General features: G+C 70.4%; 55 protein-coding genes and 3 tRNA genes (2 of these 58 running past the window's edge). 24 read left to right on the top strand and 34 right to left on the bottom strand.

Annotated elements, in window-relative coordinates:
• The 4 genes in view from ACYVIH_RS21915 to ACYVIH_RS21900 are tightly spaced (at most 1 nt apart) and all read right to left on the bottom strand, a layout consistent with a single transcriptional unit that may run on beyond the window.
• Positions 1–1,298 carry the start of an FAD-binding and (Fe-S)-binding domain-containing protein gene (locus tag ACYVIH_RS21915; RefSeq protein WP_460871674.1) on the bottom strand. The gene continues 1,537 nt to the left of window position 1, outside the view, so only the first 1,298 of its 2,835 coding nucleotides appear in the window; its start codon is at positions 1,296–1,298; its stop codon lies off the left edge, out of view.
• A 1-nt stretch (position 1,299) separates the two neighbouring features.
• Complete coding sequence (locus tag ACYVIH_RS21910; protein WP_460871673.1) at positions 1,300–1,803, bottom strand: DUF1648 domain-containing protein; 504 nt, start codon at positions 1,801–1,803, stop codon at positions 1,300–1,302.
• Positions 1,800–3,071 carry a hydroxyacid-oxoacid transhydrogenase gene (locus ACYVIH_RS21905; protein ID WP_460871672.1) on the bottom strand — a complete coding sequence of 424 codons (1,272 nt, stop codon included), beginning with the start codon at positions 3,069–3,071 and terminating at the stop codon, positions 1,800–1,802. Before ACYVIH_RS21905 ends, ACYVIH_RS21910 begins: the two co-directional genes overlap by 4 nt.
• Entirely contained in the window at positions 3,068–3,538 is a 471-nt protein-coding gene (locus ACYVIH_RS21900) for an NUDIX hydrolase (RefSeq protein WP_460871671.1), read from the bottom strand. The genes ACYVIH_RS21905 and ACYVIH_RS21900 overlap by 4 nt, the downstream gene beginning before the upstream one ends.
• 68 nt (positions 3,539–3,606) lie before the next feature.
• Here ACYVIH_RS21900 and ACYVIH_RS21895 point away from each other — a divergent pair, with 68 nt between their 5' ends.
• The 5 genes from ACYVIH_RS21895 to ACYVIH_RS21875 all read left to right on the top strand — a co-directional run bounded on the left by ACYVIH_RS21895 (position 3,607) and on the right by ACYVIH_RS21875 (position 7,690).
• Positions 3,607–3,897: a hypothetical protein gene (locus tag ACYVIH_RS21895; RefSeq protein WP_460871670.1), complete on the top strand. Its 291-nt coding sequence runs from the start codon at positions 3,607–3,609 to the stop codon at positions 3,895–3,897.
• 2 nt (positions 3,898–3,899) lie between these two features.
• A complete protein-coding gene (locus tag ACYVIH_RS21890; protein ID WP_460871669.1) occupies positions 3,900–5,024 on the top strand; it encodes a putative T7SS-secreted protein in 1,125 nt (374 codons plus the stop codon).
• Positions 5,021–5,776, top strand: coding sequence for a hypothetical protein (locus tag ACYVIH_RS21885; RefSeq protein ID WP_460871668.1), 756 nt, complete (start codon positions 5,021–5,023; stop codon positions 5,774–5,776). The genes ACYVIH_RS21890 and ACYVIH_RS21885 overlap by 4 nt, the downstream gene beginning before the upstream one ends.
• A 25-nt stretch (positions 5,777–5,801) precedes the next feature.
• The gene (locus tag ACYVIH_RS21880) at positions 5,802–6,425 is read left to right on the top strand and encodes a hypothetical protein (RefSeq protein WP_460871667.1); all 624 of its coding nucleotides are present in this window, start codon (positions 5,802–5,804) and stop codon (positions 6,423–6,425) included.
• Positions 6,426–6,508: 83 nt separating this feature from the next.
• Positions 6,509–7,690: an acyltransferase family protein gene (locus tag ACYVIH_RS21875; RefSeq protein ID WP_460871756.1), complete on the top strand. Its 1,182-nt coding sequence runs from the start codon at positions 6,509–6,511 to the stop codon at positions 7,688–7,690.
• A gap of 189 nt (positions 7,691–7,879) precedes the next feature.
• Here ACYVIH_RS21875 and ACYVIH_RS21870 read toward each other — a convergent pair whose 3' ends face one another.
• From ACYVIH_RS21870 to ACYVIH_RS21770, 21 genes are all read right to left on the bottom strand, one after another.
• Positions 7,880–11,767, bottom strand: a complete 3,888-nt coding sequence (locus tag ACYVIH_RS21870; protein WP_460871666.1) for a DNA-directed RNA polymerase subunit beta' — start codon at positions 11,765–11,767, stop codon at positions 7,880–7,882.
• Positions 11,768–11,871: 104 nt separating this feature from the next.
• Positions 11,872–15,363 (bottom strand): DNA-directed RNA polymerase subunit beta, encoded by a 3,492-nt coding sequence (gene rpoB, locus ACYVIH_RS21865; RefSeq protein WP_460871665.1) that lies wholly within the window; start codon positions 15,361–15,363, stop codon positions 11,872–11,874.
• 231 nt (positions 15,364–15,594) lie between these two features.
• Positions 15,595–16,560, bottom strand: a complete 966-nt coding sequence (locus ACYVIH_RS21860; RefSeq protein WP_460871664.1) for a J domain-containing protein — start codon at positions 16,558–16,560, stop codon at positions 15,595–15,597.
• A 16-nt stretch (positions 16,561–16,576) separates the two neighbouring features.
• On the bottom strand, positions 16,577–17,047 hold the full coding sequence (locus ACYVIH_RS21855; protein WP_460871663.1) for a hypothetical protein: 471 nt from the start codon (positions 17,045–17,047) through the stop codon (positions 16,577–16,579).
• A gap of 56 nt (positions 17,048–17,103) precedes the next feature.
• On the bottom strand, positions 17,104–18,393 hold the full coding sequence (locus ACYVIH_RS21850; protein ID WP_460871662.1) for an MCE family protein: 1,290 nt from the start codon (positions 18,391–18,393) through the stop codon (positions 17,104–17,106).
• Positions 18,390–19,805 (bottom strand): MCE family protein, encoded by a 1,416-nt coding sequence (locus ACYVIH_RS21845; protein ID WP_460871661.1) that lies wholly within the window; start codon positions 19,803–19,805, stop codon positions 18,390–18,392. The genes ACYVIH_RS21850 and ACYVIH_RS21845 overlap by 4 nt, the downstream gene beginning before the upstream one ends.
• Before the next feature lie 2 nt (positions 19,806–19,807).
• Complete coding sequence (locus ACYVIH_RS21840; protein ID WP_460871660.1) at positions 19,808–20,995, bottom strand: MCE family protein; 1,188 nt, start codon at positions 20,993–20,995, stop codon at positions 19,808–19,810.
• Positions 20,995–21,963, bottom strand: a complete 969-nt coding sequence (locus ACYVIH_RS21835; protein ID WP_460871659.1) for an MCE family protein — start codon at positions 21,961–21,963, stop codon at positions 20,995–20,997. The genes ACYVIH_RS21840 and ACYVIH_RS21835 overlap by 1 nt, the downstream gene beginning before the upstream one ends.
• Positions 21,960–22,997 carry an MCE family protein gene (locus ACYVIH_RS21830; RefSeq protein ID WP_460871658.1) on the bottom strand — a complete coding sequence of 346 codons (1,038 nt, stop codon included), beginning with the start codon at positions 22,995–22,997 and terminating at the stop codon, positions 21,960–21,962. Before ACYVIH_RS21830 ends, ACYVIH_RS21835 begins: the two co-directional genes overlap by 4 nt.
• Positions 22,994–24,295: an MCE family protein gene (locus ACYVIH_RS21825; RefSeq protein ID WP_460871657.1), complete on the bottom strand. Its 1,302-nt coding sequence runs from the start codon at positions 24,293–24,295 to the stop codon at positions 22,994–22,996. Before ACYVIH_RS21825 ends, ACYVIH_RS21830 begins: the two co-directional genes overlap by 4 nt.
• Complete coding sequence (locus ACYVIH_RS21820; protein WP_460871655.1) at positions 24,292–25,620, bottom strand: MCE family protein; 1,329 nt, start codon at positions 25,618–25,620, stop codon at positions 24,292–24,294. Before ACYVIH_RS21820 ends, ACYVIH_RS21825 begins: the two co-directional genes overlap by 4 nt.
• A 3-nt stretch (positions 25,621–25,623) precedes the next feature.
• Positions 25,624–26,463 carry an MlaE family ABC transporter permease gene (locus ACYVIH_RS21815; RefSeq protein WP_460871654.1) on the bottom strand — a complete coding sequence of 280 codons (840 nt, stop codon included), beginning with the start codon at positions 26,461–26,463 and terminating at the stop codon, positions 25,624–25,626.
• Between the two features lie 4 nt (positions 26,464–26,467).
• Entirely contained in the window at positions 26,468–27,253 is a 786-nt protein-coding gene (locus tag ACYVIH_RS21810; protein WP_460871653.1) for an MlaE family ABC transporter permease, read from the bottom strand.
• A gap of 6 nt (positions 27,254–27,259) precedes the next feature.
• On the bottom strand, positions 27,260–28,213 hold the full coding sequence (locus ACYVIH_RS21805) for an ABC transporter ATP-binding protein (protein ID WP_460871652.1): 954 nt from the start codon (positions 28,211–28,213) through the stop codon (positions 27,260–27,262).
• A 326-nt stretch (positions 28,214–28,539) separates the two neighbouring features.
• The gene (rplL, locus tag ACYVIH_RS21800) at positions 28,540–28,932 is read right to left on the bottom strand and encodes a 50S ribosomal protein L7/L12 (RefSeq protein ID WP_460871651.1); all 393 of its coding nucleotides are present in this window, start codon (positions 28,930–28,932) and stop codon (positions 28,540–28,542) included.
• A 117-nt stretch (positions 28,933–29,049) separates the two neighbouring features.
• Positions 29,050–29,718: a 50S ribosomal protein L10 gene (rplJ, locus tag ACYVIH_RS21795; RefSeq protein ID WP_460871650.1), complete on the bottom strand. Its 669-nt coding sequence runs from the start codon at positions 29,716–29,718 to the stop codon at positions 29,050–29,052.
• Between the two features lie 454 nt (positions 29,719–30,172).
• On the bottom strand, positions 30,173–30,886 hold the full coding sequence (gene rplA, locus ACYVIH_RS21790; protein WP_460871649.1) for a 50S ribosomal protein L1: 714 nt from the start codon (positions 30,884–30,886) through the stop codon (positions 30,173–30,175).
• Positions 30,887–31,020: 134 nt separating this feature from the next.
• Complete coding sequence (gene rplK, locus ACYVIH_RS21785; RefSeq protein WP_460871648.1) at positions 31,021–31,449, bottom strand: 50S ribosomal protein L11; 429 nt, start codon at positions 31,447–31,449, stop codon at positions 31,021–31,023.
• 74 nt (positions 31,450–31,523) lie between these two features.
• Positions 31,524–32,435 (bottom strand): transcription termination/antitermination protein NusG, encoded by a 912-nt coding sequence (nusG, locus tag ACYVIH_RS21780; RefSeq protein ID WP_460871647.1) that lies wholly within the window; start codon positions 32,433–32,435, stop codon positions 31,524–31,526.
• A 57-nt stretch (positions 32,436–32,492) separates the two neighbouring features.
• The gene (gene secE, locus ACYVIH_RS21775) at positions 32,493–32,714 is read right to left on the bottom strand and encodes a preprotein translocase subunit SecE (protein WP_460871646.1); all 222 of its coding nucleotides are present in this window, start codon (positions 32,712–32,714) and stop codon (positions 32,493–32,495) included.
• Positions 32,715–32,773: 59 nt separating this feature from the next.
• A tRNA-Trp gene (locus ACYVIH_RS21770) sits at positions 32,774–32,846 on the bottom strand.
• Between the two features lie 222 nt (positions 32,847–33,068).
• On the opposite strand from ACYVIH_RS21770, the gene ACYVIH_RS21765 reads away from it, so the two are divergent.
• The 3 genes from ACYVIH_RS21765 to ACYVIH_RS21755 are packed head-to-tail and all read left to right on the top strand — an operon-like array spanning position 33,069 to position 35,800.
• Positions 33,069–34,319: a pyridoxal phosphate-dependent aminotransferase gene (locus ACYVIH_RS21765; protein WP_460871645.1), complete on the top strand. Its 1,251-nt coding sequence runs from the start codon at positions 33,069–33,071 to the stop codon at positions 34,317–34,319.
• A 4-nt stretch (positions 34,320–34,323) separates the two neighbouring features.
• On the top strand, positions 34,324–35,376 hold the full coding sequence (locus ACYVIH_RS21760) for an adenosine deaminase (protein ID WP_460871644.1): 1,053 nt from the start codon (positions 34,324–34,326) through the stop codon (positions 35,374–35,376).
• 4 nt (positions 35,377–35,380) lie between these two features.
• On the top strand, positions 35,381–35,800 hold the full coding sequence (locus ACYVIH_RS21755) for a DUF4190 domain-containing protein (protein ID WP_460871643.1): 420 nt from the start codon (positions 35,381–35,383) through the stop codon (positions 35,798–35,800).
• A 27-nt stretch (positions 35,801–35,827) separates the two neighbouring features.
• Here ACYVIH_RS21755 and ACYVIH_RS21750 read toward each other — a convergent pair whose 3' ends face one another.
• From ACYVIH_RS21750 to ACYVIH_RS21740, 3 genes are read right to left on the bottom strand one after another with little or no spacing between them, the layout of a single operon-like run.
• The gene (locus ACYVIH_RS21750; protein WP_460871642.1) at positions 35,828–36,877 is read right to left on the bottom strand and encodes a UDP-N-acetylmuramate dehydrogenase; all 1,050 of its coding nucleotides are present in this window, start codon (positions 36,875–36,877) and stop codon (positions 35,828–35,830) included.
• Entirely contained in the window at positions 36,870–37,289 is a 420-nt protein-coding gene (locus ACYVIH_RS21745; protein ID WP_460871641.1) for a MaoC/PaaZ C-terminal domain-containing protein, read from the bottom strand. Before ACYVIH_RS21745 ends, ACYVIH_RS21750 begins: the two co-directional genes overlap by 8 nt.
• Entirely contained in the window at positions 37,286–37,696 is a 411-nt protein-coding gene (locus ACYVIH_RS21740) for an FAS1-like dehydratase domain-containing protein (protein ID WP_460871640.1), read from the bottom strand. The genes ACYVIH_RS21745 and ACYVIH_RS21740 overlap by 4 nt, the downstream gene beginning before the upstream one ends.
• A 148-nt stretch (positions 37,697–37,844) precedes the next feature.
• On the opposite strand from ACYVIH_RS21740, the gene ACYVIH_RS21735 reads away from it, so the two are divergent.
• Positions 37,845–38,195 carry a hypothetical protein gene (locus ACYVIH_RS21735; RefSeq protein ID WP_460871639.1) on the top strand — a complete coding sequence of 117 codons (351 nt, stop codon included), beginning with the start codon at positions 37,845–37,847 and terminating at the stop codon, positions 38,193–38,195.
• Between the two features lie 93 nt (positions 38,196–38,288).
• On the opposite strand, the gene rpmG is transcribed toward ACYVIH_RS21735, so the two are convergent.
• From rpmG to ACYVIH_RS21720, 3 genes are all read right to left on the bottom strand, one after another.
• The gene (gene rpmG / locus ACYVIH_RS21730; RefSeq protein WP_221024354.1) at positions 38,289–38,459 is read right to left on the bottom strand and encodes a 50S ribosomal protein L33; all 171 of its coding nucleotides are present in this window, start codon (positions 38,457–38,459) and stop codon (positions 38,289–38,291) included.
• An 84-nt stretch (positions 38,460–38,543) separates the two neighbouring features.
• Positions 38,544–38,617 (bottom strand) — tRNA-Met (locus ACYVIH_RS21725).
• A gap of 50 nt (positions 38,618–38,667) precedes the next feature.
• A tRNA-Thr gene (locus ACYVIH_RS21720) sits at positions 38,668–38,740 on the bottom strand.
• A 113-nt stretch (positions 38,741–38,853) separates the two neighbouring features.
• Here ACYVIH_RS21720 and ACYVIH_RS21715 point away from each other — a divergent pair.
• Positions 38,854–39,642, top strand: coding sequence for a thioesterase family protein (locus ACYVIH_RS21715; RefSeq protein ID WP_460871638.1), 789 nt, complete (start codon positions 38,854–38,856; stop codon positions 39,640–39,642).
• A 30-nt stretch (positions 39,643–39,672) separates the two neighbouring features.
• On the opposite strand, the gene ACYVIH_RS21710 is transcribed toward ACYVIH_RS21715, so the two are convergent.
• Positions 39,673–40,365: a class III extradiol ring-cleavage dioxygenase family protein gene (locus ACYVIH_RS21710; RefSeq protein ID WP_460871637.1), complete on the bottom strand. Its 693-nt coding sequence runs from the start codon at positions 40,363–40,365 to the stop codon at positions 39,673–39,675.
• A gap of 34 nt (positions 40,366–40,399) precedes the next feature.
• Complete coding sequence (locus ACYVIH_RS21705) at positions 40,400–41,773, bottom strand: MFS transporter (RefSeq protein ID WP_460871636.1); 1,374 nt, start codon at positions 41,771–41,773, stop codon at positions 40,400–40,402.
• Between the two features lie 210 nt (positions 41,774–41,983).
• Here ACYVIH_RS21705 and ACYVIH_RS21700 point away from each other — a divergent pair, with 210 nt between their 5' ends.
• The 6 genes from ACYVIH_RS21700 to ACYVIH_RS21675 all read left to right on the top strand — a co-directional run bounded on the left by ACYVIH_RS21700 (position 41,984) and on the right by ACYVIH_RS21675 (position 48,960).
• Entirely contained in the window at positions 41,984–43,480 is a 1,497-nt protein-coding gene (locus tag ACYVIH_RS21700) for a metallophosphoesterase family protein (protein WP_460871635.1), read from the top strand.
• A gap of 354 nt (positions 43,481–43,834) precedes the next feature.
• Positions 43,835–44,764: an ABC transporter ATP-binding protein gene (locus ACYVIH_RS21695; protein ID WP_460871634.1), complete on the top strand. Its 930-nt coding sequence runs from the start codon at positions 43,835–43,837 to the stop codon at positions 44,762–44,764.
• 1 nt (position 44,765) lies between these two features.
• On the top strand, positions 44,766–45,941 hold the full coding sequence (locus ACYVIH_RS21690; RefSeq protein WP_460871633.1) for an ABC transporter permease: 1,176 nt from the start codon (positions 44,766–44,768) through the stop codon (positions 45,939–45,941).
• Complete coding sequence (locus tag ACYVIH_RS21685) at positions 45,938–47,104, top strand: ABC transporter permease (RefSeq protein ID WP_460871632.1); 1,167 nt, start codon at positions 45,938–45,940, stop codon at positions 47,102–47,104. The genes ACYVIH_RS21690 and ACYVIH_RS21685 overlap by 4 nt, the downstream gene beginning before the upstream one ends.
• Before the next feature lie 108 nt (positions 47,105–47,212).
• Positions 47,213–48,355 (top strand): LLM class flavin-dependent oxidoreductase, encoded by a 1,143-nt coding sequence (locus tag ACYVIH_RS21680; RefSeq protein ID WP_460871631.1) that lies wholly within the window; start codon positions 47,213–47,215, stop codon positions 48,353–48,355.
• Complete coding sequence (locus ACYVIH_RS21675) at positions 48,352–48,960, top strand: FMN reductase (protein ID WP_460871630.1); 609 nt, start codon at positions 48,352–48,354, stop codon at positions 48,958–48,960. The genes ACYVIH_RS21680 and ACYVIH_RS21675 overlap by 4 nt, the downstream gene beginning before the upstream one ends.
• A 10-nt stretch (positions 48,961–48,970) precedes the next feature.
• Here the strand turns inward: ACYVIH_RS21675 and ACYVIH_RS21670 are convergent, their stop codons facing one another.
• Positions 48,971–49,189, bottom strand: a complete 219-nt coding sequence (locus ACYVIH_RS21670) for a DUF7218 family protein (RefSeq protein WP_460871629.1) — start codon at positions 49,187–49,189, stop codon at positions 48,971–48,973.
• A gap of 187 nt (positions 49,190–49,376) precedes the next feature.
• Here ACYVIH_RS21670 and ACYVIH_RS21665 point away from each other — a divergent pair, with 187 nt between their 5' ends.
• From ACYVIH_RS21665 to ACYVIH_RS21630, 8 genes are all read left to right on the top strand, one after another.
• Positions 49,377–50,198, top strand: a complete 822-nt coding sequence (locus ACYVIH_RS21665; RefSeq protein ID WP_460871628.1) for a CoA transferase subunit A — start codon at positions 49,377–49,379, stop codon at positions 50,196–50,198.
• Complete coding sequence (locus tag ACYVIH_RS21660; RefSeq protein ID WP_460871627.1) at positions 50,195–50,995, top strand: CoA-transferase subunit beta; 801 nt, start codon at positions 50,195–50,197, stop codon at positions 50,993–50,995. Before ACYVIH_RS21665 ends, ACYVIH_RS21660 begins: the two co-directional genes overlap by 4 nt.
• A complete protein-coding gene (locus tag ACYVIH_RS21655; protein ID WP_460871626.1) occupies positions 50,982–52,166 on the top strand; it encodes a thiolase family protein in 1,185 nt (394 codons plus the stop codon). Before ACYVIH_RS21660 ends, ACYVIH_RS21655 begins: the two co-directional genes overlap by 14 nt.
• A 91-nt stretch (positions 52,167–52,257) precedes the next feature.
• Positions 52,258–53,466 carry a lyase family protein gene (locus tag ACYVIH_RS21650; protein ID WP_460871625.1) on the top strand — a complete coding sequence of 403 codons (1,209 nt, stop codon included), beginning with the start codon at positions 52,258–52,260 and terminating at the stop codon, positions 53,464–53,466.
• Positions 53,463–54,242 (top strand): 3-oxoadipate enol-lactonase, encoded by a 780-nt coding sequence (gene pcaD, locus ACYVIH_RS21645; RefSeq protein WP_460871624.1) that lies wholly within the window; start codon positions 53,463–53,465, stop codon positions 54,240–54,242. Before ACYVIH_RS21650 ends, pcaD begins: the two co-directional genes overlap by 4 nt.
• Entirely contained in the window at positions 54,239–54,643 is a 405-nt protein-coding gene (gene pcaC, locus ACYVIH_RS21640) for a 4-carboxymuconolactone decarboxylase (RefSeq protein ID WP_460871623.1), read from the top strand. The genes pcaD and pcaC overlap by 4 nt, the downstream gene beginning before the upstream one ends.
• A gap of 83 nt (positions 54,644–54,726) precedes the next feature.
• Positions 54,727–55,176 carry a type II 3-dehydroquinate dehydratase gene (gene aroQ / locus ACYVIH_RS21635; protein WP_460871622.1) on the top strand — a complete coding sequence of 150 codons (450 nt, stop codon included), beginning with the start codon at positions 54,727–54,729 and terminating at the stop codon, positions 55,174–55,176.
• A 114-nt stretch (positions 55,177–55,290) separates the two neighbouring features.
• Positions 55,291–56,049, top strand: partial view of an NAD-dependent succinate-semialdehyde dehydrogenase gene (locus tag ACYVIH_RS21630; RefSeq protein ID WP_460871621.1) — the 5' portion only. It continues 729 nt past the right edge of the window; 759 of the gene's 1,488 nt are visible here — the first part of the coding sequence; the start codon lies at positions 55,291–55,293; its stop codon lies off the right edge, out of view.

Raw genomic sequence — 56,049 nt, 5'->3', positions numbered from 1 at the left:
TCGGTGCCGTCGAGCTCGAAGTCGATCCGGACGTGCACACAGCCGTCGCCGAAGTGGCCGTAGGGGACGCCGTCGTAGCCGTACTCGCGCAGCAGCTCGTCGAAGCCACGGAGGTAGCCGCCGAGCCGGTCCGGCGGGACCGCGGCGTCCTCCCACCCGGCGTGCGCCGGGCGCTCCAGGCTGCGTGCGGCCAGTCCGGCGCCGTCCTCGCGGATCCGCCACAGGGCGAGCTGCTCGACGACGTCCGAGACGATCCGGTGGCCGACGGCACCGGCGTCGGCCGCCACCGCGGTGGCCAGCGCCCGAGCCTCCTCCTCGGTGGCGGCGGTCACCTCCGCGAACAGCCAGCCGGCGCCCCGCGGGAGCGAGGGTACGGCGGCCGCGCCCCTGCGCTCGCGGACCACCTCGACGATCCGCTCGTCGAGCCCCTCGCAGGCGACCAGCGGGTGGTGCAGCAGGGAGGGCACCGCGTCGGCGGCCTCCACCATGGACGGGTAGCCGAGCACCGCGAGGGCCCGGAACGGCGCGTCCTCGACCAGGTTCACGCGCGCGCCGAGCACCAGGCCGAGGGTGCCCTCGCTGCCGACCAGGAGCCGGTCGAGCCGGCGGCCGTTCTCCGGCAGCAGGTGCTCGAGGGAGTAGCCGGAGACCTGTCGGCCGAACCGGCCGAACTCGGTGCGCACCGTGGCGAGGTCGCGGTCGACCACCGCAGCGACGCGCCGCACCAGCTCGCCCGGCTCGATCCCCTCCCCCACGGTCACCCGCTCGCCGGTCCCGGTCAGCACGTCGAGCGACACCACGTTGTCGACTGTGCGGCCGTAGCCCAGAGCCCGAGAGCCGCATGCGTTGTTGCCGATCATACCGCCGATCGTGCAGCGGGTGTGCGTCGACGGGTCCGGCCCGAACCGGAGGCCGTGGGGCAGCGCCTGCTGCTGCAGCGCCGCGTGCACGGTGCCCGGCTCCACCAGCGCGGTGCGCGTGTCGGGGTCGATCTCGAGGACCCGGCCCAGGTGGCGCCGGGTGTCGACCACGATGCCGGTGCCCACGGCGTTGCCGGCGATCGACGTACCGGCGCCTCGCATGGTGAGCGGGACCTGGAGCTCGCGCGCGACCGCGTGCGCGCCGACGATCTCGTCCACGTGCCTGGGGCGCACGACGACCTGCGGGACCACCCGGTACAGCGAGGCGTCGGTGGAGTACATGGCGCGGGTCAGCGAGGAGTCGTCGACCTCGGCGAGCCCCTGGGCACGCAGCGCCTCGGCGACGTCGCGTCCTGCCGTCACGGCCTCCTGGTCCACGTCATGCCTCCTCGGGCGGGCGGTAGCGGCTGCGGTACATCCGGACGACCCAGAGCGTGACTCCGACCAGGTAGGCCGCCATCACGATCCAGAACCACTCGAGCGGCCAGCGACCGCCCGTCGCGGAGCCGACCACCAGGACGGCGACCGCGGCGAGCAGCCCCATGGTCATCGCGGCGATCAGGTCCATGTCCTCGGCCATCATCCTCCGGGCGCGCGGCAGGTTCTCCGGTCGGGACCAGTAGGGCTTGTACGGCAGGTTCAGGAGCTCCACCGGCATCCGCCCGCTGCGGAGCAGGTGGGTGAGGCCCTCCATCAACCCCCCGGTGACCAGACCGAGCAGAGTGAGTGTCACCAGCGCCTCGGTGCGGGAGCCGAACCGGTCGGGTGTCCCGTCCAGTCTGAAGTGCAGGGGAACCTCGCCGTGGGGAAGCACCAGCGCGGCCCAGAGCAGAACCACGAGGTAGAACAGCACGGAGATGCTGAACCAGGCCCGAGCGCTCACCAGAGCTCCAGCGACGCACGGAGGACTCCCGCCGCGTCTTCCTCGGTCACCTCGCGGGGTGCCGTCGCGAGCAGCCGCTGCTGCTTCATCGTGCCCTCCACCAGGTCCTCGACGTCGGCGTCGGTGTAGCCGACGGCGCCGATCCCGTTGGGCATCCCGATGTCACGCATCAGCTCGGCGAGCACCTGCGGGAGGTGGTCACGCGCGTCGCCCGGGCGGTCCGCACCCGGAGCGAGCAGCTCCGCGGCACGCAGGTGTCGCTCGGGCGAGGCCTCGAAGGTGAACCGGAACGCCTCCGGCGCGGTCAGCGCGACCGCCATCCCGTGCGGCACCATCGCGTGGTCCTGCGGGTAGTCGGCGGGACGGAAGTCGCGGACCCGCCCGGCGATCGGGTAGGCGTTCGCGTGCGGGATGTGCACGCCGGCGTTGCCGAAGCCCAGCCCGGCGAAGGTCGCGGCGAGCGCCATCTCCCCGCGTGCCTCCTCGTCGTCGCCGTGCAGCACCGCGCGCCGGAAGGAGCCGGCGAGCAGCGAGAGCGCCTTCTCCGACCACATGTCCGAGATCGGGTTCGCGCCGCAGTAGGGCACCCGCTGCTCGGGACGCTTGGCGTCGTAGGAGTCGAACGGCCGTGCGGTGTAGCTCTCCAGCGCGTGGCACAGGATGTCCATGCCGGCGGCCGCGGTGACCCCGGCCGGCTGGCTGAGCGTGAGCCGCGGATCGACGACCGCGAGCGTCGGACGCAGCCGGGCGTGGCTGATGCCGGTCTTCACCTTCTGCGACAGCACGTCGAGCACGCAGATCGTGGTGCTCTCGCTGCCGGTCCCGGTGGTGGTGGGCACCGCGACCAGCGGCTTGAGCGGCTTCGACGGTGCAGCCCCCTGGCCCACCGGGACGTTGACGTAGTCCATCAGCTCGCCGGGGTTGGTGGTGAGCAGGTTCACCGCCTTCGCGGTGTCGATCGCCGATCCGCCGCCGACCGCGACGAAGGCGTCCCACGGACCGTTCTCGCGGGCGAAGTCGATCGCCGCCTGCAGGCTCTCGTCGGTGGGCTCCACGTGGGCGAGGTCGGAGACGACGGCCTCCATCCCGAAGCCGCGGATCTGCTCGGCGACCCGCTCGGGGTGGCCGGTCGCCGCGACGCCGGGATCGGTGACCACCAGGACCCGGTGCGCGTCGTACTGCTGGAGGTCGAAGCCGATCTCGTCGGAGGCTCCGGCGCCGAACTTCAGCGCGGGTGCGCCGTAGGTGAAGACTGTCTCCTGCGTCACGGTGTCTCTCCTCGGATCAGGCTCAGTGCGTGCCTCGCCGCCGAGAGCAGGTCGAGCTCGAGCGCCTCGTCGACGGGCATCCAGACCGCGCGGGCGGTGGAGCCGTCCTCCTCGACCACGTGCGGCTCGACGCCTCGGGACGCCTCGTCGATCTCGGCGTCGAAGATCAGGTGGATCCCGTGGTAGTCCTCGACCACGCCGTCGGCGCGGGCCCCGACGAAGTGCGTGTGGTGTACGTCGATCACCCGGCCCGGCTCGACCCGGAGGCCGGTCTCCTCGTAGACCTCGCGGCGCAGCGCGTCGCGCGGGTCCTCGCCGTGGTCGATGCCGCCACCGGGCAGCGTCCAACGCCCCTCGATCCGGGTCCGGGCCGACATCTGGGTGAGCAGCACCTCGTGGGCCCCGCGGGTCAGCAGGGCGTAGGCAGCGATCCGCTGGCGCTCGGGGGGTGCGGCGTCGACGGTCATGCCCGGAGTCTAGGGGGCGGCGTTCTTTGCTAGCGTCGGCGCACACCATCACGACAACGGGGGTAGCCGTGGCTGATCTCTACATCGACCTGGACGGTCTGGCGAGGACCCGGGACAGCATCGACCGGGTCGAACGGCTTCTGCGCGAGCCGCTGGACACGATGGCCTCCCGCGCCTCGGCGGCCACCGAGATCGACGTACTGCGGTCTCGACTGGCCGAGTTCGGCGAGGAGTGGGACTACGGCATCGGCCGGCTCGCGAAGTACTCCGAGGGTGTCGCCGAGGCGCTCGAGCAGATCCGGCGCACCTTCACCGAGCTCGACGAGAAGCTCGCCGCCACGTTCGAGACGGAGGCCTGAACGTGCGCGACTACCCCACGCTCGGGTTCGACCCGGTCGCCAGCGACGAGGCGGTCGGCGCCGAGATCGCGACCGAGCTGCGCGGCACCGCGCGCCGGCTCGGGGAGGTCGACGACGTGCTCAACGGCAGCGGCGACCAGCGCTGGGAGGGCCGCACGGCCGAGGCGTTCCGGTCATCGGTCGACGAGGAGCTGCGTCCCCGGATCCGTGAGGCCTACCAGAGCTTCACCACGGCGTCCCGGGCCTTCGACCGCTGGGTGAACGACCTGCCGTCGTACCGGCGTCGCGCCGACAGCCTCGAGGCGGAGGCGACCCAGGCCGCCCAGCGGGTGAGCCAGGCCGGCCAGCGGCTCTCCACGCTCCAGGAGCCGGCTCCGGACGCCGACCGGGCCACCCGGGAGCGCCACGACGCCGACCTGGCAGCCGGGCGGGCCTCGCTCAGCGCGGCCCAGGACGAGCTGCAGGAGATCATCGCTCGCGCGCGGAGCCTTCGGGAGGAGGTCCTCGGCCTCGCGGCGGAGGTCGCCCACGCGTTCGACACCGCGGTGCGCGCCGCTCCGGACAAGCCCGGGATCCTCGGCCAGATCGGCGAGGTGGCCTCCACCATCGGGGACTGGGTGGCGCAGGGCTTCGACTGGGTGATGGACAACCTCGCCCCGATCCTGCAGAAGCTCGCGCGGATCGTCGGCGCCGTCGCGACGATCCTGGCGATCGTCGCCTTCGTCGTCGGTTTCGTGTTCCCGCCGGCGTTCGCGCTCGCCGGGACGCTCGGCACCATCGCCAAGGTCGCCAGCTTCGTCGACCTCGGCATCCAAGGACTCCGGGTGCTGCACGGCGAGGAGGGCGCGCTGCAGGGGTTCGCCCTCCAGGGCGCCGGCATGCTGCTGGGGATGGGCGCGGCCCGTGCCATCGGCCCGATCGCCATGAACGCGACCACCAACATCCGCCAGGGTCTGTTCATCCCGCAGCTGGCGATGGTGAACGTCGGCTCCCACGGGGGTGCGGCGGTGGCGGCGAAGGCGATCGCGATCAACCCCGACTTCTTCCACTCACTGCTGTACTGGGGGGTCACGTCCTACCGCGACCTGCGCGACTCCGGTCAGACGATCTACGAGGAGACCCGGTGACCGCCGACCTGCCGAGGACGCTGCTCGCCACCGGGCTCCCGCCGGGGTGGATCGAGCTGACCGCCTTCCGCGACGAGCCGACCCTGCGGGAGTTCCTCGACAGCCAGCTCGACGTGGACGCGCAGCTCTACACCGACGAGCACCGGTCGATGGTCCATCAGGCCTGCGCGATGGTCTTCGACCTGGTCCGCGCGCAGCAGTGGTTGCACCTCGGCGCGGTCGTGACGTCGGTGCCCGACTCGGACGAGCCTGCCGAGCCGCGCTGGCGCACGACCACGTGGGCCGTCGGCGTCGGAGTTCTGCCCACCCCCGACCTGGGCGACATCGACCCCCTCGCGGTGGCCGAGCGGGTGCTCGGCCGCGTGCAGGGCGTGGAGCAGTGCGAGCCCTTCACCCTCGACGACGGCCGGCACGGCGTTGTCCTGGCGACGACCACCTCGGTGGACCTGACCGTCCTGGACTTCGACCCGCGGGCGTACCTGCCCCAGCTGGACCCGGACCACCTCGGTGTGTACCTGTGCCTGCTGCCGGTGCCGGGGCTCGAGGACCACCTCGGGGTCACGGTCGGGGTGGCCCCCAACCGGGACGAGAGGTCGCCGCTGTCGTTCCTGGCCGGCCAGATGGCGACCAGCCTGCACACCGTGGCCGAGGTCGGGGACCTGCCCACGGGCAACGTGCTCGTCGACGCGACCCGTACGCTGCACCCTTCCGGCTTCCTGCGGCCGGTCGCGACCGGCGCGACGGTCGGCTGACCCCCATCCGAGAGACGGCGATCCCATGTCCTTGCTGATCGGCGACGAGGCGCGGCGCCTCGTCGAGTCGTTCGAGGCCGACCACGGTGTGGCCTCCGGGCGGCGTGACGAGGTCGACCTGCTCGATCGGGAGTTCCTCATCGGTCGGCGACTCCTGCCCGGCACGGCGGCGCTCGTCGTCGTGCTGCTGGGCGGCTTCTTCCTCACCGTGGTCGCGACGCCCGGCGCGGGCTCGGCTCTGAGGTGGACCGCCGCGGTGGTGGGCATCGTGCTCGTCGCCGGCGGCGGCTGGCTCGGCCTCCGCGTCATCCGCACGGGTCGTCGGCTGCTTGGCGCCTATCTGGCGTGGGCGGCCGCCGGCCCGGGAGCCTCCCCGTTCACGATCCCCGCCCGGCTGTTCTCGGGCCCCGGCATCCTCCGGTCCGCACTGGCCGCCGTGGCACTCCTGGGGGCGGTCTTCGGCTGGTCGTTCCTCTTCCTCGGACTCGCGGCCGGCGACCCGGGCGGGCTCGGAGACGGGCGCGAGGCGATGGCGGTGCTCGGCACGGTCTCGGGACTGGCGTTCAGCGTGACCACCTGGTCACTGTTCGTGGGCGAGATCCGCTCGGGACTGGGCCACTCGGGACGGGTGATCCGCTCCCGCGGCTGATCCCCCGGCGACCGGGATCACGTTTGGCCCGAGGTCGGCCGGGCACTGGGAAGAGACCAGTACTGCCTCGACCCGTGAGCCCGATGCCGACCGCCCACGTCCCCACCCTGACCCGTCCCGCCGACCCTGCCGCCCCGCAGCGACCGGCCGCCTCGTCCCGGGACCCGTGGTTCGACAACGCCAAGATGCTGCTGGTCACCCTGGTGGTGGCCGGACACTCGTGGGTGCTCCTGCCCGAGGGGTCCCTGGCCCGTAACTGGGCCTACGACTTCCTGTACGTCTGGCACATGCCGGCGTTCCTGATCGTCACCGGCTACCTCTCGCGGAGCTTCACCTGGAACCGGCGCAACCTGGGTCGGCTGGTCACCACCGTCGCCGTGCCCTACGTCATCTTCGAGGCGTTATTGGCGCTGTTCCGGGTGCAGGTCGGTGGCGAGGAGCCGCTCGACCGGCTCTTCCTCGAGCCGCACTGGCCGATGTGGTTCCTCGCCGCGTTGTTCTTCTGGCGCCTGGCCACCCCGGCGCTCAAGGCGGTTCGCGCGCCGCTGGTCGTCGCGGCCGTGGTCAGCCTGCTCGGCGGCCTGCTCCCCGGTGACGTCCTCGACGTCGGCCGGGTCACCGGGATGCTGCCGTTCTTCGTGCTGGGCCTGGTGGCCCGGCCCGAGCACGTGCAGCGGCTGCGAGAGCGCCGCTGGCGCCGGCCCGCCGTGGCCGTCCTCGCGGCGGGCGTCGCGCTCGCCCCGCTGGTCGACGGCACCCTGCGCACCGAGTGGTTCTACTGGCGCTCCGGGTACGACGTGCTGGGCGTCTCGTTCCTCGAAGGGGCGGCGATCCGGCTGGTCCTGCTCGCGCTGGCCATCGTGCTCGCACTCAGCGCGCTGACGTTGGTGCCGGCGACCACCACGTGGTTCACCCGGCTCGGCGGGGCGACGATGGTGGTCTACCTGTTCCACGGCTTCTTCATCAAGGCCGCGTCCTACACCGACCTCTTCGGCTGGAGCTCGGTGAGGCCGTGGGCGGGCCTTGTCACGCTGACCGGTGCGGCCGTCGTACTCGCGCTGGTGCTCGCCACTCCCCCGGTAGCCCGGCGGCTCGACGTCGTGATCGACCCGATCGGCAGCTTCCGGCGCTGGCGTCGTGGTGAGCGGGCCGGCGAACGCGTGGACGTGCCCCTCGAGGACCGCGCCGACGCGGGCGGGACCGAGCTCCCGCACGCCCGCGTGCCGACCCAGCACCACCGGCCGGTGTCCTACCTCCCGCTCTGACGGGCCTCATGCCACCGCGGGCACCGCGACAGGGCCGGACGGACGTGCACTCGCCTCGCCGAACCGTCGTGACCTGACCCGGGACGCCGGTTCCGGCCGTCGCGAGTGCACGTCGATGTGGCCCCTGCGGAACGGGAAGGGCCCCGGGTTCCTGACGGAACCCGGGGCCCTTCGAGGCGCGGTCTCGGCTCAGCTCTGGTAGGAGCCGAAGTCGAAGTCGTCGAGCGCCACGGCCTGACCACCGGCGGTGCTGCCGAAGTCGTAGTCGTAGTTCTCGTAGCCGGTCACCGAGTAGGCGTTGGCACGCGCCTCCTCGGTGGGCTCGACCCGGATGTTGCGGTACCGCTCCAGGCCGGTGCCGGCCGGGATCAGCTTTCCGATGATCACGTTCTCCTTCAGGCCGAGCAGCGAGTCGGACTTGCCGTTGATCGCCGCGTCGGTGAGGACGCGCGTGGTCTCCTGGAAGGACGCCGCCGACAGCCACGACTCGGTGGCCAGCGACGCCTTGGTGATGCCCATCAGCTGCGGACGACCCGCCGCGGGCTTGCCACCCTCGGCGAGCACCCGACGGTTCTCCTCCTCGAAGAGCGTGCGCTCGACGAGGTCGGAGGGCAGCAGACGGGTGTCACCCTGCTCGAGCACGAGGACCCGGCGCAGCATCTGCCGCACGATGATCTCGATGTGCTTGTCGTGGATGGCCACACCCTGGCTGCGGTAGACCTCCTGGACCTCGTCCACGAGGTGCTCCTGGGCCTTGCGGACACCGAGGATGCGAAGCACCTCCTGCGGGTCCGGGGTGCCCTGGGTCAGCTGCTGGCCGACCTCGACGTGGTCACCCTCGCCGACGAGCAGGCGGGCCCGCTTGCTGACGGGGTACTCCTGGACCTCCGAGCCGTCGTCGGGAGTGACGAGGACCTTCTTGGCCTTGTCGGTCTCCTCGATGGTGACCCGGCCGGCCGCCTCGGTGATCGGCGCACGGCCCTTGGGCTGGCGTGCCTCGAACAGCTCCACCACACGCGGCAGACCCTGGGTGATGTCGTCCGCGGAGGCCACACCACCGGTGTGGAAGGTACGCATCGTCAGCTGCGTGCCGGGCTCACCGATCGACTGGGCGGCGATGATGCCGACCGCCTCGCCGATGTCGACCAGCTTGCCGGTGGCTAGCGAGCGGCCGTAGCACTTCGCGCAGGTGCCGGTGCGGGCCTCACAGGTCAGGACCGAGCGGACCTTGACCTCCTCGATCCCCGCGGCGACGAGCTCGTTGATCTTGACGTCGCCGAGGTCCTCACCGGCCGAGACCAGCTTCTCGCCGCTCTCGGGGTGCATCACGTCGACGGCCGCGGTCCGGGCGTACGCCGCGGTCTCGGCGTTCTCCGCCTTCACCACGGCACCGTCCGGCAGCCGCTCGCCGATCCGCTTCGGCAGACCGCGCTCGGTGCCACAGTCGTCCTCGCGGATGATCACGTCCTGCGATACGTCCACCAGACGACGGGTCAGGTAACCCGAGTCGGCGGTGCGCAGTGCTGTGTCGGCCAGACCCTTGCGGGCACCGTGGCTGGCGATGAAGTACTCCAGCACCGACAGGCCCTCACGGAAGTTGGACTTGATCGGCCGCGGGATGATGTCACCCTTCGGGTTGGCCACCAGACCACGCATCGCGGCGATCTGACGGACCTGCATCATGTTTCCGCGCGCACCCGAGTGGACCATCATGTAGATCGGGTTGGTCTTCTCGAAGGTGGTCTCGAGCTCCTCGGCCACCTTGTTCGAAGCCTGGGTCCAGATCTCGATGAGCTCCTGACGGCGCTCGTCGTCGGTGATCAGACCGCGCTCGAACTGCTGCTGCACCTTCTTGGCCTGGCCCTCGAACACCTCGAGGATCTCGGCCTTGCGCGGCGGCGTGACGACGTCCTCGATCGACACGGTCACACCCGATCGGGTCGCCCAGTGGAAACCGGTGTCCTTGAGGGCGTCGAGCGCAGCGGCCACCTCGACCTTGGTGTAGCGCTCGGCGAGGTCGTTGACGATCACACCGAGCTGCTTCTTGCCCACCTCGTAGTTGACGTACGGGTAGTCCGCGGGAAGCGCCTCGTTGAAGAGTGCGCGACCCAGCGTCGTCTCGAGGATCGTCGGCTTGCCGGCCTCCCAGCCCGCGGGGACGGCCTCGCCGACCGGCGGGACCAGCTCGGGGAAGCGGATCCGGATCTTGCTCTGGAGCGCGATCTCCTCGCGGTCGAAGGCCATGATCGCCTCGGCCGTGGACGAGAACACGCGCCCGTCGCCGGGGTACTCGCGCTCGTCGTCACGGTTGGTGAGGAAGTACAGGCCGATGATCATGTCCTGCGTCGGCATGGTCACCGGGCGGCCGTCGGACGGCTTGAGGATGTTGTTGGTCGAGAGCATCAGGATCCGCGCCTCGGCCTGGGCCTCCGCCGACAGCGGCAGGTGCACCGCCATCTGGTCACCGTCGAAGTCCGCGTTGAACGCGGTGCACACCAACGGGTGGATCTGGATCGCCTTGCCCTCGATCAGCTGCGGCTCGAAGGCCTGGATGCCGAGTCGGTGCAGGGTGGGCGCACGGTTCAGCAGGACCGGGTGCTCGGTGATGACCTCTTCGAGCACGTCCCACACGACCGGACGAGCCCGCTCGACCATCCGCTTGGCCGACTTGATGTTCTGCGCGTGGTTGAGGTCGACCAGGCGCTTCATCACGAACGGCTTGAAGAGCTCCAGCGCCATCTGCTTGGGCAGACCGCACTGGTGCAGCTTCAGCTGCGGGCCGACCACGATGACCGAACGGCCGGAGTAGTCGACGCGCTTGCCGAGCAGGTTCTGGCGGAACCGGCCCTGCTTGCCCTTGAGCATGTCGGACAGCGACTTCAGCGGCCGGTTGCCCGGACCGGTGACCGGACGACCACGACGGCCGTTGTCGAACAGCGAGTCGACGGCCTCCTGCAGCATCCGCTTCTCGTTGTTGACGATGATCTCGGGCGCACCGAGGTCGAGCAGTCGCTTGAGGCGGTTGTTGCGGTTGATCACGCGGCGGTACAGGTCGTTGAGGTCGGAGGTCGCGAAGCGGCCACCGTCGAGCTGCACCATCGGACGCAGGTCCGGCGGGATCACCGGGACGGCGTCGAGCACCATGCCGGTCGGGCTGTTGTTGGTCTTGCGGAACGCCTCGACCACCTTGAGGCGCTTGAGCGCGCGGACCTTGCGCTGGCCCTTGCCGGTGGCGATGGTCTCGCGCAGCGACTCGACCTCGGCGTCGAGGTCGAAGCTCTCCAGACGCTTCTGGATCGCCGCGGCGCCCATGTGGCCCTCGAAGTACTTGCCGAACCAGCTCTTCATCTCGCGGTAGAGCAGCTCGTCGCCCTCGAGGTCCTGCACCTTGAGGTTCTTGAAGCGGTTCCACACCTCGTCGAGGCGGTCGATCTCGCGCTGCGCACGGTCACGCAGCTGCTTCATCTCGCGCTCGGCGCCGTCCTTGACCTTGCGGCGCGCGTCGGCCTTGGCACCCTCGGCCTCGAGGGCGGCGAGGTCCTCCTCGAGCTTCTTGGCGCGCTCGTCGATCGAGCTGTCGCGACGGGTCTCCAGGCGCTTGCGCTCCAGGTCGACCTTCGCCTCGAGCGAGGACAGGTCGCGGTGGCGGGCGTCCTCGTCGACGTGGGTGATCATGTAGGCCGCGAAGTAGATGACCTTCTCCAGGTCCTTCGGGGCCAGGTCGAGCAGGTAGCCGAGACGGCTCGGCACGCCCTTGAAGTACCAGATGTGAGTCACCGGAGCGGCGAGCTCGATGTGACCCATCCGCTCACGGCGCACCTTGGAACGGGTCACCTCGACGCCGCAGCGCTCGCAGATGATGCCCTTGAAGCGCACGCGCTTGTACTTGCCGCAGTAGCACTCCCAGTCCCGGGTGGGACCGAAGATCTTTTCGCAGAAGAGACCGTCGCGCTCGGGCTTGAGCGTGCGGTAGTTGATCGTCTCCGGCTTCTTGACCTCGCCGTGGGACCACTGACGGATGTCGTCGGCGGTGGCGAGACCAATCTTCAGCTGGTCGAAGAAGTTAACGTCGAGCACAGTGGCTGCTTTCCTCGTTATGTAGGTCTGTTTCGCTGGTCAGAGAGTGAGACTGCGGGGGCGCCGTTCCGGACGACTCGACGGCCTGCCGGCGCCCCCGTGGCTCACACTTCCTCGACGCTGCTGGGCTCGCGGCGGGACAGGTCGATGCCGAGCTCCTCGGCGGCGCGGAAGACGTCCTCCTCCGCGTCGCGCATCTCGATCGCCGTGCCGTCCTGGGAGAGGACCTCGACGTTCAAGCAGAGCGACTGCATCTCCTTGACGAGAACCTTGAACGACTCGGGGATACCGGAGTCGGGGATGTTCTCGCCCTTCACGATCGCCTCGTAGACCTTGACGCGACCAGGCACGTCGTCGGACTTGATGGTGAGGAGCTCCTGGAGGGCGTAGGCGGCGCCGTAGGCCTCCATCGCCCAGACCTCCATCTCACCGAAGCGCTGACCACCGAACTGCGCCTTACCACCGAGCGGCTGCTGGGTGATCATGGAGTACGGACCCGTCGAGCGAGCGTGGATCTTGTCGTCGACGAGGTGGTGCAGCTTCAGGATGTACATGTAGCCGACCGAGACCGGGTCCGGGAACGGCTCGCCGGAGCGGCCGTCGAACAGCTGGGCCTTGCCGTTCTCCTTGACGACGCGGACGCCGTCGCGGTTGGGCAGGGTCGAGGCCAGCAGACCGGTGATCTCGTCCTCGCGCGCACCGTCGAACACCGGGGTGGCGACCTTGGTGTCCTTCTCCGCGGACTCGGCGTGGATCTTGATCAGCCGCTGCTTCCAGTCCTCGTCGTCGCCCTCGACCTGCCAGCCGGTCTTGGCCAGCCAGCCGAGGTGGATCTCGAGGATCTGACCGATGTTCATCCGGCCCGGCACACCGAGCGGGTTGAGGATGATGTCGACCGGCGTGCCGTCCTCGAGGAACGGCATGTCCTCCACCGGCAGGATCTTGGAGATGACGCCCTTGTTGCCGTGACGGCCGGCGAGCTTGTCACCCACGGAGATCTTGCGCTTCTGAGCGACGTACACACGGACCAGCTGGTTGACGCCCGGGGGCAGCTCGTCGCCGTCCTCGCGGTCGAAGACTCGGACGCCGATGACCGTGCCGGACTCACCGTGCGGCACCTTCATCGAGGTGTCGCGGACCTCGCGCGCCTTCTCACCGAAGATCGCGCGGAGCAGGCGCTCCTCGGGGGTCAGCTCGGTCTCGCCCTTCGGGGTCACCTTGCCGACGAGGATGTCACCGGTGGTGACCTCCGCACCGATCCGGATGATGCCGCGCTCGTCGAGGTCGGCGAGCATCTCCTCGCTGACGTTCGGGATGTCGCGGGTGATCTCCTCCGGACCCAGCTTGGTGTCGCGGGCGTCGACCTCGTGCTCCTCGATGTGGATCGAGGTGAGGACGTCCTCCTGCACCAGGCGCTGCGACAGGATGATCGCGTCCTCGTAGTTGTGGCCCTGCCACGACATGAACGCGACCAGCAGGTTCGTGCCGAGCGCCATCTCGGCGTCGTCGGTGCAGGGGCCGTCGGCGATCGGCGTGCCGACCTCGAGCCGGTCGCCCTCGCTGACCAGCGGCCGCTGGTTGATGCAGGTGCCCTGGTTGGACCGGGTGAACTTCTGCATCTTGTAGGTCTTGTAGGTGCCGTCGTCGTTCATCACCTCGACGAAGTCGGCCGACACCTCCTTGACCACACCGGCCTTGTCGGCGACGACCACGTCACCGGCGTCGACGGCGGCGCGGTACTCCATGCCGGTGCCGACGAGCGGCGCGTCGCTCTTGATGAGCGGCACCGCCTGACGCTGCATGTTGGCGCCCATCAGCGCGCGGTTGGCGTCGTCGTGCTCGAGGAACGGGATCAGCGCGGTCGCCACCGACACCATCTGGCGTGGCGAGACGTCCATGTAGTCGACCTCTTCGGCCGGGATCACGTCGACCTCGCCGTGGCGCTGGCGCACGAGCACCCGCTCCTCGGCGAAGCGGCCGTCCTCGGTCAGCGCCGCGTTGGCCTGCGCGATGACGAAGCGGTCCTCCTCGTCGGCGGTGAGGAACTCCACCTTGTCGGTGACCCGACCGTTCTCGACCTTGCGGTAGGGCGTCTCGACGAACCCGAACGGGTTGATCCGCCCGAACGTCGACAGCGAGCCGATCAGACCGATGTTGGGACCCTCAGGGGTCTCGATCGGGCACATCCGGCCGTAGTGCGACGGGTGGACGTCACGGACCTCGAAGCCCGCGCGGTCACGCGAGAGACCACCGGGGCCGAGCGCGGACAGACGACGCTTGTGCGTCAGCCCGGCGATCGGGTTGGTCTGGTCCATGAACTGCGACAGCTGCGAGGTGCCGAAGAACTCCTTCAGCGCCGCCACCACGGGACGGATGTTGATCAGGCTCTGCGGCGTGATCGCCTCGACGTCCTGGGTCGTCATCCGCTCGCGGACCACCCGCTCCATGCGGGCCAGACCCGTGCGGAGCTGGTTCTGGATCAGCTCGCCCACGGTGCGCATGCGCCGGTTGCCGAAGTGGTCGATGTCGTCGGCGCGTACGTCGATCGGCGCACCGTCGCGGTCGAGCAGGTCGTTGCCCTGCGCGTCCTTGAGGGTGTCGTTGCCGGCGTGCAGCTGCACGATGAAGCGGATCGTCGAGACGATGTCGTCGATGGTCAGCGTCTGCTGGTCGAACGCCTCGTGCGTGCCGAGCTTCTTGTTGATCTTGTAGCGACCGACCTTGGCCAGGTCGTAGCGCTTGGGGTTGAAGTAGTAGTTCTCCAGCAGCGTCTGCGCGGCCTCACGCGTCGGCGGCTCGCCCGGGCGCAGCTTGCGGTAGATGTCGAGCAGCGCGTCGTCCTGGCCCGCGGTGTGGTCCTTCTCGAGCGTGAGCATCATCGACTCGTACTCGCCGAACTCCTCGCGGATCTGCTCGTTGGTCCAGCCGAGGGCCTTGAGCAGCACCGTGACGTTCTGCTTGCGCTTGCGGTCGAGGCGGACGCCGACCATGTCGCGCTTGTCGATCTCGAACTCCAGCCAGGCGCCCCGCGACGGGATCACCTTGGCGGTGAAGATGTCCTTGTCGGAGGTCTTGTCGGCGGTGCGCTCGAAGTAGACGCCCGGCGAGCGGACGAGCTGGGAGACCACGACACGCTCGGTGCCGTTGATGACGAAGGTGCCCTTGGGCGTCATCAGGGGGAAGTCGCCCATGAAGACCGTCTGGCCCTTGATCTCACCGGTCTCGTTGTTCATGAACTCGGCGGAGACGTAGAGCGGGGCGGAGTAGGTGAAGTCCTTCTCCTTGCACTCCTCGACGGAGTACTTCGGGTCGTAGAAGACCGGGTTCTCGAACGAGAGGGACATCGTGTCGGAGAAGTCCGAGATCGGGGAGATCTCCTCGAAGATCTCCTGGAGACCGGACTTCTGCGAGACGTCCTCGCCGTTCTCGAGACGCCGCGCGACGTCCTCCTGCCAGCGCTCGTTGCCGATCAGCCAGTCGAAGCTGTCGGTCTGGAGGGCGAGGAGCTGTGGAACCTCGAGGGGTTCCTTGATCTTGGCGAAGGAGATACGGCGCGGGTTGCTGCGTGCGGTGCTGGTGCTGCGCGAGGCGGCCAAGAGGGGTCCTTCCGAGGATCGCTCTGGTGGGGTCGGCTGCCAACCACGAACCAGCCACCGGGCAGGCTGGAGCGCATATGAGGGCAGACGCAACGACCAATACTAGTCAAGACGGCAGCGTCAGGCAACCCGGCGTGACGGCGTCTCGACTCCTCTCGGCGGAACTGCGAAGAAGCATGAACCGATCCTCCGGCGGAGTCAAGCAGCCACGGCGGCCGCACCGCCCGCCGGTCAGTACGACGTGATGCCGTCCACCCGCCAGGAGCCGTCCACCCGCACCATGTCGAACCGCACCCGGTTCAGCGCCACCGACGGCTCGCCGGTGGTCGCCGTGCTCGTGGTGGACTGGTTGACGAACAGCAGCACCGGCACCTCGTCGGGGTCGCGGTCGTCGGTGAGCACCATCGCCGACGACGCGAGCACGTCGGCCTCCACCGTGGCCTTGACCTGGGTGGCGCTGTCCTTGACCAGCTTGTCGAAGGTGTCGACGTACTCCTTGCGGTAGTCGTCGGTGAGGTACTTCGCCGCGGCGTCCCGGTCGGCGTCGAGAGACTCGTGGGAGTACGACAGCACCGCCGCGGCTGCGGCCTCGGCGGCGGCCGGCGCCCGGTCCAGCGCCTCCTGGTACTGCTCGGCCTGACGCGCCTCGGCCACCAGGTACGCCGCGACGCCGACCGCGACCGCGGTGACCACGCCGAGCACGCCGACCGCCCACCACGGGATGCCGCGCCTGCGTGCGCCACCGGTCGCGGCGGTCTCGGCGAGGGAGGGCTCGGTCTCGACGACGGAGGGCTCGGCCTCGGCGCCGGTCCGGACCGTGTCGTTGCTGGGCACGGACGGTGCCGCGGCCGCTGTCGCACCCGGCATCGGCGGCCCGGGGACCACGCCCGCAGGCTCCTCGGGCTCCGGCTTCGTCTCCGTCCGCGGAGCGGCGGGCTCGTCGGCCGGCGCCTGCTCCGCGGCCGGCGTGTCCTCGGTGGACTCGGCCCGGCCCTCGGCAGCGAGCCGGGCGTCGTACTCCTTGCGCCGCTCGGGGTCGAGCAGGACCTCGGCGGCCTCGTTGAAGAGCCGGAACTGCTTGGTGGAGCCGCCCTCGCCCGGCTCGAAGCGGTCGGCGGCGTCTCGCCAGGCCTTTCGGATCTCGTCGCGGGTGGCGTCCTGGGAGACGCCCAGGATGTCGTAGAGCGTGGGGTTCATGGCAGTTCCTCCCGCCTCAGGCCACGGCCGAGAAGTCGTCGACCAGCCACTCGCCGTCGACCTTCACCATCGAGACCTCCCAGCGGAAGTGCCGCTGCACGGGGCCCGCCTGGCTGGTGGCCTCGGCGTCGGCGACGACCAGCACCCGGGCGGAGTCGTCGTCGAGGGCGGCGACCGCGGAGGCCAGCACCTCGCCCTCGGACTCCAGGCCGGTCTCGTTGATCAGCGTGGTGATGTCCTCGATCTGTGACTCGAACGCGGTGCGTGCCGAGGTGCTCAGCAGCTCGTTCATGGACTCGGCATAGTCGTCGATGGACTCGGTGTCGTAGGTGTTGAACTGCACCACGAAGGTCTCCGCAGCACGGGCGACGTCGGCGCGCGCCTCGAGGTCCGCCTCGGCCGACTGCCACCGGGAGTACCCCCACACCCCGGCAGCGACGGCGGCGAGGAGCAGCAGCACGAGCACGGCGGCCATGGCCGTGCGCAACCGGCCGGATCCTCCCGGCCGCTCGGTGGTCGTGCTGTCCTCGTCGTGGTCTGCGGTCAGTTCTGCTCGGTCGCGAGCGGCTGGAGCAGCAACCACTTCCAGGACTCCTCTCCGAAGACGGACGCGGCGCCGCCGGTGTAGCTGATCGCTGCACTCGGGCTCGCATCGGTGTACTGGACGGTCCCCGTGCGGCGATCGTACGTGCCGACCACAGGCGCGCGGTACGCCGCACCGGCGCGAGGTGCGTGCTGCGCGCCGCGCGCGTTGGACTGGGACTGCGGCTCGGTGCACCGCGCGTCCATGTCCATCGGCTTGTCCTCGCGGTCCTGGGGGCCGCGGATCTGCCCCGGGTCGTAGCCCTCGGTGCAGACGTGCGGCTCCTGGGTGAGGATCAGGCCGAAGTGAGCGTCGTACAGCCCGCTGGCCGGGTCCTTGGAGACGACCGTGTAACCACCCTCGACGACGTAGGGGTAGACCACCAGCACCTGCTCGATGCCGTCGAGGTGCTTGACGGTCACCTCGCCGGTGGTGACCAGGTTGTTGATCAGCTGGCCGAGGTTGACCTCGTTGTCCTCCAGGAAGCGCCGCAGCTGGTTCGCGGTGGCGCTGCCGCTGTTGATCACCCGGCGCAGGTCGGCGTCGGAGTCCACGAGCGTGTCGGAGAGCAGCGCGAGGTCACGGGCGAAGCTGCGGATGTTCGAGGCGCTGTCGAGCTGGGTCTGCAGCACGGTGTTGCTGTCCTCGATCAGGGCCGTGGTCACGTCGAAGTTGTCGTTGGCGGTCGCGATGAAGGAGTTCGAGGTGTCGATGATCTGGCCGAGGGCCTCGCCGGTGCCGTTGAACGCCTTGCCCATCTCCGAGACCACGGTGCGCAGGCTGTCCTTGTCGACCGAGTTGACCATCTTGTCGAGGTCGACGAGCAGCTGCATGGTCGGGATCGGCGTCTTGGTCCGCGACTGCTCGATCTCCGAGCCGTCCCGGAGGTAGGGACCCTCCTCGGCGTTGGGCAGCAGGTCGACGTACTGCTCCCCCACCGCCGACCGGTTCGCGACCAGCGCGTCGGTGTCCGCGGGGATCTCCGCGTTGTCGTTGTCGATCTCGAGTACGACGTCCACGCCCTCGTCGGTCACGCGCAGCTCACCGACCTGACCGACCGGGACACCGCGGTAGGACACGCCGGCGCCGGCGAAGATGCCACCGGAGTCCGCGAAGTGCGCGACCACGCGGTAGGAGTCGTCGAACAGCAGCCGGTCGAGGCGGGCGTACTTCGCACCGACGTAGGCGACGCCGACCATGGTGATCAGCACGAACACCATGAGCTGGACCTTGGTCTTCTGGCTGATCATCGCTGCACCATCCCCTGGATCAGCAGGGCGCCGAGAGTCGGGTCGTAGCCGAGCTCGTCGGCGGACCTGGCTCCGCCGTCGGTCACCGTCGGGGCGCCGTAGAACACGTTCGCCGGCGCGGCGCGGCCGAGGCCGGGCAGCGGCAGGCCCGGAAGCAGCCCGCCGTCGTCCTCACCTGCGCCGTCCCCGTCGTTGCCCGAGCCGGGCGCCAGCGCGTCACAGATCGGGTTCTGCGGGAACTGGTTGCACAGCTTGTTCACCTGCTTGGGGCCGAGGTCCTGGCACGCGTCGCTGTTCGGGTCGAGGGTGTTGACGCACTTGGTGATGTCGTTGACCACCTCGATCGGGTCGACCGGCAGCTCGGGGATCGGCAGTCCGGGCAGCTGCGGGATGCCCTTGCTGAGGTCGATGTCCATCTGGATCGACAGGTTGGTGTAGTCGCCCATGTGCAGGTTGCGCGCCTGCGCGGGGTTGCGGCCGACCACCTCGTCGACGAACGGGTAGGTCAAGAACACCTGGAACGCCTCGGGCAGCGAGTCGCCGGCCTCGGCCAGCTTGGTGAGCACCGGGTCGAGCGCCTTCAGGCTGTCGATGGTCGCCGCCTTCGACTGCTTGATCACCCGGGTGCCGACCGAGCTCAGCTCGTTGAGCGCGCGCAGCATCTTCACCAGGTCGTCACGCTGCTTGTCGATCGACGCCAGCGCCTCGGGCATCTCGTCCAGGGCCAGCTCGATCGAGCCGCGCTGCCGGTTGACGGAGATCGCGAGGCGGTTGAGGCTCTCGATCGCCTGGACGATGTCGGCCTTGTTCTCGTCGAGCTGGCTCATGAACGTGTCGAGCTGGTCGAGGACCGACTTCACGTCCCCCTCCCGGCCGTCGAACGCCTTGTTGAGCTCGGCCGAGATCGTCTTCAGCTGGGCCACGCCACCGCCGTTGAGGAGCAGCGACATCGCACCGAGCACCTCCTCGACCTCGGGGTTGCGGCCGCTGCGCTCGAGCGGGATCACGTCGCCGTCGGAGAGGTCCGCACTGCTGGCGCCGGTCTCCGGCGGGGCCAGGGAGACGAACTTCTCACCGAGGAGGCTGGTCTGGCGGATCTCCGCGGTCGCGTTGTCGGGCAGCTCGACGTTGCCGCGCAGGGCCAGGGTCACCTCGGCGTGGTAGCCGTCGACGGCGATGTCGGTGACCTTGCCGACGGTCACGTCGTTGACCTTGACCGACGACTGCGGGACCAGGTCGAGCACGTCGCGGAACTCCACCTTGACGGCGTAGGACTCGTCGCCGAGGTCGGCGCCGCCGGGCAGCGGCAGCGAGTAGACGTCGAAGTCGCAGGCGCTCAGCGTCAGGGCTCCGACCGCGGCCAGCGCGGACAGCCTCGCCGCACGACCGCGGCCGATCTTGGGCGTGCGCATGGTCAGTCCACCTCCACGAGGCCGGCGAGCGACCGGTCGATGTGTTCGACGGGCTCGGGAGCGCGAGTCTCGCCGTCGGCGAGGGCGCCGGCGCGGCCTCGCCCGCCGAGACCGCCCAGCGCGCCCTCGATCAGCTTGCAGGCCTGGCCGCTCGGGTCGTTCGGAGAGACCAGCGAGCACAGGAAGGCCGACGGGTTCGCGCCGATCTGGCCGGGCAGCTCGCCCTGGTTCGACCGGGTGTCGAGGGTGCCGGTCGCAGGGTTGTAGGTCAGGAACAGGTTGTTCAGGGCGAGCGGGGCGACCTTGAGCACCTCGTCGAGCGCGTCGCGCTGCTTGACGAGGACCTTGCTGACCCGGTTGAGCCCGTCGATGTTCTCGCCGAGGCTCTTGCGGTTGTCCCTGACGAAGGTGTGGACCTGCTCCATCGCGATGCCGAGGTTGCGCAGCGACGCCGACAGGTCGTCACGCTCGCCCTCGAGCACCTCGGCCGCCTGGGCCAGCGACTGGTTGAAGTCGCGGACGGTCTGGTCGTTCTCCGCCAGCGCCGCGACGAACCGCTCCAGCTGCCGGGCGGTGCCGAACAGCTCGTCCTTGTTGTTGTCGAGGGTCCCGGTCAGCTTGCCGAGGTCCTCGATGGTCTGGTTGAACTGCTCGCCCTGGCCGGCGAAGTTGCGCGCCGTGGTGTCGAGCAGCCGGGTCAGCGCGCCCTCCTTGTTGGCGCCCTCGGGGCCGAGAGCGACGGTGAGGTCGTCGATGCTCTGGTAGATCTCGTCGAGCTCCAGCGGCGTCGAGGTCGACTCCGTGCTGAGCGTGGCGCCGTCGGCCAGCACCGGCCCCTCGGTGTAGACCGGGGTGAGCTGGACGAACCGGTCACCGACGATCGCGGGGGTGACGATCACCGCGCTGGCGTCGGCAGGCACCTTGTACTTGGCGTCGTACCACATCTTCACGGTCACGTCGGTGCCCGAGGGCGTCACGCTCTCCACCGCGCCGACGGGGACGCCGAGGATCCGGACGTCGGAGCCTTCGTAGAGCGACACGGTGCGCGGGAAGCTCGCGGTGATGAACTTCTTCTCCTGGCCGGGCAGGGCCAGCAGGACTCCCGCGACGACGACTGCGGCGACGGCGACGAGAGCGAGGGTCCGGGCGAACCTGTCCATCAGTCTGCTCCGGGAAGCGTGCTGGCTCATCAGTTGCCTCCGATCGCGGTGGGCGGGAGGTTCTGGATGTAGGTGTCGAACCACGGGCCGGTGCCGAGCGTGTTGGCGAAGACCCGGTAGAACGGCGCCATCAGCCGCAGGCTGTTGTCGAGGTTCTCCTGGTTCTTGTTGAGCATGTCCACGACGCTGTCGAGGTGGTCGAGCGCCGGCTTGAGGTCGGCCCGGCTCTGGCGGACCAGGAGGGTCAGCTCACGGGAGAGCTGGCTGGTCGCGACCAGCAGGTCGTGCACCGACTCCCGCCGCGCGACGAGCGCCCGGAAGAGCAGGTCGCCGTCCTTCATCAGCGTGACCAGGTCGCCGTTGCGGTCGGCCAGCACCCGCGAGACCTTCTGCATGTTGCCGAGCAGCTCGTTGAGCTGCTCGTCGCGTGCGGCGATGTTGGTCGACAGCGCCGACATGCCGCGCAGTGCGCCCTGGAACTCCTCGGGGGTGTTCTCCATCAGCGCGGCGAGGGTGTCGAGACTCTCGGCGAGCCGGTCGGTGTCGATCCGTTCGGAGGTGTCGGCCAGGCCTTCGAAGGCGTCGACCACGTCGTACGGCGAGCTGGTCCGCTCGACCGGGATGGTCGCCTCCTCGTCCATCTGGCCGGACCCGGCCGGCTCCAGCGCGAGGTACATCGCGCCGAGCAGGGTCTTCACCTTGATCGCCGCACGCGTCGAGGGCCCGAACTCCACGCCGTTCTCGACGTTGAACTCGACCCGCACCTTGTCGCCGTCCAGGTCGACCGACTGGACCTTGCCGACGCGGACGCCGGCGACCCGGACCTCGTCGTTGGTCTTGAGCCCACCCGCCTCGCTGAAGGAGGCGTAGTAGGTGTCGCCGCCGCCGATCAGCGGCAGGTCCTCGGCGCGGAAGGCGGCGAGCACGAGGGCGGCGATCACGGCGAGGCTGACCGCCCCGACGACCACCGGGTTCCGCTCACGGAAGGGAACGCTCATCCGAGATCACACCTCGCTGCCCCGACCTCGTAGTTGACGTCGTCGATGACCGTGCCGCCCGGGAGCGTGACCTGACCCTTGAAGGCACAGAGGTAGAAGTTGAACCACGACCCGTAGATCGCGGTCCGGCCGACCTTCTCCAGCTTGATCGGCAGCACCTGGAGCGCCCGGTCCAGCTCGCCCTTGTTGCGGTCGAGGGTGCCGGCCAGCGAGCGCAGCTCCTTGACGTCCTTGACCAGGGGCTTGCGGATGCCGGTCACCAGCCCCGACGTCTCGACGGCCAGGTCGGACACCGAGTCCAGCGAGCCCAGGATCGCGTCACGGTCCGCGGCGAGCCCCGAGAGGAACTGGCGCAGCTTGATGACCAGGTCGGAGAGCTCGGCGTCGCGTTCGCCGAAGGTCACCAGCACCTCGTTGAGGTTGTCGATCAGCTCGCCGATGACCTGGTCACGCTGCGCGAGGGTGCTGGTCACCGACGCGGTGTGCGCCAGCAGGCTCTCGAGGGTGCCGCCCTCCCCCTGGAAGACGGTGACGATCTCGTAGGACAGCTTGTTGATGTCCTCGGGCGAGAGTGCCTCGAACAGCGGCTTGAAGCCGTTGAAGAGCACGGTCAGGTCGAGCGCCGGCTGGGTCCGCGACAGCGGGATCGTGGCCCCCTCGCGCAGGATCGACGGGCTGCCGACCCCCTGGCTCAGCGCGATGTAGCGCTGGCCGACCAGGTTGCGGTAGCGGATCGCCGCGTTGGTGCCGGCGGTGACCTTCGACCCGCTGTCCACGGTGAAGGTGACCAGCGCCTTGTTCTTGTCGTGGATCTCGACGTCGTCGACCGAGCCGACCTTCACGCCGGCGATCCGCACGTCGTCGCCCTTCACGACACCGGTCGCGTCGCTGAACACGGCCTTGAACTGGTTCTTCTCGTTGAACGAGATGTTGCCGATCGTGACCACCAGCAGACCGGTGGCCAGCGTCGTGACGACGATGAAGATCAGCAGCTTGACCGCGTCGCCGGCGGTGCGCTTGTCGAGCAGGCTCATCGCAGACTCACCTCCGATCCGCGTGCCAGCGGACCGAACAGCAAGGTGGCCACGTCAGGAACGCCATCCACAGGGACTCCCATCACAGGTGAAGCAATCGCGTCGACGACCGAACGCTCGGCGGCGGTGCCGGCGTATCCGGAGGTCAGGTCGAAACCGGTGGCCGCGCGCGGCCGGAACTTGCCGTGCCCGTCCTCGACACCGTCGCCGACCTCGGACATCGGCGGCTGGGGGGCGGGGTTGGCCTGGGAGTACGGCGGAGTCGGCAGCGTCTCGCAGTGCGGGCCGTTCTTCGCGGTGTACTCCGGGTCGTCGGCCACGGTGTAGCCGGTGGGCTGCTTGGGCAGCAGCTCGAGGTTGATGTGCAGGGCCTGGCCGCGCCAGCCGCTGTTCATCTGCGGCAGCCAGTTGGCCATCCCCTCGGCCAGGCAGGGGTACTCGGGTGAGTACTTGGCCAGCAGGTCGAGCTGGGGCACGCTCACCTCGCCGAGGCGGATGATGTTGTCGCCGTTGGCCTCGAGGAAGTCCCGCGAGGTGTTGGAGAACCCGGACACGTCGTCGAAGAGCGCCTCGATCTTCTGCTCGTTCTCCAGGAAGGTGTTGCCGGTGGTGACGCTGTTGCGCAGGAACCGGGCCAGCTCGGGCATCACCGCGCGGTACTCGTCGGAGACCTCGCTGAGCATCTGCAGGTCCTCGACGAGCGCGGGGAGCTTGGGGTTCATCCGCTTCAGGTAGCCGTCGAGCGTCACGAGGTTCTCCCCGATCGCCTCACCACGGCCCTCCAGGGCGGTCGCGAGGGCGGTCAGGGTGTAGTTCAGCTCGGCGGGCTGGACCGTGCGGAGAAAGGGGTAGATGTCCTCGAGGAGCTGTTCGACCTCGGTGGCCACCTCGGACTCGGTGATCACGTCGCCGGCCGCGATCGGTTCGGGGTCCGGGGCGTCGGGGATCTGGAGAGCGACGTACTTCTCGCCGAACAGGGTCTTCGGCTGGATCCGGGCCGTCGCGTTGGCCGGGATCACGTCGAGCTTCTCGGGCTTGATCGCCAGCTCCAGACGCGCGCCGTCGCCGTCGGTGGCGATCTCGCGCACCTCGCCGACGATCACGCCGCGGATCTTCACATCCGCCAGGGCAGGCAGCTGGAGCCCGATCTTGGACGTGTGCAGGGTGACCGGGACGTAGTCGACGAACTGCTTCGTGAACACGGCGTAGGTGCCCCACACCCCGAGCAGGAGCAGGCTGAGGAACACGACGCCGAGCACGCGGTGGGCGCTTGCTGCGACGAGGGAGCTTCTGCTCATCGGAGTGCGACCTCCATGCCCCGGGCGAGGGGTCCGAACAGCAGCGACGCCACGTCGGGTACGGCGGTCTGCGACACGCCGAGGGCGGGCGCGGCCACGCTGTTGACGACCGTCCGCTCCGCGGAGGTGCCGGCGTAACCCGAGCTGAGGTCCATCCCGGGGACGGGCCGCTGCTTGCCGGTGGACTGCTCGACGCCGTCGGCGAGGTCGGGCACGAGGAAGTCCGGCGGCAGGTTGTCCTGGCCCCACTCGTCGGCGATCGCGCGGCGGCAGAGCTCCGGGTCGTGCGGGCCGCGCTTGTCGGCGTAGACCGGGTCGTCCTGCGGCCCGAACCCGCGCGGCTGCTTGGGCAGCGTCTCGAGGTTGATGTGGAGGGTGTAGCCACGGAATGCCTCGGCCTGCCGCGGCGCGATCTTCACGATCCCGTCAAGCAGGCAGGGGTACTCGGGGGCGTACTTCTCGTACAGCGGAAGCTGTGCGGCACCCAGCTGCCCCAGCCGGATGATGTTGTCGCCGTTGGCCTCGAGGAAGTCCCGCGACGTGGAGGAGAACGCGGAGACGTCCGCGAAGAGGGCTTGGATCTTCTGCTCCTTCTCGATGAAGGTGTTGCCGGTCGTGACGCTGTTGCGCAGCAGCCGGGCCACCTCAGGGACGGCCGACCGGTAGACGTCGGAGACCTCGCTGAGCATCTGCAGGTCCTCGACGAGCGCGGGCAGCTTGGGGTTCATCTTCTTCAGGTAGCCGTCGAGGGTGGTGAGGTTCGCCCCGATCGCCTCACCGCGGCCCTCGAGCGCCGTGGCCAGCGCGGTCAGGGTGTAGTTGATCTCCGCCGGCTGGACCGCGCGCAAGAGAGGGTAGATGTCCTCGAGGACGCGCTCGACCTCCATCGAGAGCTCGGCCTCCTCGATCTCCGCGCCGGGCTGGATCGCCGGTCCGGCCATCGATGCAGCCGAGGCGGGCTCGAGCGCGACGTACTTCTCGCCGAACAGCGTCTTCGGGATGATCTTGGCGGTCACGTCCGCGGGCACGGTCTCACGCTTCGCCGGGAAGAGGCCCAGGGTGAGCTCGGCGCCCTCGGCGGTCGAGGCCACGTCGACCACCTCCCCGACCACGACACCGCGCAGCTTGACGTCGGCGTAGTCGGGCAGCTGCAGGCCGATCTTCGAGGCGCGCAGGGTCACCTCGTCGTACTCGGTGAACGCCTTGTTGAACACCGCGTAGGTGAACCACACCGCGAGCAGGAGCAGCACCAGGAACGCCACGCCGAGCACCCGGTGCTCGATCGTGACGGCTGCTCTGAAGCCTCGCGACTGACGGTTCACCATGGGTCAGCCCGCCAGCCTCACGGTGGTGGTGGTGCCCCAGATCGCCATCGAGAGGAACAGGTCGATGACGTTGATCGCGACGATGGAGGTCCGCACGGCGTGGCCCACGGCGATCCCGACGCCGGCGGGGCCGCCCGAGGCGTTGTAGCCGTGGTAGGTGTGGATCAGGATCACCACGACCGCGAACACCAGCACCTTGCCGAAGGACCACAGCACGTCGCCCGGTGGCAGGAACTGGTTGAAGTAGTAGTCGTAGGTGCCGGTGCTCTGCCCGAAGAACTGGGTCACCGTCAGCCGGGTCGCGAAGTACGACGAGAGCAGGCCGACCACGTAGAGCGGCACGATCGCGATCAGGCCGGCGATCATCCGGGTGGTGACCAGGAACGGCATCGACGGGATGGCCATCACCTCGAGGGCGTCGACCTCCTCGGAGATCCGCATCGCACCCAGCTGCGCGGTGAAGCCGCAGCCGACGGTCGCGGCCAGCGCGATGCCCGCCACGAGGGGTGCGATCTCGCGGGTGTTGAAGTAGGCGGAGACGAAGCCCGAGAACGCCGCGGTGCCGATCTGGTTGAGCGCGGCATAGCCCTGCAGGCCGACCTCGGTGCCGGTGAAGAACGACATCGCCGTGATCACACCGACCGTGCCGCCGATGACCGCGAGCGCCCCGGATCCGAGGGTGACCTCGGCGAGGAGCCGCAGGATCTCCTTGCGGTAGCGGTGCAGCGTGCGGGGCGTCCAGGCGACCGCCTTGACGTAGAACGCGAGCTGGGCGCCGAGGGTGTCGAGGAAGCTCAGGGGCCGCTGGTAGGCCGACCTCAGCGTCGTACCGATGTCTGCCACGGGCTCACCCTGTCTTCGGCGGGACGAGCTGGAAGTAGATCGCGCTCATCACGAAGTTGACGACGAACAGCAGCATGAACGTGATCACCACGGCCTCGTTGACCGCGTCGCCCACGCCCTTGGGGCCGCCGGCGGCGTTCATGCCCTTGTAGCAGGCGACGATCGCGGCGATCAGTCCGAAGACCAGCGCCTTGGCCATCCCCTGCCAGAGGTCGGGCAGCTGTGCCAGCGCGGTGAAGCTGGCCAGGTAGGCCCCTGGTGTCCCGTCCTGGAGGATCACGTTGAAGACGTAGCCGCCGGAGACGCCGACCACGCTCACCATGCCGTTGAGGAACACCGCGACCAGCATGGTGGCCAGGACGCGGGGTACGACGAGGCGCTGGATCGGGTCGATCCCGAGCACCATCATCGCGTCGAGCTCCTCGCGGATCTTGCGGGCGCCGAGGTCGGCGGCGATCGCGGAACCGCCCGCGCCGGCGATCAGCAGCGAGGTCGCGATCGGGCCTGCCTCGCGGACCACGGCGAGGACCGACGCGGAGCCGGTGAACGACTGGGCACCGAACTGCTTGATCAGGCTGCCGACCTGCAGCGCGATCACCGCACCGAACGGGATCGCGACGAGCGCGGTCGGGATGATGGTGACCGAGGCGATGAACCACGCCTGCTGCAGGAACTCCCGCAGCTGGAACGGGCGCTTGAACAGCGCACGCGTGACGTCGAGGCCGAAGGCGAACAGCTTGCCGGCGGTGCCGACCGGCGCGAGCACCTTGGCTGAGGTGATCGAGGACATCGCGCGTCAGGCTCCGGTCGCCATCGACATGTTGGCGTCGAACGATCCCGGCGGGGGGACCACGCCGTGCTCGCGGCACCAGGCACCCGGCGGGCGCTGGCTGCGGCGGGGCATCCCGTTGGAGGGTTCGAGCTGCAGCGGGATCGGCGGCAGCGGGGGCAGCTCCTGGCCCTGCTCGGCGGCGAGCTCGTCGGCGTCCTTCTCCTCCGACATGCCGATCGGGCCGACCCGCTGGGCGTTGAGGAACTGGCGCACGACCGGCTCCTCGCTGGAGAGCAGCATCTCGCGCGGGCCGAACATCGCCAGGTGCTTGTGGTAGAGCAGGCCGATGTTGTCGGGCACCGTGCGCGCGGTGTTGATGTCGTGGGTGACGATCAGGAACGTCGCGTCGATCTGGGCGTTGAGGTCGACGATCAGCTGGTTGAGGAAGGCGGTGCGGACCGGGTCCAGACCGGAGTCCGGCTCGTCGAAGAGCACGATCTCGGGGTCGAGCACGAGCGCGCGGGCCAGGCCGGCGCGCTTGCGCATGCCGCCGGAGATCTCGCCGGGGAGCTTGCCCTCGGCACCGAGGAGACCGACGAGCTCCATCTTCTCCATGACGATCTCGCGGATCTCCGACTCCGACTTCCGGGTGTGCTCGCGCAGCGGGAAGGCGACGTTGTCGTAGAGGTTCATCGACCCGAACATCGCGCCGTCCTGGAACAGCACGCCGAAGAGCTTGCGGATCTCGTAGAGGTCCTTCTCGGAGCAGTTCGCGACGTCGAGGCCCTCGATCATGATCGAGCCGGTGTCGGGCTTGAGCAGGCCGATGATCGTCTTGAGGAACACCGACTTGCCGGTGCCCGACGGGCCGAGCATCACGCAGATCTCCCCGGCAGGGATGGTCAGGGTGACGTCCTTCCAGATGAGGTCTCGCCCGAAGGACTTCGTGAGTCCATCCACCTTGATCTCGACGCCCACGAGCGCCCTCCCTTGTCCGATCCGACGGTCCGTCGCCAGGTGTGCATCAGCGGTCAGATGGCCCCTGAGCACCTTCTCCCCGGCATTACCAACGAGTAAACCCGGGGTAAGTTACGCGACTCACAGCCCGGGGACCACCCCCATGTCGGACATGTCACGTGACCGGGGTCTCACAGTCTGGCGCCAGCGCGGGCCCGGCGCCAGGGGACGCGCCCGGGCACGCCGGGCCACGGAACGCAGCACGGCGGCCGCCCCTCGCTCTCGCGAGGAAGACGGCCGCCGTGGTGACGGTCGGGTCGGTCAGGACCCGGAGGTGAGGCAGGACCTCACTTGAGGGTGACGGTGGCGCCGGCGCCCTCGAGGGCCTCCTTGGCCTTGTCCGCGGTCTCCTTGTTGACGCCCTCGAGGATGGCCTTGGGAGCGGCCTCGACCAGCTCCTTGGCCTCCTTCAGGCCGAGGGAGGTCAGACCACGCACCTCCTTGATGACGTTGATCTTCTTCTCGCCGGCCGACTCGAGGACGACGTCGAACTCGTCCTTCTCCTCGGCAGCGGCGGCCTCGCCACCGGCGCCGCCGGCGGCCGGGGCCGCGGCAACGGCGACGGGGGCGGCGGCGGTGACGCCGAAGGTGTCTTCGAACTGCTTCACGAACTCGCTGAGCTCGAGGAGGGTCATCTCCTTGAAAGCGTCGAGCAGCTCGTCGGTGCTGAGCTTCGCCATGGTGGCGGTTCCTCTCTGTTCTAACTCCTGACCCTGGGTTACTGCTGGCCCCGGACGGTGACCCGTGCCGGTGCCCTCAGTGGGTCATCACTGGTGATGGTCGTGAAGGGCCCCGGGTCAGGACTCTTCGGTGGTCTCCGCAGCTGCGTCCGCGGGCGTCGCCTCGGAAGCATCTTCGGACGCGGGGGCCTCGTCGGCGACGGGAGCCTCCGCGGCGTCCTCGGCAGGAGCAGCGGCCGGCTCGCCGGCACCGCCCTGGAGGATCGACGGGTCCTGCTCGGCCTTGGCCTGCAGCGCACCCGCGAGACGGGCGGCCTGGGCGATCGGCGCGTTGAGCAGGTAGACAGCCTGGCTGAGCGACGCGAGCATCGCGCCTGCGAGCTTCCCGAGGAGGACCTCGCGAGACTCCAGATCAGCAAGCTTGGCGATCTCCGCCGCCTCGAGAGCCTTGCCTTCGAAGAGGCCGCCCTTGATGACGAGGGAGGGGTTTGCCTTGGCAAAGTCACGCAGGCCCTTGGCCGCCTCGACCACGTCGCCCTTGATGAAGGCGACAGCGGTCGGCCCGGTCAGCAGGTCATCGAATCCATCGATGCCGGCCTCGCGCGCAGCGATCTGGGTGAGCGTGTTCTTGACCACGGCGTAGTTGGCGTTCTCGCCGAGAGCGCGCCGCAGGTCCTGCAGCTGCTTGACGGTGAGACCGCGGTACTCGGTCAGCACAGCACCAGCAGACTCCTGGAACTCCTCCACGAGCTCTGCAACGGCTGCTGCCTTGTCTGGCCGCGCCATGGGTCTCCTTCCACGGATCATGAACTTGCGTGGTGGCCACCACCCGGAGGTGCCGGCCGAGAGACCGAATCGTCGGTGCCCGGCAACGAAAAACGCCCCGGCGCAGGAGGCACGGGGCGGACATCTGACGCACACGTCAGAAGATCACTTCGTGTCACCTGCGCAGGCCGCCCGCAGTGCGGGACCTTCAGCCGGGCGCTTCGCCCCTGGCGGGGTGTGGGCACGCCGACAACCGGCGGTCTCTGGTTTCGGGACAGAACTGTACGGCAGTCACCGACCCCGCTCCAAATCCGATGCCACCCGGCGGTCGACGACCGAGCCGGTGGTCGAGGAGCGGGGCGGAGCGAGCGTCTCGAGGCCACCGCCCGCCGGCAGCACGAACGCCGCCGAGGCCGGCCGCCGGAGCGGCACGGCACCTCGACGGCGCTCGCGGGTGCTGCTGGTGCTCGGAGGCTCAGGCCTCGTCGTCCGCCGCGACGTTGCGCGTGCGGTTGGGGTCGACCTGGACGCCGGGGCCCATCGTCGTGGAGACGGTGACCTTCTTCAGGTACCGGCCCTTGGAGCTCGACGGCTTGAGCCGGAGCACCTCCTCCAGAGCGGCGGCGTAGTTCTCGGCGAGCTGCTGCTCGGAGAAGGAGGCCTTGCCGATGATGAAGTGCAGGTTGGCGTGACGGTCCACGCGGAACTCGATCTTGCCGCCCTTGATGTCGGACACGGCCTTGGCCACGTCCGGCGTCACGGTGCCGGTCTTCGGGTTCGGCATGAGGCCGCGGGGACCGAGGACGCGGCCGAGACGACCGACCTTGCCCATCATGTCCGGGGTCGCGACGACGGCGTCGAAGTCCAGCCAGCCGCCGTTGACCTTCTCGATCAGCTCGTCGCCACCGACGATGTCGGCGCCCGCCTCGCGAGCGGCGTCGGCCTTCTCGGCGTTGGCGAAGACCAGGACCCGGGCGGTCTTGCCGGTGCCGTGCGGGAGGTTGACCGTGCCGCGGACCATCTGGTCGGCCTTGCGCGGGTCAACGCCGAGGCGCATCGCTACGTCGACGGTCTCGTCGAACTTCTTCTTGCTGCCCGCCTTGGCGATCTTGATCGCCTGCAGGGGGCTGTAGAGCTCGTCCTTGTCGAACATCTCCGCCGCGGAGCGGTAGTTCTTGCTGCGCTGCATGTCTGGTTCCCTCTTTCCTGGGCCAGGTGTGGTCGTTGGGGCGCGTCAGCGGCCCTGCCACAGTTGCTTGGATTCTCGGACGGTGGTTGCGAGACGGGCGCGTTCCTCGCCCTCCTCGACCACCGGTCGGGTGACTAGTCGGTGGTGACACCCATGGAGCGGGCGGTGCCCTCGACGATCTTCATCGCGGCCTCGACGTCGTTGGCGTTGAGGTCGGGCAGCTTCGTGGTGGCGATCTCGCGGACCTGGTCCTTGGTCAGCTTGCCGACCTTGTCCTTGTGCGGGACGCCGGAGCCCTTCTGCAGGCCGGCCGCCTTCTTGATCAGCTCAGCCGCCGGAGGCGTCTTCGTGATGAAGGTGAACGTCCGGTCCTCGTAGATGGTGATCTCGACGGGGATGACGTTGCCGCGCATCGACTCGGTGGCGGCGTTGTAGGCCTTGCAGAACTCCATGATGTTCACGCCGTGGGGACCGAGAGCGGTACCCACCGGCGGAGCAGGAGTTGCCGCCCCGGCGTGCAGCTGCACCTTGACGAGCGCTGCGATCTTCTTCTTGGGAGGCATGAAATCGGGTCCTTAACTGATGCGTAGCCGTGTTGCCACGGGATGTAACGGGTGGTGCTGCTCGAAGCTTCCGGTCAGACCTTCTGGATCTGGCTGAAGCTCAGCTCGACCGGGGTCTCCCGGCCGAAGATCTCGACGAGGGCCTTGACCCTCTGGGTGTCGGCGTTGATCTCGGTGATCGTCGCGTGGAGCGTCGCGAACGGGCCGTCGACGACCATCACGGAGTCGCCCACGCCGAAGTCGGCGACCTCGGTCTTGCGCTTGGCCGGCGCGCCGGGGGCGCCCGCCTCGGCGGGTCCGGCGGCCTCGGCCTGCGCGACCACGCTCGGGGCCAGCATGCTCTCGACCTCGCTCAGCGACAGCGGCACCGGCTGGTGGCTGTGGCCGACGAAGCCGGTCACCGACGGGGTGTGGCGTACGGCGGCCCACGACTCGTCGGTGAGGTCCATCCGGACCAGGACGTAGCCGGGGAGAACGGTGCGCTTGACGAGCTTGCGCTGGCCGTTCTTGATCTCGGCGACCTCCTCGGTGGGGACCACGACCTCGTGGATGTAGTCCTCCATGTTGAGCGAGGTGATCCGGTTCTCGAGGTTCGCCTTCACCCGGTTCTCCATGCCGGAGTAGGTGTGGATCACGAACCAGTCACCGGGCTTGGACCACAGCGTCTTGCGGAACTCCTCGAGCGGGTCCTCCTCCTCGGAGACCTCGCCGTCGGCGCTCTCGGCGACCTCGGTGTCGACGCTCGCCGCGCCGTCCTCATCCAGGGCCTCGGCTGACTCCTCGGGGCTCGCGACGGCGTCGTCGGTCACCGGAGCGGTCTCGGCGTCACCCTCGGGCTCGCCGTAGACGTCCTCCTCGGTGGCCTCGGGGGCGGGGGCAGCACCGCCGCTCGTGGCGGCGTCGGAGAAGGGGTCACCCGCGGGCGCGACCGGAGCGGCCTCGGGGGCCTCGGTGCCCTCGAGGTGTTCGTCGTGGGGCTGCGACACGGTTAATCAGTCACCTTCACTGTTGATGCTGCGCTGCGGGCGGGCGGCAGGTCGCGCTCAGCCGAAGACGGCGAACGCGAGCTTTCCGAATCCGAGGTCGAGCAGGGAGACGATCGCCATCACGACCACCACGAACACCATCACCACGATGAAGTACGTGATCAGCTGCTGCTGCGTGGGCCAGACGACCTTGCGCAGCTCGGCCACGACCTGGCGGTAGAAGGTGACCGGACTCGTGCGCTTGTCACTCGACGAAGAAACGGAGCGGCTCTCCGACACTGTCCTCCACCTTTCTCTCTCCTAGACCGGCTCGTCACCTCCCGACGGGAGGGACCTTGCAGGGCACGAGGGACTTGAACCCCCAACCTTCGGTTTTGGAGACCGATGCTCTGCCAGTTGAGCTAGTGCCCTTCGGCGGCTCGCCCTGCCCGACGTACCTGCCGATCGACGGACGCGACGAAGCCACGTGGCGCGATTGCGGGCATGACGACCAAGGGTGTCAACCACCAAGACGAAGAGTCTACGGGGTCGACCGACCCGAAGTCGAACCGAGCCGCCGACGGCCCCGCCTGCACCGCGCTCGAACCGCGGACCCGCGTGCGTGGCGCACCCTGCGGGTGGAACCATGATCCCATGACCGACAGTGCTGACCGTCCCGGCCGTCACGCGGCCACCCCCGCCCAGGCTCCCGCGGAGCGGCGCATCTCCGCACGCATCGGCGGCATCGCCGAGTCCGCGACGCTCGCCGTCGACGCCAAGGCCAAGGCGCTCAAGGCTGCCGGCCGCCCGGTCATCGGGTTCGGGGCCGGCGAGCCGGACTTCCCGACGCCCGGCTACATCGTGGACGCCGCGGTCGAGGCCTGCCGCGACCCGCGCAACCACCGCTACACCCCGGCCGGTGGGCTGCCGGAGCTCAAGCAGGCGATCGCCGAGAAGACCCGCCGCGACTCAGGCTACGTGGTCGAGCCGGCGCAGGTGCTGGTCACCAACGGCGGCAAGCAGGCCATCTACGAGGCGTTCGCCACGATGCTCGACCCGCTCGACGAGGTGATCGTCCCGGCGCCGTACTGGACGACGTACCCGGAGTCGATCCGGCTGGCCGGTGGCGTTCCCGTGGAGGTGCTCGCGGACGAGACGCAGGACTACAAGGTCACCGTCGCGCAGCTCGAGGCGGCGCGCACCGAGCGCACCAAGGTGCTGCTGTTCAACTCCCCGTCCAACCCCACCGGCGCGGTCTACAGCCGCGACGAGGTCGAGGCGATCGGACGCTGGGCGCTCGAGCACGGGCTGTGGGTGCTGACCGACGAGATCTACGAGCACCTGGTGTACGACGGTCTCGAGACCGCCTCGATGCCGGTGGTCGTTCCCGAGCTCGCCGACCGCTGCGTCGTGGTCAACGGGGTCGCGAAGACCTACGCGATGACCGGCTGGCGGGTCGGCTGGGTGATCGGCCCCACCGACGTCGTGAAGGCGGCCACCAACCTGCAGTCGCACGCCACCTCCAACGTCTCCAACGTCGCCCAGCGTGCGGCGCTCGCCGCGGTCGCCGGGGACCTGTCGGCGGTGGAGGAGATGAAGGTCGCCTTCGACCGGCGTCGGCGCAAGATCGTGGAGATGCTCAACCAGATCGACGGCGTGGTGTGCCCGGAGCCGAAGGGGGCGTTCTACGCCTACCCGTCGGTGAAGGGCCTGCTCGGCCGCACCGTGGACGGGGTGACCCCGCAGACCTCGGCCGAGCTCGCCGAGCTGATCCTGGACAAGGCCGAGGTCGCCGCCGTGCCCGGCGAGGCGTTCGGGTCGCCGGGCTACCTGCGGTTCTCCTACGCACTGGGCGACGACGACCTGGTCGAGGGCATCAGCCGGCTGCAGAAGCTCTTCGCCTGACCGCGTGACAGGCGAACGGGCGGACCGGCCGGGCGCTCCGTCGGGGGCCCGGTCGCTGACCGCGCTGCCCAAGGCGCACCTGCACCTGCACTTCACCGGCTCGATGCGGCACCCCACCCTGCTCGAGCTCGCCAACCGGGACGGCATCGCGCTGCCCGAGGCACTGGTCGAGGACTGGCCGCCGCGGCTGTCGGCGGCCGACGAGAAGGGCTGGTTCCGGTTCCAGCGGCTCTACGACACCGCCCGGTCGGTGCTGCGCACCGAGGACGACGTCCGCCGGCTGGTCCGTGAGGCGGCGGAGGACGACGTCGCCGACGGCTCACGCTGGCTGGAGCTCCAGGTCGACCCCAGTGGCTACGCGGCGAGGTTCGGCGGGATCACCGCGTTCACCGACCTGGTGCTCGACGCCGTCGCCGACGCCTCGGAGCGCACCGGGCTGGGCATGGCCGTGGTCATCGCCGCCAACCGCACCCGGCACCCGCTCGACGCGCGGACCCTCGCCCGCCTGGCCGCGCAGTACGCCGGGCGGGGCGTGGTGGGGTTCGGGCTGAGCAACGACGAGCGGCGCGGGCGCACCGAGGAGTTCGCCGCGGCGTTCCGGATCGCCGAACGGGCGGGACTGATGCTCGTCCCCCACGGCGGCGAGCTGCTCGGCCCGCACAGCGTGCGGACCTGCCTGGAGTCGCTGCACGCCGACCGGCTCGGCCACGGCGTGCGCTCGGTGGAGGACCCGGCGGTGCTCGAGCTGGTCGTCGAGCGCGGCGTGGCGCTGGAGGTGTGCCCGGTCTCGAACGTCTCGCTGGGGGTGTACTCCGACCTGACCTCGGTGCCGCTGCCGGAGCTGCTCGCGGCCGGGGCCACCGTGGCCCTGGGCGCCGACGACCCGCTGCTGTTCGGCTCCCGGCTCGCCGGGCAGTACGCCACGATGCGCGCGGCACACGACCTCACCGACGTCCAGCTCGCCGAGCTGGCACGGATGTCGATCCGGGCCTCCCGCGCCCCGGAGGGGACAAAGGCAGGGTTGCTGGGCGAGGTCGACGCCTGGTTGGCAGACTAGGCCCATGACCAACACACCGGGGGACCAGCCGACACAGCCCGAGCCGGAGGAGCCGACCGGCGAGCAGCCCGGCTTCTGGGAGCAGCAGGCGCAGAGCCAGCAGCCCTCCCCCTACTACGGCCAGCCGGCCTACCCGCCCTACGCGTACGCCCCGGACCACCCGAAGGCGACCACGACGCTGGTGCTCGGCATCCTCGGCCTGGTGGTCTGCGGCGTCGTCGCGCCGTTCGCCTGGGTGATGGGCAAGCGGACGCTGGAGGAGATCGACGCCAGCAACGGCAGGATCGGCGGCCGCGGGGCTGCCCAGGCCGGCTACGTGCTCGGCATCGTCGGCACGGTGATCCTCGCCCTCGGGCTGGCCCTGGTGCTGATCTACGTCCTGTTCATGGTGGCCATCATCGGCGGCGGGATCGCGACCTCCTGACCCTCGGCACCGGCGGCCGCGCGGCGCTCAGAGCACGCAGCCGACCATCACCGGCTCGTTCTCGAGCCGGATCCCGAACCGCTGCTCGACACCGGCCCTGATCTCCCGTGCGAGGGCGAGCAGGTCGGCGGTGGTCGCACCGCCCCGGTTCGTCAGCGCGAGCGTGTGCTTCGTCGAGAGTCGGACCGGCCCCTCGCCGTACCCCTTGCCGAAGCCGCTGCGCTCGATCAGCCAGGCGGCGCTGGTCTTCACCCTGCCGTCGGGCTGCGGCCAGCGCGGCGCGTCCTCGGGCAGGGCATCGGCCTGCTCCGGCGCGAGCAGCGGGTTGGTGAAGAAGGAGCCCGCACTCCAGGTGTCGTGGTCCTCCGCGTCGAGCACCATGCCCTTGCCGCGGCGCAACGACAGCACGGCCTCCCGGACCTCGGTCATCGGCACGCGCCCGCCCGGGTCGACACCGAGGGCGCGGGCGAGCTCGGCGTACCTCACCGGTGCGCCGAGGTCGCCGAGCCGGAGCTGGAAGGTGACGGTGAGGACGACGTACCGGTCGGGGTCGCGCTTGAAGCGGCTCGTGCGGTAGCCGAACCCGCAGTCGGCCGCGGCGAGGGTGCGTACGACGCGCTCGTGCCTGTCCCAGCAGCGGACCGACGCGATCGTCTCGGCGACCTCCTGGCCGTAGGCGCCGACGTTCTGGATCGGGGTCGCCCCGACGCTGCCGGGGATCCCCGAGAGGGCCTCGACGCCGATCCACCCCTCGGCCACGGCCCGGGCGACGAGCGCGTCCCAGGGCTCCCCCGCGGCGACGGTCACCGTGGCGCCGCTGCAGGCGTCCTGGTCGACGGTGACGCCCCGGGTGGCCACCTTCACGACCGTGCCCGGAAATCCCTCGTCGGCGACCACGAGGTTGCTCCCGCCGGCCACCAGCAGCAGCGGCTCGCCGGCCTGGTCCGCGGCACGGACCGCTGCCACGAGGTCCTGCTCCGTGCCCGCCTCGACGAAGCGCGCGGCCGGACCACCCAGGCGCAGGGTCGTGTGGCCGGCGAGGTGCTCGGGGAGGTGCCCGGACAGGCCCTCAGCCACGCGCCAGCACCGCCTTGGGGGCGCCGAGCACCTTCACCCCGTCGCAGGTGACCTCCAGGGCGACGTGCACCCCGTCCTCGGTGAGGTTCGCGACCGTCCCGGCCACGACCAGCTCGACGCCCTCGTCGTCGTCGGGCACCACCACCGGCTTGGTGAACTTGCAGCCGAGCTCGAGGATCCGACCAGGGGCACCGGCCCAGGTGTCCAGCGCGCGGGCGGCCAGCGCCATGGTGAACATGCCGTGCGCGATCACGCCGGGGAGGCCGACCGACCGGGCCACCCGGTCCGACCAGTGGATCGGGTTGAGGTCCCCGCTCGCGCCGGCGTAGCGGACCAGGTCGGCGCGGGTGATGCGGTAGGTCTGCGTCGGCAGCGCGTCGCCGGCGCCGAGACCCTCGACGTGGCCGGTCATCCCTGCTCCTCGGCGCGGTGCACGAGCGTGGCGTAGGCGGTGCACACGGACTCGCCGTGCTCGTCGGTGATCTCACTGCGGGTGCCGATGATGTCGGCACCGCCGATCTGGCGCAGGCTGTCGACGGTCAGGGTCGCGGTGAGCCGGTCGCCGACGACGACGGGCCGCGTGTAGGTGAACCGCTGCTCGCCGTGGACCACGCGGTGCAACGCGATGCCGACCTCGGGGTCCTCCATGAGCGCGGTCATCGCACGGAAGGCAACGACGATCGGGAACGTCGCCGGAGCGGTGCGCCCGTCGTACTCCGAGCCGGCCGCGCGCGCGAACTCCGCCACCCGCTCCGCGGTGACCGGGTAGGGCTCGGTGGGCGGGAAGGTCCGCCCGGCCAGCGCGCTGTCGACTGCCATGCGCGCGACGCTAGCAGGGCTCCCGAGAGGACCTCCGGGCCCGGGGTGGGTGCCGAAAGTCCCTGGGCGGGCCGACGCTCCGGCCGCCAGGGTGGGTGTGACCCGAGACACAACCGCCGCCTCGCTCCACGAGATCAGGAGAGACGCCATGAGCACCTTGCTGCCGCACTCCGCCGGCGACCTGGCGCTGGCGCCGGTCCTGATCATGCTCGAGCGCAACCTCGACGTGCTGCGCACGTGCGACGACGTGGCCTTCGAGCTGGCACTGGAGCTCAACGACATGGAGTACCGCTACACGAGCCCGGAGGCGCGCGCGCTGCGCGTGCTGAAGGCGGTCGTGCGCAACGTCAACCTGCACGGTCTCGACGTCTCCCCCACCGGCGACCTCAGCGGGATCAGCGTGACGCACGGCGAGTACCGGGTGTCGCTGGCGCTCGGCGCCAGGCTCGCGACCTACGTGGTGCACGGCGTCGCACAGTCCGCCGGCAGCGCGGTCTGAGAAGTCACGCCAGGTAGCGACGGACAGGCACAACGCAAAGGAGCGACGCCACCTCGACGGTGGCGTCGCTCCTCGCGTGCTGTCGGGGACCGCTCAGCGGGTCTCGCGGTGCGCGGTGTGCGTGCGGCAGCGCGGGCAGAACTTCTTCATCTCCAGACGGTCCGGGTCGTTGCGCCGGTTCTTCTTGGTGATGTAGTTGCGTTCCTTGCATTCGACGCACGCCAAGGTGATCTTGGGACGGACGTCCGAGCTCTTGCTGGCCACGGCGGATGCCTCTTCTTCTTAGGTAGTACTGCCTGTCCAAGTCTGCCCGGCCGTTCAAGCCCGGACGACTGCGGTGGTGCTGAGTAGCGGGGGCGGGACTCGAACCCGCGACACCACGATTATGAGCCGTGTGCTCTAACCACCTGAGCTACCCCGCCACCGGGACGGGGCCCCCGCCCACGACCGTGGACGGGTTTCCCTTACCCAGAGCCCCTTTACGGAATCGAACCGTAGACCTTCTCCTTACCATGGAGACGCTCTGCCGACTGAGCTAAAGGGGCAAGCGACGAGAAAGAATACACAGGCCCACGCGCTATGCGAAATCGAGCCGGCGGAGGTCCCGGCAACGGTCCCCAGAGCCTCGTCCCGAGCCCGGTGAGGGCATGATCTGCGCATGGACCAGGCAGCCCCATCCTTCTACGTCCGCAGCGGCGAGAGGTTCCTCCCGCAGCCCACGACGGCCAGCCCCTGGGGGCCGGGGAGCCAGCACGGCAGCCCGCCGGCGGCCCTGCTCGCGCGGGCGGTCGAGCAGCTCGACACCGGGGCGGACCGGGTGGTGGGCAGGATCACGATGGAGCTCCTCGGGCCGGTGCCGATCCACCCGCTGCGGGTGGAGTCCGCGGTGGTGCGACCGGGCCGCAACGTCGAGCTCTGCGAGGCGACGTTGTACGACGAGCAGGCCGGCCGGGCGGTCGCCCGGGCACTGGCATGGCGGTTCCCGGCCGGGGTCGCCGGGCCGGGACCGGATCCGGTCCCGCTCGGGCACGGGCCCGACGACGGGGCGGAGTTCGAGAGCCCGCAGGTGTGGTCGCCGGGCTACATCCACGCCGTCGACTGGCGGTGCATCAAGGGCGGCATCACCGAGCCCGGCCCTGCGGTGGTGTGGATGCGGCCGAGGGTGCGGCTCGTCGCGGACGAGCAGACGACTCCGCTGCAGGCGCTGATGGCCTGCGTGGACTCGGCGTCCGGGGTGGGCTCCGAGCTAGACCCCCTCGAGTGGGGCTACCAGAACACCGAACTCACCGTGCACCTGCTCCGGGAGCCGGTCGGTGAGTGGTTCTGCGTCGACGCCGAGACCACGCTCGGCAACGGCAGCATCGGGATCGCCACGTCGACGGTGTACGACGAGCGCGGGCTCGTGGCACGCACGACGCAGGCGCTGCTCACGCTCCCCCGACGCTGACCGACCGGTCTCACCCCTGCCGGCCGTCGTTCAGGCGAGCTCCCACAGCGCGACGACGTAGTCGACGCCGAACGGGTCGTCGCGGTGGAGCACGTCGACCCGCGGAGTGTCGCCCTGCTGCAGGGCCGCCTCTCCGAGCACGCCGAGGGCGGCGCGGCCTGCGGCCATGAGCTCCTGGGCGAGCTCGGCGTCGATCCCGGCGAGCGCCTTGGCGTCGCCCTCGGCCAGCGCACAGGCGACCTCGTCGTCGAAGCCGAACGCCCGCTCGTCGAGATGACCCGGGGCCTTCTCGCCGCGCCGCGCACTGCCGTCGGCGAGGACCAGCAGCACCATCCGCTCCTCCGGCCGCGGGGAGCCGAGCGCACGCGCGGTGTCCGCGAGCTCGGCCGGCGTGGCGCTCCAGGACACGGCGTGCATCCGCACCGGCCCGTCCCAGCCGGCCTCCTCGAGCAGTCGCCGGCCGATGCCGAGGCTCTGCGGCAGCACGGCGGTGTCCGCCGCGGCCGTCGTACCGAAGCGGCGGACGCCCGGCGACAGCGACGGGTCCCAGGCCCGGGTCTCCTCAGCACCGCCCACCACGACCACGGCGTCCGGGCGGTCGCGGAGGGCTCGAGCCAGGGCGCTCGCGCAGGCGGCACGCAGGTCGGGCACCGCGTCCTCGGCGCCGCACAGCTCACGCAGCAGCAGCGGAGGGTGCGGGCAGACCACGGCGGCGACGATCACGCAGCGAGGCTACCCGCGGCCCCCGGGTGCCCGGTCAGACCCCGCTCGGCTCCAGCGGCTTGACCTCGGTGTCGATCCCGGGGACGCCCGTGCCGCGGATCGAGGCCCGTGCGGTCTCCGGGACGAACAGCAGCGCCACCGCGCCGACCGCGGAGGCGGCCATCATGTAGAACGCGGGGACCAGGTCGCTGCCAGTGACCGAGATCAGCTTCTCGTTGACGGCAGGGGCCGTGCCGCCGAACACGGCGGTGGAGATGTTGTAGGCGATCGCGAAGCCGGCGAAGCGCACGTGGGTGGGGAACATCGCCGGGAAGGTCGCCGAGATCGTGCTCAGCTGGAGCACGTAGAGCAGCCCCAGCACGGCGAACCCGATCAGCGCCGGGACGAAGCCCTGCGCCATCAGCAGGTACATCGGCACCGCCATCACGAACAGTCCGCCGAGCGAGGCCCACCACATCGGCTTGCGGCCCAGCCGGTCCGACAGCTTCCCCGAGAACGGGATCACCGCCATCATCGCCAGCTGACCGATGATGATCAGGGTCAGCGACGCCGTCGAGCTCATGTCGATCTTCTGCTCGAGGTAGGTCGGCATGTAGGCCAGCAGCGTGTAGTTCGTGACGTTCAACGCGATCACCAGGCCACCCAGGGCGAGCAGTGGCCGCTTGTAGTCGGTCCACAGGTCGCGGAACGTCGAGGAGCTCGTCTGCTCGGTCTCGTCGGACTCGGCGAGCTCGTTGAACACCGGGGTGTCCTCGATCTTGGTCCTCAGGTAGAGCCCGACCAGGCCGAGCGGACCACCCAGCAGGAACGGGATCCGCCAGCCCCAGTCGTTCATCGCGTCCTTGCCCACGACGAGCTCGGTGCCGAGCACGACGAGCGCACCGAGGGTGAAGCCGGCCAGCGTGCCGAACTCCAGGAAGCTGCCGAAGAACCCGCGCTTGCGGTCCGGGGAGTACTCCGCCATGAACGTCGCGGCGCCGCCGTACTCACCTCCGGTCGAGAAGCCCTGGACCATCCGCAGCACGATCAGCAGGATCGGCGCCCAGATCCCGATCGTGTCGTAGCCGGGGAGCAGCCCGACCAGGAACGTCGCCGAGGCCATCATGATGATCGTCGCGGCGAGCACCCTGCTGCGACCGATCCGGTCACCGAGGGGGCCGAGCACGATCCCGCCGAGCGGGCGCACCAGGAACGACACCGCGAAGACCAGCAGGGTGTACAGCGCCGAGGTGCTCTCGTTGTCGGAGGGGAAGAACACGTGCTGGATGTACACCGCGGCGTAGGCGTACACGCCGTAGTCGAACCACTCGGTGGCGTTGCCCATGGCCGAGGCGCCGATGGCGCGCCTGAGGACACCCGCTCGTTCGGCCTTCGTCGTCGGTGGTTGGGCGGCTGACGTCTCGCTCATGGTGCACTCCTTGTCGATAGGACCGCCTGTGGCCTTACCCCCGTGACCGGCCAGGAAACGCGCTCGGCGCCGATCGTGACCGGGCGCACGCGCCTCGGGGGGCCCGGATCGCAGCAGGGTCGAAGGTCCGGATCTGCCTGGTTCCTCTGACACGGCACCCGATCCCGGGTTACAACTTCGGGGACTCATCACCGGATCGCTTGGCTCACCATGTCCCCCTCTCGGAACCTGTCCCCCTCGCTGCGGCGTGCCTCGGCTGCCGTCCTCCTCGGTCTGCTCGGCGGCTGGCTCGGCCTCATGCTCGGCGGCACCGTGCACCACGAGGTGGGCCCGTTGACGACGACGATGCGCGTCCTGCCGGCATGGGGAGGCGGCACGACCGTCGCCATCCCGCCGCTCGGCGAGCTCGTCCTCGACACCCACGGCGGCCCGCTCGGCATCCAGGCGCGGCTCGTCGGCGTCGACGTCGACGAGGCACGGGCGATCATGGACGACCCCGAGCTGCTGTCGGGCCTGCGCGCCGGCGCCGAGGAGGACCTGCGCTGGGAGCTGCTCATGGCCGCCGGCCGCTCCCTGCTCGCGGCGGTGGTCGGCGGCGCCGTGCTGAGCCTGCTGGCGATCCGGCGGGTGCGCACGACACTGCTTGCCGGGCTCACCGCTGGTACTGCGATGGTGGCGGCCGCCTCGCTCGCGTTCACCACGTGGAACCCGGCCGGGCTCGCGGAGCCGCGCTACACCGGGCTGCTCACCAGCGCGCCCAGCGTGATCGGCGACGCCGACCGGATCGTCAGCGAGTTCTCGATGTACGGCGACCAGCTGGCCCGTCTCGTCGAGAACGTGACCGGTCTCTACGCGGTGACCTCGCAGCTGCCCATCCTGCCCGCCGACCAGGACGTGGTGCGCGTCCTGCACGTCTCCGACCTGCATCTTGCTCCGCACGCCTGGGACCTGATCCGCACCGTCACCGACAAGTACGACGTGGACGTGATCGTCGACTCCGGAGACATCACCGACCACGGCACCAAGCCGGAGAACCGGTACCTGCAGGAGATCCGCCACCTGCGGGCGCCGTACGTCTGGGTCCGCGGCAACCACGACTCGATGGCCACCGAGCGCGCGATGCGCCGGCTGCCGAACGTCGTGGTGCTCGACGGCTCCGCGCGCCGGGTCAAGGGTCTGACCTTCGCCGGCACCGGCGACCCGACCTTCACCCCGGACAAGTCCACCGGCCTCGACGAGGAGGCACTGAGCGAGCGCGTCGCCGGCGCCGCCGACGACCTGGCGGTCACGGTCGAGGCCGCCGGCGGGGTGGACGTCGCGGTGTTCCACGACCCCGGGCCGATCCGCGTCCTCGACGGGCTGGCGTCAGTGACCCTGTCGGGGCACTACCACAACCGGAAGGTGCGCCGCGGTGACGCCGGGACGTGGCTGATGAACCAGGGCTCGACCGGCGGCTCCGGCCTGCGCGCGCTCGAGCCGGGCGAGCCGGCCCGGATCGAGCTGTCGGTGCTCTACCTCGACCGGGACAGCGGCGAGCTGCTCGCCTACGACGACATCAGTCTCGGCGGGCTCGGCCTCGCCTCCGCCCAGATCGACCGGCAGGTCGTCGTACCCGCCGCCTCGAGCACCGAGATGGTCGCGCCGGCGCCTGCCGGCCCGGACAGTGCACCGGACGGTCGCCCGGCGGACGGTCCGGTCTCCCCCTGACCGGTCGCGGAGCCGGCGTGCCTCAGCACTGTCACCACCGCTCGTCTGAGCGGTGGTGACCGCCGAATCGCCCCGGGAGCCGTCACGACGGTTCATCTGAACGGTTGTGACGGCCGAGTCACCGCGGATGCGGTCACAACAGGTCAGCTGAACGACTCTGACGGGCGCGGAGAGCCTGCGCAGCCCGCCCCCGCGAGCGGACGTGGCTGCACGGCCGGGCCATGCCGCTCGGGACGATCGACCCGGTCGGGTCGGGTGCGTCGCCCCTGGCCGGCACCCGGCGGATCGGGGTGGGATCGAGGCATGGTCACCACATTTGCGGAACCGGTCGGCTCGATGACCGATACTGGCGTCATGCTCCGGTGCACCGACCTGCGCAAGGCCTACGGCACCCTCCAGGCAGTCGACGGGGTCTCCTTCGAGATCCGGCCCGGCGAGACCTACGGCCTGCTCGGCCCCAACGGCGCGGGCAAGACGACGGCGATCTCGATCATCGCCGGGGTGCTCGAGTCCGACAGTGGTGAGGTGACCATCGACGGGCTGCCGATGGGACCGAGTGCGCTGGAGGCGAAGGGCCTGATCGGCTACGTGCCCCAGGAGGTGGCGCTGTACCCGGACCTGAGCGCGCGGGAGAACCTCCGGTTCTTCGCCTCGCTGTACAAGCTCCCCCGGCACGAGGCGCGGGCGCGCGTGGACGAGGTGCTCGACGTCGTCGGGCTGACCGACCGGGCCGGTGACCAGGTGAAGAAGTACTCCGGCGGCATGAAGCGCCGGCTCAACATCGCCGTCGGGCTGCTGCACGCCCCCCGGCTGCTGATCCTCGACGAGCCCACGGTCGGCGTGGACCCCCAGAGCCGCAACGCGATCCTCGACAGCATCGAGGCGCTGAGCTCGGAGGGGATGGCGGTGCTGTACACCACGCACTACATGGAGGAGGCGGAACGGCTCTGTGACCGGGTCGGGATCGTCGACCTCGGCCGGTTGATCAGCGAGGGCACCCCTCGGCAGCTGACCGCCGAGCTCGGCGAGGCCGAGCACATCACGCTCACCATCGACGGTGAGATCACGAGGGCCGTCGCGGCGGTCGACGCGCTGGCCGTGGCGGCGCGGACCACCGGCGAGCAGGGCGTGCTCGACGTGCTGGTCACCGACGCCGAGGTGGCGCTCCCCCAGGTGATGGCGGCCGCGCTCGACGCCGGAGCATCGATCCGGTCCGTGTCCGTCGAGGAGCCCGACCTGGAGGCGGTCTTCCTGCACCTGACCGGCAAGCGGCTGCGTGACTGAGATGCCCACGAGTCTCCTGATCGCCTGGAAGGACATCCGCGAGCGGCTCCGCGACCGCTCCCTGATCATGCTGGCGATCGTCGTGCCCCTGGGGCTGGCGGCGATCTTCTCGACCATCTTCGGCTCGGCGGACACCCCGACGACCTTCGCCTACGGCCTCGCCGACGCCGACCGCAGCACGATCAGCCGGAGCTTCGAGCAGGTGATGACCGGCCTGGAGGACAACGAGATCGCGACCGTAGAGACGATGGACGAGGACGAGGCGCGTGCGGCGGTGCGCGACGGTGACCTCGACGCCGCGTTCATCCTGCCCGCGGGCTTCGGCGAGGCCGTGCAGAGCGACGCGCCGGCCCGGCTCGACGTGGTCGGCAGCGTCGATGCCGCGACAGCCACCGACGTCGCACGGTCCATCGCATCGTCGTACGTCGACGGGCTCAACGCCGTGCGGGTGGCGGTCGCCGCCGTGGCACACCAGGGCGGCGGAGCCGTCTCGCCGGCCGAGCTCGACCAGGTGGCGCAGCAGACCGTGGCCGCAGCGGTGCCGGTGACCCTGGAGGACACGTCGGCGGCTGCACACGTGCTGGACACCAAGACCCACCTGGCCGCCGGCATGGCGGTCTTCTTCCTGCTGTTCACCGTGCAGTTCGGGGTGTCCTCGCTGATCGAGGAGCGGTCGGCCGGGACGCTCCCCCGGCTGCTGGCCGCGCCGATCCCGCGCCGGGCGATCCTCATGGGCAAGCTGTTCACGTCCCTGGCCCTCGGCATCGTCAGCGTCACCGTGCTCGTGGTGGCCTCCTCGATCCTGCTCGGCGCGACGTGGGGCGACCCGGTCGGCGTCGGGCTGCTGATCGTCGCCGGGGTGCTCGCGGCCACCGGCATCACGTCCGTGGTCGCCTCCCTGGCCAAGACCGCGGAGCAGGCCGGCAACTGGCAGGCCGTGGTCGCCGTGACCCTCGGCCTGCTCGGTGGGTCGTTCTTCCCGATCGCCCAGTCCGGCTCGTTCATGGCCACCGCCAGCCTGATCACGCCGCATGCGTGGTTCATGCGCGGCCTCAGCCAGCTCGCCGGCGGTGGCGCCGCGGTCGACGCCCTCCCTGCCGTCGGCGCCCTGCTGGTCATCGCCGCGCTCACCGGGGCGGTGGCGTCCCTGCGCATCGGAAGGGTGGTGGCACCATGACGCCGCTGGCGATCGCGGGCGTGAACCTCCGGCTGACCCTGCGCGACCGCACGAACGCCTTCTTCGTCGTGCTGTTCCCGATGCTGATGGTGATGGTGCTCGGGCTCGCGTTCGGTGGTGACTACACGCCGCGCGTCGGGGTCGTGACCGAGGGGTCCGGTGCACTGACCAGCGCCCTGGTGAAGGAGATCGGGTCCGGTGGCGCGGTCGACGTCCGCAGCTTCGACTCGCGTGCGGCTGTCGTGACCGCGGTCGAGAACGGTGAGCTCGAGTCGGCGGTCGTCATGCCGGCCGACTACGACGCCGCGCTGTCGGCCGGCGAGCCGGTCGCCGTCGAGTACGTCTCCCGGGCCGACCAGTACGCCCAGCAGGTGGGCATGGTCGTGCGTGGAGCGGTCGACGAGCAGGCGTCACGGCTGCGGGTCGCAGGCGTGCTGTCCGACCGGCTCGACACCGACCTCTCCGAAGGCCTGGAGCTCACGGACGCCACGGCCGCGAGGGTCACGGAGGTGACCGTCGAGACCAGCACGGCGGGTGAGGCGATGTTCCCCGCCGACCTCGGCAGGTTCGACATCGGCGCCAGCAGCCAGCTGCTGCTGTTCATCTTCCTCACCTCGATGACCAGCGCCTCCGCGCTGATCGAGACCCGCCGCCTGGGGCTGTCTCGGCGGATGCTGGCCACGCCGACCCGGGTGTCCAGCATCGTCGCGGGCGAGGCGCTCGGCCGCGTGGCCGTGGCGGTGGTGCAGGGCCTGGTCATCATGGCCGGCTCGGCACTGATCTTCGGGGTGGACTGGGGCAGCCCGCTCGGCGCGATCGCGGTGATGCTGGTGTTCGCCTTCGTCGGAGGCGCCGCGGGCATGCTGCTCGGGTCGGCCTCCAAGACGCCGCAACAGGCGATCGGCACCGGGTTGCTCGTGGGGCTGGGGTTCGCCGCGCTCGGCGGCTCGATGATGCCGTTGGAGTTCTTCTCCTCGACCATGCTGAAGGTCGCGCACCTGACGCCCCACGCATGGGCGTCGGAGGCCTTCGGCACGCTGGTGCGCCACGACGGGACGATCGTGGACGTCGCGACCGAGCTCGCGGTGCTGGCCGGTTACGCCGCCGTGCTGTTCACCGCGGGTGCGTGGCTGCTCCGGCGACGGATCCTGCGCGGCGAGTGACCGCGCCGGCGGGTGGCGGAATACGCGCCGACCTGGGATCGTTGTGCCGGACGAGTAGTTGAAGATCTAACTAACTGTCCGCGAGCCCCAAGCCGAGGAGGCACCCCGATGCAGTTCGGCATCTTCACCGTCGGTGACGTCACGACCGACCCGACCACCGGACGGACCCCGACCGAGCACGAGCGCATCAAGGCGACGGTCGAGATCGCCAAGAAGGCCGAGGAGGTCGGCCTCGACGTCTTCGCCACCGGCGAGCACCACAACCCGCCGTTCATCGCCTCCGCCCCCACGACGACGCTGGCCTTCATCGCCGCGCAGACCGAGCGGATCATCCTCTCGACCTCGACGACGCTGATCACCACCACCGACCCCGTGCTGATCGCGGAGAACTACGCCAAGCTGCAGCACCTCTCCGACGGGCGCGTGGACCTGATGATGGGCCGCGGCAACACCGGGCCGGTCTACCCGTGGTTCGGCAAGGACATCCGCGACGGCATCCCGCTCGCGATCGAGAACTACCACCTGCTCCACCGGCTCTGGCGCGAGGACGTGGTGACCTGGGAGGGCAAGTACCGCACCCCTCTGCAGGGGTTCACCTCCACGCCGCGTCCCCTCGACGGCGTACCGCCGTTCGTGTGGCACGGCTCGATCCGCAGCCCGGAGATCGCCGAGCAGGCCGCCTACTACGGCGACGGGTTCTTCGCCAACCACATCTTCTGGCCGGCCTCGCACACCGAGCGGATGGTCAACCTCTACCGGCGCCGCTTCGAGCACTACGGGCACGGCTCGGCCGACCAGGCGATCGTCGGCCTCGGCGGTCAGGTGTTCATGCGCAAGAACAGCCAGGACGCGGTCGCCGAGTTCCGGCCCTACTTCGACAACGCCCCCGTCTACGGACACGGGCCGTCGCTGGAGGACTTCATGGCACAGACGCCGCTGACCGTGGGCAGCCCGCAGCAGGTGATCGACCGGACGCTCGGGTTCCGCGAGTACGTCGGCGACTACCAGCGCCAGCTGTTCCTGATGGACCACGCCGGGTTGCCGCTGAAGACGGTGCTCGAGCAGCTCGACATCCTCGGCAGCGAGGTGGTCCCGGTGCTGCGCGAGGAGTTCGCCAAGCTGCGGCCGGCCCACGTCCCGGAGGCGCCCACCCACGCATCGCTGGTCGCCGCCGCCGGCGGCCCGCAGGACCGCACCGTCCACACCGCCGGGGACGACGTGACGGGCCGCTCCCCGGAGGTGACCCGATGAGCCGTCGGATCGCCGTGGTCACGGCCGGGCTGGGCCGGCCGTCGTCGACCCGGCTGCTCGCCGACCAGCTCGCCGCCGCGACCGACCGGGCGCTGCGCCTCCACGACGAGCAGGCCTCGGTCGAGGTGGTCGAGCTGCGCGACCTGGCACACGCGATCACCGACAACCTGCTCACCGGCTTCCCCGGCGACGAGCTCGCCGAGGCGCTGCGGACGGTCACCGAGGCGGACGCGCTGATCGCGGTGACGCCGGTGTTCAGCGCCTCCTACAGCGGGCTGTTCAAGAGCTTCTTCGACGTGCTCGAGGACGGCGCGCTCGCCGGGAAGCCGGTGCTGGTCGCTGCGACCGCAGGCACCGCGCGTCACTCGCTGGTGCTGGAGTTCGCGATGCGCCCGCTGTTCGCCCACCTCCGTGCGGTCGTCGTGCCGACCGCGGTGTTCGGGGCCAGCGAGGACTTCGGCAGCAACGCGTCGGGGTCGCTCGCCGAGCGGGTGGACCGGGCCGCGCGCGAGCTCGCCGACCTCGTGGTCGGTCGCCGGGACACACGGCAGGTCGACCCGTTCGACAACCCGACCCCGTTCGAGGAGCTGCTCCGCGGCCGCTGACGTCCGGAGATCACGAGCTCTTCTTCGCCGCGGCCTTCCCGCCCTTGCGGCCGGCCTCCTTCTTCTGCGCGGTCGTCCCGCCCTGCGAGGAGTCGCCGCCCGAGCCGCTCTTCTTGCCCCCGCGGCTGGAGGCTCCCGGGGAGTTCGCGATCTTCGCCGCGCGCTCCTTGGACATGCCCTTGTCCTTGAGGGCTTCGTACTGCTTCTCGTTCTTGATGTTCGAGGGCATCCGTGGCTCCCTTCGTGGGACATCGACACCTCCGCCGTACCCGAGCGGTCGTGCAGGCATGCTCGCGAGGGCCACGCCGGAGCCTCGAAGTGCGTTGACGGGGCCACGGTCGCGGTCTAGGGTGGTGTTCGTATTCGTAACACTCGTTCGCAAGGCGAACACCTACCGGTGAGGCGGTACGACGTCGATGGCCGAGATCACGAGCCTGCGAGAGGCGGTGTCCGGCCTCGTCAACGCCGGGGACACCGTCGCCCTGGAGGGCTTCACGCACCTGATCCCGACGCTGGCCGGGCACGAGATCATCCGACAGGGGCTCACCGACCTCACCCTGGTGCGGATGACCCCGGACCTGGTCTACGACCAGATGATCGGCATGGGAGTGGCCCGCAAGCTGGTGTTCAGCTGGGGTGGCAACCCCGGGGTCGGTTCGTTGCACCGGTTCCGCGACGCGGTGGAGAACGGCTGGCCCACGCCACTGGAGGTCGACGAGCACAGCCACGCCGGCATGGCCAACCGCTACGTCGCCGGCGCCTCGAACCTCCCGTTCGCGGTGCTCCGCGGCTACCAGGGCAGCGGGCTGCGTGCGCGCAGCGAGACGATCGGCACGGTCACCTGTCCCTTCACCGGCGAGGAGCTCGCCGCGGTCGCCGCGCTGAACCCCGACGTCACCGTGATCCACGCCCAGCGCGCCGACCGCGCGGGCAACGTGCAGCTGTGGGGGATCCTCGGCGTGCAGAAGGAGGCCGCCCTCGCCGCGAAGCGGGTGCTGGTGACGGTCGAGGAGGTCGTCGACGAGCTCGACCCCCGGCCCGGCGCGATCGTGCTGCCCAGCTGGGTGGTCACCGCCGTCGCGCACGTGCCCGGCGGCGCACACCCGTCGTACGCCACCGGCTACACGACCCGCGACAACGCCTTCTACACCGAGTGGGACGCGATCAGCCGCGACCGCGACACCTTCACCAGCTGGATGGAGCAGCACGTGCTCGACCGGGCAGGAGCCGTCCGATGACCCTCACCCAGCGCGCACAAGAGGTCACCTGGACCTCCGACGAGATGATGACCGTCGCCTCCGCCCGGGCGCTGGCCGACGCCCGGACCTGCTTCGTCGGGATCGGGCTGCCGAGCACGGCGGCCAACCTGGCCCGGCTCACCGAGAACCCCGACCTGGTGCTGATCTACGAGTCCGGCACGATCGGCGCCAAGCCGTCGGTGCTGCCGCTGTCGATCGGCGACGGCGAGCTCGCCGACACCGCCGACTCCGTGGTCCCGGTCCCCGAGATCTTCAACTACTGGCTGCAGGCCGGCCGGTGCGACGTCGGCTTCCTCGGCGCCGCCCAGGTCGACCGGTTCGCCAACATCAACACCACCGCGATCGGACGCGGGGAAGGCCTGCCCGACCTCCGCCTGCCCGGTGCCGGAGGCGCTCCCGAGATCGCCGCCCACGCGGGCAAGGTCCTGATCGTGGTCCGCCACAGCGCACGCGTCTTCGTCGAGCGCCTCGCCTTCGTCACCAGCGTCGGGTTCGGCACCGGAGCCGGCGACCGGGAGCGCCTCGGCCTGCCCGGAGCCGGGCCCACCGAGGTGATCACCGACCTGGGGATCATGAAGCCCGACGCGGAGACCCGCGAGCTCACCCTGGTCGCGACGCATCCCGGGGTCACCGTCGACCAGGTGCTCGAGGCCACCGGATGGCCGCTGCGGGTGGCGGACTCGGTCGTCACCACTCCGGCTCCGACGGACAATGAGCTGTCCGTTCTCCGCGATCTCCACGCACGCACCAAGGAGGCACACCGTGCAGGGTCATGAGGTGTTCGTCGTCGACGCGGTCCGCACCCCGGTCGGCCGGCTGGGCGGTGCCCTGGCCGGCGTACGCCCCGACGACCTCGGCGCCGTGGTGATCAAGGCGCTGCTGGACCGCAACCCCTCGCTCGACCCGGCCCGCGTCGCGGAGGTGTACTTCGGCGCCGCGAACCAGGCCGGCGAGGACAACCGCAACGTGGCGAGGATGTCCTCGCTGCTCGCCGGGCTGCCGACCAGCGTGCCGGGCTCGACGCTGAACCGGCTCTGCGCCTCCGGGCTCGACGCGGTCGTCACGGCATCCCGGGCGATCGCGGTCGGCGACGGGTCGATCTACATCGCCGGCGGCGTCGAGTCGATGACCCGCGCACCGTGGGTGCTGCCCAAGCCCGAGCGGGCGTTTCCCGCCGGCAACGCGGAGATGTACTCCACCACGCTCGGCTGGCGGATGGTGAACCCCGAGATGCCCGACGTGTGGACGGTCAGCCTCGGCGAGGGCACCGAGATGCTCGGCGAGAAGTACGGCGTGACCCGCGAGGCCGCCGACGAGTTCGCCGCCCGCAGCCAGGCGCTCGCTGCCGAGGCCTGGGCCGCAGGTGCCTACGACCGGATGGTGGTCCAGGTCCCCGGTGCCGAGCTCGCGCGGGACGAGGGCATCCGCGACGGCGTCACGCCGGAGTCCCTGGCCAGGCTCAAGCCGGTGTTCCGCAAGGACGGCACGGTCACCGCCGGCAACGCCTCCCAGCTCTCCGACGGCGCCGCCGCGCTGCTGCTCGCCGACGCGAAGGGCGTCGAGGAGCTCGGCGTGGAGCCGCTCGCCCGGATCACCGCCACCGGTGTGGACGCGGTCGAGCCGCAGTTCTTCGGCATCGGACCCGTCGAGGCGGTCCGACGCGCCCTGGCCAAGGCCGGCAAGGGTCTCGGTGACGTCAGCGTGATGGAGCTCAACGAGGCGTTCGCCGCCCAGTCGCTGGCGTGCCTGTCTGAGTGGGGCGACCTCGACCCGGAGCGGGTCAACCCGCTCGGCGGGGCGATCGCCATCGGCCACCCCCTCGGCTGCTCCGGCGCCCGGCTCGCCGGCGCCGTCGCGCACCAGCTCGCCGCGGCCGGCTCGGGGGTGGGTGTGGCCGCGCTGTGCATCGGCGTCGGCCAGGGTCTCGCGGTCACGATGGAGCGCTGAGCCCGGCCTCGCGGCGCGCCCATGGCCACGCCCGGCGAGGCTCGATACGGTTTCGACGTCCACTCCCGCCCACCAGGAGGCCAGGCCACCGATGTCCTCGCCCGCTGAGCGCGACCTCGACCCCGCGGACCTCGGTCTGCTCTCCCCGGTCTCGGCAGGTACGGCGGCCGAGACGCTCACCGGCGACGCCGCCGTCGCGGATGCCCTGGTGCGTGCGGAGGCTGCCCTGCTCCGCGCGCTCGCCGCCACCGGGATCGCCCCGCCCGTCGCCCGCGACGCCGCCGAGGTGGTCGGCGCGACCGACATCGACGTCCGCGAGCTCGCCGTCGCCGCCGTCCGTGGTGGCAACCCGGTCATCCCCCTGGTCGCCCAGCTGCGCAACGCCGTGGCCACCGGGATCGGCGGCGAGGCCACCCGCTGGGTGCACTTCGGCGCGACCAGCCAGGACATCCTCGACACCGCACTGATGCTCGTGGCCGCCCGCGTCGGTGACCGGGTCGAGCAGGACCTCACCGGCCTCGCCCACCACCTCGCCCGGTTCGCCGACGAGAACCGCGCGGTGCCGATCGTGGCGCGCACCCTCACCCAGCAGGCGATGCCGACCACCCTCGGCTTCCGTGCAGCCGGCTGGCTCGCAGGAGTCGACGACGCGGTGCGGACGCTGCGTGCGGCCAGGGCCCTCCCGGTCTCGCTCGGCGGGCCGGTGGGCAGCGCCGCGGCGTACGGCGAGCGCGGAGCCGAGCTGGTCGAGGCGTTCGCACGAGAGCTCGGGCTCGGCTCGCCGGTGACGAGCTGGCACACCCGTCGTACGCCGGTCGTGGAGCTGGTGCACGCCCACACCGGAGCTGCCTCGGCATGCTCGAAGATCGCCGCCGACGTGCTGGTGATGTGCCAGACCGAGGTCGCGGAGGCCAGCGAGGGCGCCGGTGGGCCGTCGTCGGCGATGGCGCACAAGTCCAACCCCGCCCAGTCGGTGCTCGTGGTCGCCGCGGCGCGGCAGCTGCCGGCGCTCGCGTCGGTGGTCGCCGCCTCCGCCACCGCCGAGCAGGAGCGCCCCGCCGGTGCGTGGCACGCCGAGTGGCAGATGCTGCGCACGGTCCTGCGCACCGCCGGCGGAGCCGTCGAGCGCACCGCCGAGCTGGTCCCGGCGGTGCACTGGGACCGCTACGCGATGGCGCGCAACCTGGACCGGCTCGTCGACATCCTGGCCAAGGACCACGCGTGGGTCCAGCAGCAGACCGCCCATGTGGACCTGTGGGTCGACCGGGTCCTCCGCGAGCACGAGGAGCTCTTCGCATGACCGAGAACGCCGTCGCCCTGCACCACGTCGAGCAGGGCCCGGCCGACGCCCCGGCGGTCCTGCTGGGCCCCTCGCTGGGCACCACGCTGGCGATGTGGGACGACCTGGCCGGGGTGCTCGCCGAGCGGTTCCGGGTGGTCCGGTTCGACACCCGCGGACACGGGGAGTCCCCGGTCCCGGCCGGCCCCTACCGCCTCGACGACCTCGTCGCGGACGTGGTGGCCCTCGCCGACACCCTCGACATCGACCGGTTCGGCTACGTCGGCCTCTCCCTCGGCGGGCTGGTCGGCCAGGCGCTCGCGGCCGCACACCCGGACCGGGTCAGCGCCCTGGTCCTGTGCTGCACCGGGCCCAGTTTCGGCGACGCGGCCACCTGGCAGGAGCGGGCCGCCCGGGTCCGCGCCGAGGGGATGCGCTGGCTGGTCGAGCCCACCAAGGGCCGGTGGTTCCCCGACGGTTTCGTCGAGGCGCAGCCCGACCGGGCCCAACCGCTGCTGGACATGATCGCCGGCACCGACCCCGAGGGCTACGCCTCCTGCTGCGAGGCGATCGCCGGCACCGACGTCACCGGCCGGCTCTCGTCGGTGACCGCACCCACCCGCGTGATCGCCGGCGCGGAGGACCCGGTCAGCCCGCCCGAGGTCGGCCAGGTCCTCGCCGACCGGATCCCCGATGCCGACCTCGTCGTGATCCAGGGCGCCTCCCACATCGCCAACGCCGCGCAGCCGGAGACCTTCGACGCCGCCGTCCTCGAGCACCTGGAGAAGCACCTGTGACCACCGGACCCGACAGCACGCCGACCGGCGCCGGCGCCGACTACGGCGCGGGGATGGCCGTCCGCCGGCAGGTGCTCGGCGACGAGCACGTCGACCGCGCCAACGCCTCGGTCACCGACGTCACCGCGGACTTCCAGGAGTTCATCACCCGCTACGCCTGGGGCGGGATCTGGACCCGTGAGGGCCTGGACCGCCGCAGCCGCTCGATCGTGGTGCTCACCGCGCTCGTCGCCGGACGGCACTTCGAGGAGCTGGAGTTCCACCTGCGTGCCGCGCTGCGCAACGGGCTGACCCGCGAGGAGATCGTCGAGGTGCTGCTGCAGACCGCGGTGTACTGCGGGGTGCCGGCGGCCAACACCGCCTTCGGGGTGGCCAAGAGGATCCTCGCCGAGACCGAGTAGACGCCCCGCCCGTCTGCCGTCCGCCGCCCCCGGCCGGGCGGTATAACTACTGCCACCAGCACGCCCCAGACAAGGAGGCGCCGATGACCGGCCCGGTCCTCGTGCTCAACGGTCCCAACCTGAACCTGCTCGGCGAGCGGGACCCCGCGGTCTACGGCACCACCACCCTGGCCGACGTCGAGGAGCTGTGCCGCGCGACGGCGGCCGAGCTCGGGCTCGAGGTGGACCTCCTCCAGAGCAACCACGAAGGGGTGCTGATCGACAAGGTCCACGAGGTCCGCCGCAGCGCGGCCGGGGTCGTGGTGAACCTGGGCGCCTACTCGCACACCTCGGTCGCGGTGATGGATGCGCTGGCGGTGCTCGAGCAGCCGGTCGTCGAGGTGCACCTGTCCAACATCCACGCGCGTGAGGGGTTCCGCCGGCACTCCTACGTCTCGCTCGTCGCCGACGCGGTCATCGCCGGCGCCGGCGCACACGGGTACGCCCTGGCCCTGCAGCACATCGCGCACCTGGTCGGCCGGCCGCGCTCCTGATCGGCGGCTGCACCGTACCGGCGTGCACGCCCCCGCGGTGACCCGCGCCGGACGGCTGGCAGACTGCACACAGGAGCAGAACGTGTCCCAGGACACAGAGGGAGGTCGCCGGCGATGACCGAGCCGAACGAGAAGCAGCTGATCGAGTCCCTGCACACCGGGTTGTTCATCGGCGGGACCTGGCGCGACGCCGGTGGCGGCCAGACCTTCGAGGTCGAGGACCCCGCCACCGGGCAGGTGCTGACCCGGGTCGCCGACGCGACGCCCGAGGACGGGATGGCCGCGCTGGCCGCCGCCGCAGAGGCGCAGGCCTCCTGGGGCGCGACCGCGCCGAGGGAGCGCGCCGAGATCCTGCGCCGGGCGTTCGACACGGTCACCGCGCGCGCCGACGAGTTCGCACTGCTGATGACCCTGGAGATGGGCAAGCCGCTGGCCGAGGCCCGTGGCGAGGTCACCTACGGCGCGGAGTTCCTCCGGTGGTTCTCCGAGGAGGCCGCGCGGATCTCCGGCAGGTTCGCCACCGCTCCGGACGGCAAGGCGCGGCTGATGGTGCACAAGCGACCCGTCGGCCCGTCGCTGCTGATCACTCCGTGGAACTTCCCGTTGGCGATGGCCACCCGCAAGATCGCACCGGCGGTCGCGGCGGGCTGCACGATGGTGATCAAGCCCGCGGCGCTCACCCCGCTGACCACGCTGATGTTCGCCGCGGTGCTCGAGGAGGTCGGCCTGCCGCCGGGCGTGCTCAACGTCATCCCCACCACCGACGCGGGCGGGGTCACCGGCCCGATCATCAAGGACCCGCGGCTGCGCAAGCTGTCGTTCACCGGCTCCACCGAGGTCGGCCGCAGCCTGTTGCGCGACTCCGCCGAGCAG

It is taken from the genome of Nocardioides pakistanensis (assembly GCF_054781215.1).
Note: the sequence above shows the minus strand (reverse complement) of the source record. Positions and strands in the feature narration are given on the sequence as shown.

Excerpts from the sequence above, each read along its gene's own strand:
- ACYVIH_RS21835 (WP_460871659.1), bottom strand. The coding sequence starts at position 21,963 with ATGAGCGTTCCCTTCCGTGAGCGGAACCCGGTGGTCGTCGGGGCGGTC.
- ACYVIH_RS21705 (WP_460871636.1), bottom strand. The coding sequence starts at position 41,773 with ATGAGCGAGACGTCAGCCGCCCAACCACCGACGACGAAGGCCGAACGA.
- ACYVIH_RS21675 (WP_460871630.1), top strand. The coding sequence starts at position 48,352 with ATGAGCCGTCGGATCGCCGTGGTCACGGCCGGGCTGGGCCGGCCGTCG.
- aroQ (WP_460871622.1), top strand. The coding sequence starts at position 54,727 with ATGACCGGCCCGGTCCTCGTGCTCAACGGTCCCAACCTGAACCTGCTC.
- ACYVIH_RS21745 (WP_460871641.1), bottom strand. The coding sequence starts at position 37,289 with ATGACCGGCCACGTCGAGGGTCTCGGCGCCGGCGACGCGCTGCCGACG.
- rplJ (WP_460871650.1), bottom strand. The coding sequence starts at position 29,718 with ATGGCGCGGCCAGACAAGGCAGCAGCCGTTGCAGAGCTCGTGGAGGAG.
- ACYVIH_RS21685 (WP_460871632.1), top strand. The coding sequence starts at position 45,938 with ATGACGCCGCTGGCGATCGCGGGCGTGAACCTCCGGCTGACCCTGCGC.
- ACYVIH_RS21875 (WP_460871756.1), top strand. The coding sequence starts at position 6,509 with ATGCCGACCGCCCACGTCCCCACCCTGACCCGTCCCGCCGACCCTGCC.
- ACYVIH_RS21660 (WP_460871627.1), top strand. The coding sequence starts at position 50,195 with ATGACCCTCACCCAGCGCGCACAAGAGGTCACCTGGACCTCCGACGAG.
- ACYVIH_RS21840 (WP_460871660.1), bottom strand. The coding sequence starts at position 20,995 with ATGAGCCAGCACGCTTCCCGGAGCAGACTGATGGACAGGTTCGCCCGG.
- ACYVIH_RS21820 (WP_460871655.1), bottom strand. The coding sequence starts at position 25,620 with ATGGTGAACCGTCAGTCGCGAGGCTTCAGAGCAGCCGTCACGATCGAG.
- rplL (WP_460871651.1), bottom strand. The coding sequence starts at position 28,932 with ATGGCGAAGCTCAGCACCGACGAGCTGCTCGACGCTTTCAAGGAGATG.
- ACYVIH_RS21740 (WP_460871640.1), bottom strand. The coding sequence starts at position 37,696 with ATGGCAGTCGACAGCGCGCTGGCCGGGCGGACCTTCCCGCCCACCGAG.
- ACYVIH_RS21830 (WP_460871658.1), bottom strand. The coding sequence starts at position 22,997 with ATGAGCCTGCTCGACAAGCGCACCGCCGGCGACGCGGTCAAGCTGCTG.
- ACYVIH_RS21735 (WP_460871639.1), top strand. The coding sequence starts at position 37,845 with ATGAGCACCTTGCTGCCGCACTCCGCCGGCGACCTGGCGCTGGCGCCG.
- ACYVIH_RS21700 (WP_460871635.1), top strand. The coding sequence starts at position 41,984 with ATGTCCCCCTCTCGGAACCTGTCCCCCTCGCTGCGGCGTGCCTCGGCT.
- ACYVIH_RS21695 (WP_460871634.1), top strand. The coding sequence starts at position 43,835 with ATGCTCCGGTGCACCGACCTGCGCAAGGCCTACGGCACCCTCCAGGCA.
- ACYVIH_RS21755 (WP_460871643.1), top strand. The coding sequence starts at position 35,381 with ATGACCAACACACCGGGGGACCAGCCGACACAGCCCGAGCCGGAGGAG.
- ACYVIH_RS21650 (WP_460871625.1), top strand. The coding sequence starts at position 52,258 with ATGTCCTCGCCCGCTGAGCGCGACCTCGACCCCGCGGACCTCGGTCTG.
- ACYVIH_RS21670 (WP_460871629.1), bottom strand. The coding sequence starts at position 49,189 with ATGCCCTCGAACATCAAGAACGAGAAGCAGTACGAAGCCCTCAAGGAC.
- ACYVIH_RS21765 (WP_460871645.1), top strand. The coding sequence starts at position 33,069 with ATGACCGACAGTGCTGACCGTCCCGGCCGTCACGCGGCCACCCCCGCC.
- ACYVIH_RS21900 (WP_460871671.1), bottom strand. The coding sequence starts at position 3,538 with ATGACCGTCGACGCCGCACCCCCCGAGCGCCAGCGGATCGCTGCCTAC.
- ACYVIH_RS21680 (WP_460871631.1), top strand. The coding sequence starts at position 47,213 with ATGCAGTTCGGCATCTTCACCGTCGGTGACGTCACGACCGACCCGACC.
- ACYVIH_RS21845 (WP_460871661.1), bottom strand. The coding sequence starts at position 19,805 with ATGCGCACGCCCAAGATCGGCCGCGGTCGTGCGGCGAGGCTGTCCGCG.
- ACYVIH_RS21860 (WP_460871664.1), bottom strand. The coding sequence starts at position 16,560 with ATGAACCCCACGCTCTACGACATCCTGGGCGTCTCCCAGGACGCCACC.
- ACYVIH_RS21850 (WP_460871662.1), bottom strand. The coding sequence starts at position 18,393 with ATGATCAGCCAGAAGACCAAGGTCCAGCTCATGGTGTTCGTGCTGATC.
- rplA (WP_460871649.1), bottom strand. The coding sequence starts at position 30,886 with ATGCAGCGCAGCAAGAACTACCGCTCCGCGGCGGAGATGTTCGACAAG.
- ACYVIH_RS21880 (WP_460871667.1), top strand. The coding sequence starts at position 5,802 with ATGTCCTTGCTGATCGGCGACGAGGCGCGGCGCCTCGTCGAGTCGTTC.
- ACYVIH_RS21665 (WP_460871628.1), top strand. The coding sequence starts at position 49,377 with ATGGCCGAGATCACGAGCCTGCGAGAGGCGGTGTCCGGCCTCGTCAAC.
- rplK (WP_460871648.1), bottom strand. The coding sequence starts at position 31,449 with ATGCCTCCCAAGAAGAAGATCGCAGCGCTCGTCAAGGTGCAGCTGCAC.
- ACYVIH_RS21690 (WP_460871633.1), top strand. The coding sequence starts at position 44,766 with ATGCCCACGAGTCTCCTGATCGCCTGGAAGGACATCCGCGAGCGGCTC.
- pcaD (WP_460871624.1), top strand. The coding sequence starts at position 53,463 with ATGACCGAGAACGCCGTCGCCCTGCACCACGTCGAGCAGGGCCCGGCC.
- ACYVIH_RS21810 (WP_460871653.1), bottom strand. The coding sequence starts at position 27,253 with ATGTCCTCGATCACCTCAGCCAAGGTGCTCGCGCCGGTCGGCACCGCC.
- ACYVIH_RS21715 (WP_460871638.1), top strand. The coding sequence starts at position 38,854 with ATGGACCAGGCAGCCCCATCCTTCTACGTCCGCAGCGGCGAGAGGTTC.
- ACYVIH_RS21825 (WP_460871657.1), bottom strand. The coding sequence starts at position 24,295 with ATGAGCAGAAGCTCCCTCGTCGCAGCAAGCGCCCACCGCGTGCTCGGC.